Source organism: Marinobacter shunpengi, assembly GCF_045449715.1.
In the GTDB taxonomy this organism is placed as follows: Bacteria; Pseudomonadota; Gammaproteobacteria; order Pseudomonadales; family Oleiphilaceae; genus Marinobacter.
In genome coordinates this window covers 1-57,495 of record NZ_JBJJLA010000010.1, presented here as the reverse complement: position 1 = coordinate 57,495, position 57,495 = coordinate 1, and the positions used below count along the sequence as shown (strand labels likewise).

Sequence of the window (57,495 nt, the reverse complement as noted above, 5' to 3'; positions counted from 1 at the left end):
CTTCGCAAGGGCGGCGTTATCGTCTACCCCACTGACTCTGGTTATGCCATCGGCTGTTGCCTGGAGGACAAGCAGGCGGCGGACCGCATCAAGCGCATCCGCAGGCTGGACGACAAGCACAATTTCACCCTGGTCTGCCGGGACCTGTCGGATGTGGGTATCTACGCCAAGGTGGACAATACCCAGTACCGCCTGCTGAAGAATTTCACCCCGGGACCCTACACCTTCATCCTGGACGCCACCAGCGAGGTACCCCGCCGGCTGCTGCATCCAAAGCGGCGCACCATCGGCCTGCGGGTGCCGGACAACGCCATCGTGCAGGCACTGCTGGGGGAGTTGGGCGAGCCCATCATGAGCAGCACGTTGATCCTGCCGGGTGAGGAAGACCCCATGACCGACCCCTACGACATCCGCGATGTGCTGGAACACGAACTGGATCTGATCATTGATGGTGGCTTCTGCGGCATGGAACCCACCACCGTGGTGAACATGACCGGGGAAGTACCGGAGATTACCCGGATAGGCAAGGGCGACCCGGAGCCTTTCAGGGTCTAGCCGGTCATCAAGTTATCCAAATGGGACACTAGCGGGGCTAGGCCCGGGCGTTAAGTCGGAAGGCGTAGGCCCGGGCACTGGATGAGGTATCGCCGGAATCGCCAGAGAAGGTGCGGCGTATGCTGTCATAGCGGTGCACCAGGTCCTGCAGACCGTTGAACTGCTGATTGTCGCTGACCAGGGTGTCCAGCACGGTGTTACTGGTGCCATAGGCCTGGTTCAGCTTCAGGGCGGTATCGACGAAGGTCAGCGTCGGTTCGTTGACGCTCAGGCGCTGGAGCGCGTCCCGGAACTCCCGGCTGTTGTTCAGGTCCTGCTGGATACGTTGCCGCGGCTGTTCCGGCATCCGGCCCTGTATCTCCACCTCTCCGTTGGCCCCCCGGGAGGCGGCAATCTGGGTGGTGGGTTGCATGCTGTACTCGGCAAGCTTGTGCCGCAGGGTTTCCCGCACGAAGGCAATATCCTGCCCGACCTGTTGCCGGTACTCGGTGACGGACAGACGCCCGGTCTTGCTTCGGGGCTGACCGCCGGTGAGGGTAAAGGTGTCGTCATTGCCCTGGCGGGTATCCGCCGGCGTGGCCTGGCTGGCCTTGCCTGCCGCTCCGGCCTGTGGATCGGCGGCCTTGCGGGCGGTGGCCTGCTGGAACTGGCTACCGGCTTTGATCAGTGATGTCAGCAGAGACATGGTGGCTTTACCTCCGGAACAAACCGGCCAAACAATGACGTGTCAGGAGGAGATAAGCAGGAATCGCGCCAGGAGGCCTGATGCCGACCTTCTGCGATCTCCATCCCTGTAACTGGCAATTTTCTGATTAGCATGCTTTCCTTTAACGGATTTCAATAAAAACAACCCCATAGAAGGTAGTGGAACCATGTCCCTATTCGATCTTTCCGGAAAAGTCAGCCTGGTCACCGGTGCCGGGCGTGGCATCGGCCGCAGCATTGCCCTGGGCCTGGCCGATGCGGGCAGCGACCTGGTGTTATGCAGCCGCAGCCGTGACGAACTCGAGGCCGTGGCCGGGGAAGCTCGCAGCAAAGGCGTCCAGGCGTGGGTGGTCACCTGTGATGTGGGTGACCCGGGGCAGATCACGTCGGCCGTGGAAACCGCCATCCGCGAAGCCGGCCAGATCGACATCCTGATCAACAACGCCGGGCTGGCGATCAAGCGGCGCGCCGAAGATCTGCCGCTGGAAGACTGGCAGACCATTATCAACATCAACCTGACCGGTGTGTTCCTGATGGCGCAGGCCGTGGGTCGGCATATGCTTGAGCGTGGCAGCGGCAGCATCGTGAACATTTCGTCCATTGCCGGCAAGACTGGGCTGATCGGCTCGTCCGCCTACTGTGCAAGCAAGGGCGGCGTTGACATGCTCACCAAGACCCTGGCGGTGGAGTGGGCCGAGCGGGGGGTGCGGGTCAATTCCCTGGCGCCGGCGTATACCGAGACCCCCCTGGTCAAGTCCATCACCGATGTGCGGGCGGACTTCGCTGAAAAGGTGGTCGCCCGTACCCCCATGAAACGCATGGCCGACCCCGACGAAATGGTGGGCACCGCGATTTTCCTGGCGTCCCGGGCCTCGTCCTATGTCACCGGTGAGACGGTCATGGTCGACGGTGGCTGGACGGCCCTTGGAGCCTGAGCTGGACCTGTTTCGACTACCCAGTAATCAACAATAACGACAGAACACGAAGGAGTACCCATGAACCAAGCAGTCGTTGCCCCGGACGCCCCCTGGTTTTCCAGTTATCCCCCCGAGATTCCCCACCAGCCGGAACTGACGGGCCTGTCGGTGCACCAAATGCTGGCTCAGGCCGCCGGTCGTTGGCCGCAGCGGGCGGCCGTTAACTTCATGGGCCGTGACCTGAGCTATGGGGAGCTGGATCAGTTGGTGTCCCGGGCGGCTGCCGGCTTCCAGAAACTGGGCGTTGGTCCCGGTGTCCATGTGGGCCTGTACCTGCCCAATACGCCTCATGTCATCATCAGTTTCCTGGGCGTCCTCCGCGCCGGCGGTGTGGTGGTGAACTATTCGCCCCTGGATGCCGAGCGCATCCTGGAGCACAAGATCGGTGACAGCGAGACCGATATCATGGTCACCATGGACCTGAAGGCGCTGCTGCCCAACATGACCGGGTTCCTGGGCAGTTCCCGCCTGCGGAAACTGGTAGTGGGGTCGGTGGACGAGTTCTCCGGCCAGCCTGAGGCGGTGCGCGGCAAATTGGAGCAGGCCGGGGAACTGGCGGAGGTGCCCCCGGACGAACAGGTGATGAGCTTCACCAGCCTGCTGGATAACGATGGCCACTACCAGCGCCATGCCGAGGCCGACGACCTGGATCGGCTGGCGGTGTTGCAATATACCGGCGGTACCACTGGCGCCCCCAAGGGGGCCATGCTGACCCACGGCAACATTGCCGCTGCTGCGGATCAGTTGGGCACTGCCCTGAAAACCACGGTGGCACCCGGGGAGGAAAAGGTGCTGGCGGTGCTGCCGCCCTTCCATATCTATGCCATTGTGGTCAACATGCTGTTCGGACTGCGCAACGGTGCCACGCTGTACCTGCACATCAAGTTCGATCCGGAACAGGCCCTGGAAACCATTCAGAAGGAAAGGATCACCATGTTTCCGGCGGTGCCCACCATGCTCTCGGCCCTGTTGGCCTGCCCAAAACTGGGGGACTATCAACTGGACTCGCTGAAACTCTGCAATTCCGGCGGTGCGCCGCTGCCCGTGGAGCTGCAGCAGCGGTTCCAGGATGCGGCCAGCTGTTCGGTCAGGGAAGGCTGGGGGATGACGGAAACCACCGCCCTGGGCACCTTCACCCCGGAGGGTATGCCATCCCCCGCCGGTGCCTGCGGGGTACCGGTGCCGGGTATCGACCTGAAGATTATCGCCATGGACGGCAGTGACCGGGAAATGCCCCAGGGGGAGCGGGGTGAACTCTGCATTGCCGGCCCCAGCGTGATGACGGGCTACTGGAAGCGGGACGACGCCACCGCCGAGTCCATGACCGCCAGCGGCTATTTCCGTACCGGCGACGTGGCCTGGATGGACGACAAGGGGTTCGTCTACATCGTCGACCGCACCAAGGATATGATCATCTGCAGTGGCTACAACGTCTACCCGCGCAATATTGAGGAGGCCATCTACGAGCACCCGGCCGTGGCCGAGGTGTCGGTAATTGGCGTGCCGGATGACTACCGGGGCCAGAGCCCCCGGGCCTACATTACCCTGCGGGAGGGACAGCCAGAGCCCACCCTTGATGAGATGAAGGCTTTCCTCAAGCCGCGCCTGGGCAAGCATGAGATGATCCATGGCCTGGAAGTCAGGGATGAACTGCCAAAGACCCCGGTGGGCAAACTCTCCAAGAAGGAACTCTACGCCGAGGTAGGGCGTTGAACACAGATACCTCCACACCCGCCATGCTGAGGAGCTGGGACTGCCTGGTGGAGGACTTCCTGGCGTTCCGGTCGCAGGGGCAGGCGGTTGCCCTGGTGACACTGGTGAACTCGGAGGGCGGCTCACCCCGTCCCCCGGGGAGCCAGATGGTGGTGGCCGCCAATGGCGACTATGCCGGGCACCTGACCGGCGGCTGCGCAGAGAGCGTGATCGTCGATGAAGCCCGGGCCGCCCTGGGAGAGGGACGTAACCGGACCCTGCGCCTGGGGGCCGGTTCGGAGTACCTGGATATCCAGCTTCCCTGCGGTGCGTCGGTGGAACTCTATATCGACGTGACCGTGGACGATGAAGCCATGGCCGCCGTCCAGCGTGCCCTGGGGCGGCGCCAGGTAGTGGCCCTGGACACCCTCGCGCCGGGCTCCCACCAGGTGGTTGCCGATCCGGGGGAGAGCGGCCCTGCTAAGGGTTTCCGGCGCTGCTATTATCCACCCCGGCGGCTGTTGGTCTACGGCAAGGGGCCCAATGCCTACACCCTGGCGCGTCTGGCCCGGGAGAGTGGCCTCCAGGTATCGCTCCAATCCCCGGACCAGGCCACCCTGGCGGCCTGTGACGGTACCGGCGTGGACACCGGCCTGCTGACCTCACCAGCGTCGGTCCGGGTGCCACCACTGGATGCGCACACGGCGGTCGTGCTGATGTTCCATGAGCATGACTGGGAGCCGGCGTTACTGCGGCAATTGCTACCGACCGATGCGTTCTACCTGGGGGCGCTGGGTAGCCGCCGCACCCATCAACAACGGTGCGGACAACTGGTGGCAGAAGGTTTTCCACAGGCGCCGGAGCGCATCCGCGGACCGGTGGGGCTGGATATCGGGGCCGGCAACCCGGTGGAGATTGCCCTCTCTATACTGGCGGAAATGGTCCGGGACTATCGCCGGGGACAGGGCAGCAGGCCGCTGCTGATCAGGGCGATCTCAGGGACCATTGACCAGGTCACCTGAGAGCGGACAGATCCTCCGGCGTATCCACGTCCTCTAGTACCCCGCTGATGGGTAATCGCCAGGCCCCAGCCGCGGCCAGGAGTTTTCCAGCGCCCTGGTCCCCCTCCAGGGTCAGTACCGCCGGCCATAGCCACCGGGGCAGGTAGGCGGGAACGCCCGGACGTTCTCCATAGTCCGCCGCAAACGGCCTCTCCGGTGCCTGTCGCGCCGCGTCCCGTAGCCGCCCAAGACCGTCACGGTCAAGCAACGGCTGGTCCACCAGCACCACGAACACACCCCGGGCCGTGGACGGAAGGGTATCCATGCCTGCCTTCAGGGAGGCGGACATGCCCCGGGGCCAGTCGTCCGTATGCAGCCACGATGAAGGTCGCCGGCCAGCCCTGAGGGGAAGCAGCGGTCCCCTGCATCCCGTGATCACCCGGACATCGGCGCTGAGTTGGCGGGCCTGGCCCACGGCGTGGTCCAGCAATGGCCGGTCCCGCCAGTGGGCCAGGGCCTTGGCCCGACCGAACCGGCGGGATGCTCCCGCAGCCAGCACCAGGACCGGCAGGGTGTCCTTGGCGCGAAAGGCCGCCGCACACGCCTGCCGACGTCGCTGGCCGTTATCAGCGACCATTGGCGTCAGGCCTGCAGGGCCTTGCGCACAGCCTCGGCGGTGATGGGAATCTCCCGCAGCCGCACACCTATCGCCGCAAAGATCGCGTTGGCGATGGCGGGGCCGGTCACCGTGGTGGCCGGTTCTCCCAGGCCCACGGCGGTCTCGGTGCTGTCGATGAATTCGATCTCCAGCTCCGGTACATCCCCCATCCGCATCGGCGTATAGGTGTTGAGGTTGCGGGCCACCGGTTCGCCCTTATCGAAGTGCGTACCCTCATGGAGCGCCATGCTGGCGCCCCAAAGGGCTGCGCCTTCCACCTGGGCCCGGGCTCCGTCCGGATGGACGATGGTGCCAGCGTCGGTGACCAGGGTCAGCTTCTCCAGTTGCACCCGCCCGGTCTCCCGGTCCACGTTCACTTTAGCCACGCAAGCCGTCCAGGTAGGCATGTTGCGCTCCTGGCCGTAGGAGGTGGCGACACCCAACCCGGTGCCTTCGGGCATTTCCTGACCCCATTCCGAGAGTTCCCGCGCCCGCCGCAGCACATTGGCCTGGCGGGAGGCACCACCCACGGAATTGGGCGCTTCACCCGCATTCTTGCCCTCCGCCTTCAGCAGGGCCAGGCGGAAGTCGATGGGGTCCTGGCCCGCCTTGTGGGCGGCCTCGTCCATGAACGACTCCAGGGCGAAGTTGACCCAGCCGGAGCCCACGGAGCGCAGCCAGCCGGGGCGGAAGGTGGCATTGGCCAGGTCATTGGAGATGGCCCGTACCCGGTGCGGCCCCACGGAATACCAGTGGGCCGCCCCCTGGATGGAGAAGGGGTCGAAGGGCTCGTCGTTGGCCCCCTTGGGCATGAAGAAGGGGGCCATCACCTGGGTGGGCCAGCCCGCCGTGGCATGGTGCTCCATGGCCACGGGGTTGCCGTCGCCGTCAAAAGCCATCCGCAAACGCTGGTAGGAAGGCGAGCGCGGGGAATCGAAGCGGCTGTCGTCCTCCCGGGTCAGCACCAGCTTCACCGGTTTGCCCAGTTGCTGCGAGGCCAGGGCCGCCGGCACGGCATAGTCGCCATTCAGTCGCCGGCCAAAGCCACCACCGAGCATGTAGGTGCGCATGATCACCTGGCTCTCCTCGACGCCAAGGGCCTTGGCCAGCGTTGGAATAATCAGGGACTGCCACTGGTTGCCGGTGTGGATCTCCCAGGTGCCGTCCTTCTCGTAAGCCAGGGCGTTTACCGGCTCCATCTGGAAGTGGAGCACGCTGTGGGTTATGTAGTCCTGTTCGAAGACGTCGGCGGCGCCGCTGAAGGCATCGTCCACGCCGTCGTCCGGGAACATGATGGAGCCCTTGTCCGGGGTTTCGATCAGCTCCACGCCATGGTCCAGGATGTCCTGCTCGCCGACATCGGCGGTATCACCGGCGCTCCAGTCTACCTTCACCATCGCGGCGGCCTTGTTGGCAGCGTGGAAAGAATCGGCGATTACCACGGCCCAGCCGGGCACGGTATTGGTGGGATCCTCCAGCACAATGGTCTGCCGGTAGCCACTGACCGATTTGGCCTCGCTGTCGTCCACGTTGTTCACCGTCGCGCCATAGCGGGTCGGCGGAATCAGCGGGCGCCCGTACACCATGCCGTCCACCCTGGCATCCAGGCCGTAGCGGCTGGCGCCGTCGGTCTTGCCCGGGATATCCAGGGCCATGGACTCACGGCCGATCAGCCGCCGCTGGGAGGGCGGTTTGATGGGCATTTCCTCGAGTTCTTTCTCACTGTAGGTGCGGGTGAGGTCGCCCCGGCTGACGATATCTCCATAGCTGATGCTTTTGTCCCCGGCGACGACCTGGCTGTTGCGGGCCTGGCACTGGTCCGGGCTGACGCCGAGCAGGCGGGCGCCTTCCTCGATCAGGGCCTGCCGGCCCGCGGCCCCGGCCTGGCTCAGGGGAGTGAAGTTCTGCCACACGGACCAGCTACCACCGGTCACCATCAGGCCCCACTTGGGATCGCTGTCCACATGGTTCAGTTCCACCATGGACCAGTCCGCCTCCAGCTCGTCGGCCACGATGCGGGCCAGGGCGGTGCCCACGTGCTGGCCCATTTCCGCCTCGGCGATATTGACCACGATGCGGCCATCCGGGTGCAGGTGATACCAGATGGTGGGCTCGAAGGCTCCGGCCTGGACCACCTCCTCCGGTTGGGCAAAACTCAGCCCGGAACGGAAGAAGGCGAGGGTGAAGCCGGCGCCGGCGGCACCGATCAGGAAGCCGCGGCGGCTCATGGATAGCCCCTGGTCAGCATCGTCCTGGGAGCCCTCGGGGCGGTTGAGATAGCGGTAGAACTTACTCATTGGTGGCCCCTCCTGCCTCGGACGCCTCGACGGTGTTACCGCCGTTCAGTTCCCGGGCGGCCAGTTTGATGGCCTCGCGGATCCGTACATAGGCCATGCAGCGACAGAGGTTACCCCCCATCACCGAATTGATCTGCTCGTCGGTGGGCTCCGGGAAGTCCTGCAACATGGCGGCGGCCTGCATGATCTGGCCGCTCTGGCAGTAGCCGCACTGGGGTGTCTGGGTTTTTACCCAGGCTTTCTGCAGCGGGTGCTCGCCATCCGGGTCGAGCCCTTCTATGGTGGTGATGGTGGCATTGGCCACCGACTCCACCGGGGTAATGCAGGACCGGGTGGCCCGGCCGTTGACCAGCACCGTGCAGGCGCCGCACATGCCGATGCCGCAGCCGTACTTGGTGCCGGTCAGGTCCAGGTCATCCCGCAGGGCCCAAAGCAGGGGGGTGTCCCCCTCGATGTCCACGGTCACGGCCTGACCGTTCAGTTGGAATTCAGTTGCCATGTGTCGTCGCTCCGTTCTGGTCTCTCTCGGCCAGGGTTTATTGTTGTCTCTGGTTCCGGATGGTCTGTTCCAGGTTGTCCCAGGCCGGCTGATCGGTATGGGTGTCCCGCAGGAAGGCCAACAGGCTGGCGATTTCCTGATCACTCAGGGCATCGGCAAAACCGGGCATCATCACACCGGCGATACCCTCCTCCTGGGATACCCCGTGCAGGGTGGCCCGCACCAGGTTGACCGGGTCTGGTGCCGATACCGCACTGTTCAGACTCATCTCCGGTCGCATGGCCTTGGGATCAGCGGGGTCGTTGTAGTGGCAGGACGCGCAGGCATAGGCAAACAGCCGCTCACCCTGGCCCGTGGTCGCACTGGATTCCTGGTTTTCATGGGCGCTCTCTATGGCCGTGGAAGCCTGGTTTCCAGCCTGCTGGCTATCGCCGGCGCCGGACAGGTCACTGAGCCAGACTGACAACCCGCGGATATCGTCATCCGGTGCCAGGCCCAGCCCGGCATGGACCACTTCCGCCATGGAGCCGATGGCCACGCCATGATAGGGGGAGCCACCGCTGCGCAGGTAGGCATAGGCAGCGTCCTCGGTCCAATCCACCGGCGACCGGTTGCTGGCATTGAGGGCCGGGGCGTACCAGTCGTTGACCACGGTGCCTTCCCAGGCGCGGCTGTCGTCCTCGGCACCGAACGGATTGCGGGGTGAATGGCAGGCACTGCAGTGACCCAGCCCCTCGGCGATGTAGGCGCCGCGGTTCCAGTCCTCTCCCTTGCTGTCGTCGGCCACATAGCGACCCTCATCGAAGAACAGCAGTTTCCAGCCCGCCTGCAGCATGCGGATATTGAAGGGGAAGTCCAGGGTATTGTCCGGTGCCTCCGCCCGGATCGGCTCCCGGGTCATGATATAGGCGTAGAGATCCGCTACATCCTCATCGGTCATCCTGGTGAAATGGGTGTAGGGGAAGGCCGGGAACAGGTGCGCTCCGGACCGGTCCACCCCCTCGCGCATGGCCCGGGCGAAGGCCTCTTCGGACCACTGGCCGATGCCGGTGTCCGCATCGGGGGTGATGTTGGTGGAATAGAGTGTGCCGAATGGCGTCGGCATGGCCAGGCCGCCTGCAAAGGGTTGGTCCGGGTTGGTGGTGTGACAGGTCTGGCAGTTGCCCAGGCCGGCGAGAACTTCGCCCCGGTCGATCTGTTCCTGGCTGAACTGGTCACTGGCCGGCGGTTCCACGGGGTCTATGGAAGACTCCCACGCAATCACCAGGAAAACTGCCAGCACCACAACGGCCAGGCCAATGATTCCCATCAGGATTTTCTTGATCACCGTTCTTCTCCCTGTTTGACCCGACGATCGGGTTTTGGGTGGATACGGAGAAACCTTGTTTTATAGTTAGCGTGCTTCCGAGTGCATGACGAACATCGTCACCAGCTACTAGGAGTCTGCGCAGCAGAAAGTCGCACCGCTGCGACCGCCCCACTTTGGCCCCTTTTGAGCGCTCATTTTCGTTACATAGAACCACTATGCGCCTCAAATGACCGTCAAAATGGCCTCAAAGTGGGTCGCTCTCGCCTGGCGCGATTTCTACCGCGCAGACTCCTAGTCTAGGCAACGAATGGCCGGATTCGCCAATCCAGGTCCGGAATCCGCCCGGAGCACAGGATGGCAGGACGTCAGGGATAGTCCAGGGGGTTGAAACGGTAGAACCCGCAAAGGGTTTCATAGACCTGCGGCTGCTCGTCAAACAGGTGCGCCGGTTGCTGGAAGAAGGTCTCGGTGAGCACGGCAAAGAACTCGGCGGGCTCAGTGGCACCGTAGGGATCCAGCCAGCTTGTCTGGCGATGACGGAGGGACTGTTGCAGGTGCGCGTAGGCCTCGCTCATGGTGTGTTGCCAGTGCTGGGCCTGGGCACCGGCGAGGGGTGGCGCACCGTCGGCGGAACCATCCAGGTAGTCCAGTTGGTGGGCGAACTCATGGATGATCACGTTGTGGTGGCTGTCTGGCGACAACGCACCGCTCTCGCAGTCGTCCCAGGAAAGCACCACCTGTCCCATGGACGAGGCCTCACCGGCGCGAACCTCGTGGGCAGTGTCCACGATCATGCCATTGTGGCGGGGTTCCGTGACCTGGTAAGCAGAGGGGTAGACCAGGATACTGCGGACCTCATCGTAATTGCTGTAGGGGCGCGCGAGGATCGGCAGGCAGGCGTGGCCGGCAATGGTCAGGCGTACGGTGTCGTCCACCTCGAAGCCATCGCAGCCGTAGAACGTCTTCTCCGACAGGAACAGCTGCACCCGCTGCTCCAGGTCTGTCTTCAGGTGGGCGGGCAGGCGGTTGTACAGGGGAACCCGCTCGGTGAGCAGGGCACGCCATTGCGGGGGAAAGGGCCGTTGCAGCTCGCGGCGACGACGCCAGCGGCGGTAGAAAAAGAGATAGAACACAGCCAGTGCGATGGCGGCAATGGCAAAGACGGCGAAGATCAGGCCTGACGACATGGTCCGCTGGTACCCCTGGAAGTGTGCGGGTTGGGTTCATAGATATAGTACAGTAATCCTATCCCCTTTCAGGCCCGACGTGTTAAGGAGACACCATGAACATGACTGCCCTGGTACCCATCGCCGATGGCAGCGAAGACATTGAAGCCATTACCATTATTGACGTGCTGCGCCGTGCCAGCGTGGAAGTGACCGTGGCCAGTGTCCATGAGCACCAGACCGTGACCCTCTCCCGCCGGAGCCGGATCACCGCTGATGCCCTGCTGCAGGACTGCGTCGACCAGGACTACGACCTGATTGCCCTGCCGGGCGGCATGCCCGGGGCCCGTAACCTGTCGGAGTGCGCCTTGCTGATCGACCGCCTCCGCAAGCAGCGGGAAGCGGGGTTCTGGTACGGCGCCATCTGTGCGGCCCCGGCGGTGGCGCTGGCACCCCACGGCCTGCTGGATGGTGTTGCGGCTACCGGCCATCAGGCCTTCCGGGACGACCTGCCGGATCGGTCGCGGGAGCATGAGCGGGTTGTGGTCGACCAGAACTGTATCACCAGCCAGGGGCCCGGATCGGCCATCGAGTTTGCCCTGGAACTGGTGGCCAGGGTGTGCGGGCAGGACGTGCGCGACCAGGTGGCCGCACCGATGATGCTGCCTTAATGGGCGGGGCCTGAGGTCAGTCGTCCCGCCGGCAGGTATAGGTGATGCCATCCATTTCGAGCATGGCTTCCGGCGCCTTGTTCCAGAGCGTCACGGAGTCGTTGACGTAGCGGGCGCCGGAGGCGGTCACGCTGCGCTGGAGGGTTTCCGACCGGTCGCCCATGCTGATCGTCAGGGTTTCGTCCCCTGTAAAATGCAGGTCCATCGGTCCCATTCCCTCACAGTTGAAGTGAACCACGGACTTGACCGGTGACATGTCCTGGGCCTGCGGCTGGGCGCTGGCCGCGCCGCTGGCGGTGGGGTCCTCGTCGATCTGGATCATCTTCAGGCGGGTCCGTTCCTTGTCATCAATGATCAGCAGCCAGGTGTCTGATTCCATGCGATAGCTTGTGGCGCCCCTCAACCCATGCAGGAACCGTTGCTCCTGGGCCGAGATGGCGGGCACGCAGGCTTTCAGGGTGCTGGCCAGTTCCCGGACGGTGATGGAGGCGCCCGCCGTCTCGTAGCTGCCAAAATACCGGTTGCAGCCGGTGTAGCCGGTTACCCTGCCGTCGTTGAAGGCCACGGTGATCATCGAATTGTCGATGATGCCGCCCTTGTCCACATCTTCCACCTGCCAGACTGTGCCATCCAGCATGGGTGGTGTTGAGGGTGCCTCTTCGGTACCGCCAAACCAGCCAGCACAGCCGACCATGGCCAGGGCGGGGATCGAGATCAGTAATGAGCCAAGCAGGGAGCGTGTATTCGTCATCAGTGAGGGCACCTTGTCGTTTGCAAAAGGGAAAGTGCAAATAGCTTAGATGATGGCGGTGTGTGCGTCGACGGTCATCCGGCTGATGGAACGGTACGCGGAGAGTCAGTCCGGCAGCGGAATGAACTCTTCCTCGTCGCCGGTCACCTTTGCGAAGCGGCCCTGGCGCCAGTCGTCCTTGGCCTGCTCGATACGCTCCCTGCGGGATGACACAAAGTTCCACTCGATGAAGCGCTTGTTGAACCGTTCGCCGCCGATCAGGGCAATCCGGGTTTCCTCTCGCGCTTCAATAACCACCCCTTTTTCGTCGTTCAGCACCACCATGGAATATTGGGGCACGGTGACATCGCGGGCCTGGACACTGCCCCTTGCCACGTAGACCGCCCGTTCCTCGGCGTCCGGCAGGGTCAGGCGCTGGCCTGGTTGCAGCCAGGCTTCCAGGTACAGGGTTTCGGCAAATACTTTCACCGGCGAGGTGACGCCATAGGCCGAGCCCATCATCACCCGCACCGGAACGCCATCCACCTCGACCCCGGGAATGTCGGCATCCGGGTAATGGTGGAACGCCGGGTCAGTTTCCTCCTGGTCTTCCGGCAGCGCCATCCACAACTGCAGGCCGTCCAGCACATGGTCGGTGGCGGTGATCTCCGGGCGTTCCCGTTCGGAATGCACAATGCCACTGCCGGCCACCATCAGGTTGATATCGCCCGGGGTAATGGGCTGCAGGCTGCCCACGGAGTCCCGGTGCAGGATCTCTCCTTCAAACAGGTAGGTCACCGTCGCGATGCCGATATGAGGGTGAGGGCGCACGTTGATGCCGGTACCGGCGGCAAACCTGGCCGGCCCCATGTGATCAAAGAATATCCACGGGCCGACCATTTTACGCCTTGCGGTCGGTAGCACACGGCGAACGGAGAAGCCGCCCAGGTCACGGTCTTTAGGCTGCAGGAGCAGCTCAACGGCCCCGCATTCCTCGGTGGCCTGGCATTCGAGCTCAGCGGTCGCGGCAAGGTTACTCATGACAACGTCTCCTGTTATTGGCGGTGTGCGGTATGCCCGGTGGGGTAGGGCGATATCTCGTCAAAGTATCGGACATTGAGCCGGTTTCGGCCATGGGGAATTTGCCCTGTCTCGGAAATCCATCCGGGCCTGTTACGGCGACCTGGCTCAGCCATTGGTGAGTCCGGGGGGAGTTGGGAGGAACGCCTGGTTTTGATTTCCGGACTTGATCTTCACATCAATGATTGTGGCGTCACCCTGCTAAGCTGTGGCCGTGCTCAGACCAGCAGGGAGCCCCTCATGACCGATCAAAACTTTCGAGCAGCCGTCTATGGCACCCTGAAGCGCGGGGAGCCAAACCATCACTGGCTCGCCCGGTCAGACTTTCTGGGCACATGTTCACTATCGTCGATTGTGCTCTATGACCTCGGGCTATTCCCCGGCGCCAAGCTCGAAAGAAGTGGCGGCGTATTGGTAGAGGTGTATATGGTGGACGCGCAGATCTTCACCCGGCTGGATGAGCTGGAAGGCTACGACGCCCGTTCGCCGAATTCAGGGCTGTATGACCGTGTGCCGTTGGATACCCCTTATGGAAAGGCCTGGGTGTATATCTACAACCATGATGTGTCGGGTTACCCGGCGATTCGTTCTGGTGGCTGGTTGGCATGGGAGCCGCGTTGATGTTCCGGTTACCTCAGGGTTGTTTCGAAAATTTCGAATATTGACATCGGCCTTTTAATTTCGAATAATTCGAAAAGCTGCAGTGGTACTGAGAGGACTTACGCGATGAACTCTGTAAACGAAAAGCTTCCGACCCGGGAAGAAGCACTCCTTGCCCGAGCATGCAGCCAAGGGTTGTCAGCGGTCATTGATACCAGGTCTGAGGCACAGGACATTACTCTCACCGATCGGGAGGGTGTGGCCCATAAGGTATCTATCCCCGTCAGCGCGCTGCGTCTGTTTGTGGAGCTTCTGACTCAGCTGGGAGAAGGCAATATGGTTAAGCTGGTGCCTATCCATGCTGAACTGACGACTCAGGAGGCGGCGGACCTGCTCAATATTTCACGTCCAACCCTGATCAAACTGTTGGACGAAGGCGCACTGCCTTATCACCGCGTCGGTAACCGGCGCAAAATACTGTTTTCGGAGCTTCAGGCCTACAAGAGACAGATTGAAGAGGAGCGTCTGGCGGCTCTGGATGAACTGGGCAGCCTTGATCAGGATCTGGGGATGGGATACGAGTGAACTCACATTACACAGTAATCTACGATGCGTGTGTGATGTATCCAGCTCCGTTAAGAAGCTTTTTGATGTACTTGGCGCAAACGGGTATTTATCGTGCTCGCTGGACTGATCAAATACACGATGAATGGATTCGAAACCTGCTGGTACGACGCCCGGATATTCCCCGTGAAAAGCTGAACCGGGTTCGGGAGTTGATGGATCAGGGCGTTCCCGGCGCTCTGGTCACGGGTTACGAGGGCTTGGTCGATGCGATCGTGTTGCCAGATCCGGACGATCGCCACGTACTTGCCGCTGCCATACAGACCCGAGCGGAGGCTATTATCACGTTCAACCTGAAAGATTTTCCAGCTGAATGCATGGATCGGTACAATATTCAGGCCGTGCATCCTGATCAGTTTATCGCTGACCAGTTTGATATGGATGCTGCAAGCGTAATCAAGGCGGCGCGCAATCACCGACGCAGCCTGAAGAATCCGCCATTTACCCCAGAAGCTTATCTGGACTGCCTGATGCGCCAGGAACTACCGCAGACCGTTAATCGACTTCAGGCTCTGGCCTACCTCATTTGACGGTCGAGTAGGTTGCCTTGAAAGGGAAATGGTACCCCCGGCAGGACTCGAACCTGCTACCTTCCCCTTAGGAGGGGGACGCTCTATCCAGATGAGCTACGGGGGCCTTTCGCTGGAAAGGCCGGTATAATAACGGGGTGATGCCTATCTCTCAAGGTGGGTGTCCGAATCCGGTGGTGTCATTCACTTTTTCTGCCTCGGAGCACCTAGTGTCCCGGTCGCCTGTTGTCAGCGTTGTTATTCCCGTCCTGAACGAATCCGTCTCCATTGTATCTGCCCTAGAGCGGCTTTTGCCCCTGCGTGCGGCTGGTGCCGAGGTGATTGTGGTGGATGGTGGCAGTGTCGACGATACCGTGGCCCTGGCGACGCCCCGGTGTGACCGGGTGGTGACATCCAGTGCGGGGCGGGCGGTGCAGATGAACCGGGGGGCGGCGATAGCGCGGGGGCAGGTGTTGTTGTTTCTCCACGCGGATACGGAACTGCCGGATGGCGCGGACCGGCTGCTGGCGGATTTTGCGGCCAGTGATCGGCCATGGGGGCGTTTTGATGTGCGCCTGAGCGGGCGTCGCCCGTTGTTCCGGGTCATTGCCTTTATGATGAACGCCCGGTCCCGCATTACGGGTATTGCCACCGGTGACCAGGGCATTTTCGTCCACCGCACGGTGTTCGAGGATCTGGGGGGCTATCCGCCCATCCCCCTGATGGAGGATGTGGAGCTGTGCCGTCGACTCCGGCGAATGTCCCCGCCTTTCTGTATTCGTCCACCCGTGGTCACCGACAGTCGTCGCTGGGAGCGCCACGGCCCCTGGCGTACGATTTTCCTCATGTGGCGCCTGCGCTGGCGGTACTGGCGGGGTGCCGATCCGGCGGATCTGGCCCGTCAGTACCGGTCGGATGTCCGGCGCTCCACCAACCCGATAACCCATAAGGCGGATTCACCATGAGCCCGACGGTGCAGTTGTTCCAGTTTGCCAAATGGCCACACAAGGGCAGGGTGAAAACCCGCCTGGCCGTGACCCTGGGGGATGAGGGCGCCCTGCACGCCCACGTCACCCTGACCCTGACGGTGCTGGAGCAGTTGCGGCGGTGCGGCTACCCACTGGCGCTGGCCTGGGACAGCGACCTGGAAGAACCCCCGGCCGGGGCGGGGCCCATCCTGAATGCGGTGGCCGGCTACGGTGTCGGGCAGTTGATCCAGCAGGGGCGGGACCTGGGCGAGCGGATGACCCAGGCGCTGTCGCGAGGCCTGCAGGAGGCCGACAGGGCCATTGTGGTGGGCAGCGATTGCCCCTCCGTGGATGCGGATTACGTGGAACAGGCCATCGCGGCCCTGGAGGACGCGGATGTGGTCTTTGGCCCATCGGATGATGGCGGCTATGTGCTGATTGGCGCCTGTCGCACCACGGCGGATATGTTGCGGGAGGTGGCCTGGGGCAGCGAGACAGCCCTGGAGGAGAGTATTGCTGCCGTACGCAACGCGGGGCTCAGTGTCGCAATCCTGGCCCCGCGCTGGGATGTGGACGAGCCCGAGGACTGGGCCCGTTTCCTGTCCGAATTCGGTCAGTCGCCGACCGGTGGCTGATCCCGGAGGGTGCGGAGGACGTCGTCCGAGGCTTCCGCATCGGCGCTGGTGGTGACCAGCAGGCTGGCATCCCGTTCCTCCAGGACGGCATCGAAGGTTTCCAGCAGTTCGGCCCTGGTAACCTGCTCAACGGCGGTGGAGAGTCTTTCCCGGGTATCGAAGTCCGTGGCCTGCCGGTCGATTTCCCGCCAGTAGCGTTGGGACACATCCGTCAGGCGGCGGTCCTGTTCCATCAGGTTGCTGATGACGGCCTGCCGCTCCCGCTCCAGGGCGTCCTCCGGCATGTCTTCGATCTGTTTGCGGAAACTATCGGCAAATGCCTGCACGGCTTCATCAATGGTATCGGCACTGGCGTCCGGTGATTGCACCACCAGCCCGATGGCGGGCGTTTCCAGCATCTCGAACGGTGTTGCGTAGACCACATAGCCCAGTTGCCGGTTGGTGCGAATTTCCTCATAGAACGGGCTGCTGATCACCTGGGTCAGCAACCGGTAGCGGGCCCGCTCGTCAAACCCGGTGCTGCTGCCCTGGTTGTAGCGTACATAGCCGGTGTCCGGATGGGGCACCGGCAAGGTAACGGCCGTCTCTCCGGCGGGAAGGTCCCGTACCGCGCTGCGGTTGACGATGGCCGGTTGCGAATCGTGTAACAGCACGGCGTTGGCCTGCTGGGCGGTATTCAGTGTGAACGCCGGGGTGGCGTTACCATGGACCAGCATGACGGCGTCCAGATGGGCGGTGAATGCCTGGGCGAACTCCCGCAGGTCGTCCACGGTCAGCGATTCGACCGCCGACAGTTTCTCCTGGCTGGTCCAGGCTCCCTGGACCAGGGCATCCTGGACGAAGCCGGCGGCCTGAGCCACGGGCTTGTCCTGGAGGCTGTTGCGCAGGTCGTCCATCAACTGTTTCCGGGCGATGCGGAAACGCTGGTCGGTAATCTCCGGGTCGGACAGGGTGGCCATGATCCGGTTCATCAGTGTCGGCAGTCGGTCGTGGTAGCCCCCGGCCCGGACCGTCAGTCCGCGGAGGTGTGGATACACCCGGTAGTCCAGCCCGGCCACCTGGGCGGGATAGGCCCAGGGATTGAGCTGGACGGAGACGGTTTCCGCCAGCAGGCTGGTCAGCACCTGCCCCCTGGGAGAGGCCGTGGTCAGGGGCGATCGCAGGCTGAGGAAGATGTTGGCTTCCGGGCGGCCGAAGCGGGTATCCCGGGCGTACCAGACCTCCAGATCCTCCAGGGTAGCCAGTTTTTCCGGCTGTGCCATGGATTCGCCGTCCACCATGGACAGGTCCTCGGGAATAAAGGGGTTCTCGTTCGGCAGTGCCAGTTGGGCGGATAGCTGTGCCACCTGGTCGCCGCTGGTGGGCACCTGGATACCGGAATCAAGCTGGTAGGGGGTGTCGTACCACCGGGTGCGGCTGGCGTCCCCGGGCAGCGCCTGGTTGCTCTGGACCACGATCAGCAGGTTGTCCGGGGTCAGGTGGCCGAGCAGGTCGCGGTACTGATCCGGTACATAGTCGGCCATCATCCACGGGGCCTGCAGCACATCCTCTGGGGCCACTTCCTGCATCTGCATGGAAAGCCGCATGGCCAGGTGAACCGGGTCCGGCCGCTGCTGGTAGCGGAAGTCGATCTCGGAGAGCTGCCGGTCCTCCTCGAACCGGAAGCGGTCAATGCCCTGGGTGCGGACCAGTTCGATATAGTCGAAGGTGAGGGCAACGATCTCATCCTGGTGTTCCATGCCTTCGTCGGTCAGGGCCATGGTCAGCTCCAGGCTGGACTCCTCACCGGTATCCGTACCGCCGCCGGCGGACAGGCTCTCAACCCAGCCGCGACGCTTGAGCACGTCCAGCAGGCTACCGGGGCCTTCATGCCCCAACAGGCTGGCGACGTAGTGGAGCGGCTTGGTCCGGTAGTGTTCCTGCTGGGACGGGATGGGGAAGATCAACCGAAGCCGGCGGATATCCTTGATGGTCTGCAACTGGAGCTTCGCCGGCAGCGTATCCGGGGCGAACAGCGGCTGGGGGTATACCTTCTCCGCAAGGTTGCGGTTCTCGATGGCGCGGAAACGGGGGCGCACCATGGCCTCCAGTTCGTCCAGGGACTGGGGGCCGTAGACCGCCAGGGTCATCAGGTTGGCGGAGTACTGGTCCTTCCAGAACTCGATCAGGTCGTCCCGCAGTGGTCGCTCACCGGAATTGTCCAACGTCTCCAGGTTGCCCACGGAGAACTGGCTGAAGGGGTGTTCCGGGTTGCTAATGGCCTTGCGGACCGAGTAGTAGCGGCGGCCGTCGTCCTTGAGGGAGGCGCTGTATTCCGAGTGCACTGCGTTGCGCTCCCGGTCCACCAGTTCCGCCGTGAACAGCGGCGCGGAGAACTGCTGGGCAAATCTGTCCAGGGCCGGTTCCAGGTGGTCGGGCTGGATATCAAAGAAATAGTTGGTGTCCTGGAAGGCGGTGAAGGCGTTGTGGCTGCCGCCATGGCTGCTGATGAACTGCTGGTACTCCCCGGGGTTGGGGTACTTCTCGGTGCCCAGGAACAGCATGTGTTCCAGGAAGTGGGACAACCCGGCGCGGTCCTCCGGGTCATTGCCGCTGCCCACGGCCACATTGAGGGAGGCCGCCGCCTTGTCCGCGTCCGGGTCGGAGATCAGCAAGACCTCCAGGCCGTTGTCCAGGCTCAGGTAACGGTACTCGTTGGTATCCGCCGGGCTTTTCACCGGCTCGATGGCTGCCTGGGCCAGGGTGGCCATCCACAGCAGGGCGAACAGGGCGGTGGAGCGGGCAAGGCTCATCGTGGCGACGGGCATTATCCTCATTCAGTACATCCTTTACCGGGAATTAGGTGTTGGGGGTGGTCGACGGCTTAATGGACACGGCCCTGGCTGGCCGCATTCGGGTGCTGGTCCAGGGTGATGCGGGCCAGGGTGGCGGCGTCCTGGTTGTCCAGGTCACCGGAGGCGATACGTTCGAGCACCGATGCCATCACGGCAATGGCTTCCCGCTGCTCGGCGAACTCCGCCTGGAAGGCTTCGTCAATGGCCTGATAGACCGCCTGGATCTTCTCCTCACGGCTGCCGCTGTCGGTGGCGGTATCATTGATGGCCCGCAGGCAGGCACGTGCAATGGAAATGTAACGGTCAGCGTTGTCCTGGCTGGGCATTCAAGGGTCTCCTGGTTGGATCAGTCGCGTGTGGGCAGCAACGTCAATGCATTGGGACACGAATTATGACATCTGGTTCCCCGGCATGCATGGGGTGCCGGCGTCTATCTTCCCGGTGGTGGATCAAAGTCGATGCCATTTCCGTTTGAGGAATCAGCGGGATGGCATACAGTATGAGTAGGTATTCGAACGACAAAAACAACCCAAGGACGCAACCATCATGAACTATTTTCTGACCGGTGGTACCGGCTTTATCGGCCGTTTTCTGGTGGAGAAACTGCTGGCCAGGGGCGGCGACGTTCACCTGCTGGTGCGAAAGGAATCCCTCGACAAACTGGAAGCGCTGCGCGAGCGCTGGGGACCGGCCTCCGACCGGGTGCACGCGGTGGTCGGGGACCTGGGCAAGCCTGGCCTGGGGCTGGACGCCAAGACCCGCAAGGCTCTGGCGGGCAAGGTGGACCACTTCTTCCACCTGGCGGCGGTCTATGACATGGCCTCGGACGAGGCTAGCCAGCAGCAGGCCAATGTGGAGGGCACGCGGCATGCCCTGGAGGCCGCCAGCGCCCTGGAGGCAGGCTGTTTCCACCACGTGTCCTCCATTGCCGCGGCGGGGCTGTTCAAGGGCACCTTCCGGGAGGACATGTTCGACGAGGCCACGAACCTGGACCACCCCTACCTGAGCAGCAAGCACGAATCCGAGGGCGTGGTACGGCAGGAATGCCAGCTGCCGTTCCGCATCTACCGTCCGGGCATGGTGGTGGGGCATTCCCGCACCGGCGAGATGGACAAGGTGGACGGCCCCTATTACTTCTTCAAGATGATCCAGAAGGTGCGCCGTACCCTGCCGGAATGGGTGCCCACCATTGGCGTGGAGGGTGGCCGGCTCAATATCGTGCCGGTGGACTACGTGGTGGACGCCCTGGACCATATTGCCCATCAGCCGGGAGAGGACGGCCTGTGTTTCCACCTGGTGGACCCGGAACCCTACAAGGTGGGGGAGATCCTCAACCTGTTCTGCGAGGCCGGTCATGCACCGCGCATGGCCATGCGGGTGGACTCACGGATGTTCGGGTTCGTGCCGCCGTTCATCCGCCAGTCCCTGAAGAACCTGCCACCGGTAAAGCGCTTGACTTCGGCGGTGCTGGAGGACCTGGGCATTCCGGAATCCGTGCTGTCGTTCATCAACTACCCGACCCGCTTTGACGACCGGGAATCCGAACGGGTCCTCAGGGGCAGCGGGATCGAGGTGCCCCGCCTGACGGACTACGCCACGGTGCTGTGGGACTACTGGGAACGGAACATGGACCCGGACCTGTTCCGGGACCGCAGCCTGCGGGGCGCGGTGGAAGGCAAGGTGTGTGTGATCACGGGGGCAACCTCGGGTATCGGGCTGTCCACGGCGCAACGACTGGCGGATGCCGGAGCGATACTGGTGATTGGCGCCCGCAAGCCGGAGCGGCTGAAGGAAGTGGCGGCGTCCCTGCGCGACCGGGGTGCCGAGGTCCATGCCTACCAGTGTGACTTCTCGGATATGGAAGCCTGTGATGGCTTCGTGACGCAGGTGCTGGAGGACCATGGCGTGGTGGATGTGCTGATCAACAATGCCGGTCGCTCCATCCGCCGGTCACTGGCGCTGTCCTTTGACCGGTTCCACGATTTCGAGCGCACCATGCAACTGAACTACTTTGGCGCCGTCCGCCTGATCATGGGGTTTGCGCCGGGGATGCTGAAACGTAAGCGCGGCCATGTGGTGAACATCTCGTCCATTGGTACCCTGACCAATGCGCCCCGGTTCTCCGCCTATGTGGCCTCCAAGTCGGCGCTGGATGCCTTCAGTCGTTGCGCGGCGGCGGAGTGGTCGGACCGCAATGTCACCTTCACCACCATTAACATGCCATTGGTGAAGACACCGATGATCGCGCCCACCAGGATCTACGACTCGGTTCCCACGCTGACCCCGGAAGAGGCGGCGGACATGGTGACCGAAGCCATCATCCAACGGCCCAAACGCATTGCCACCCGGCTGGGCGTCTTTGCCCAGGTTACCCATGCGGTGGCGCCGAAACTGGGGGAAATCGTCATGAACACCGGCTACCGCATGTTCCCGGATTCACCGGCGGCGTCCGGCAAGCGTGGTGACCAGCCTAGGGTGACCTCCGAGCAGATTGCGTTTGCCGCGCTGATGCGGGGTATCCACTGGTAGACGCCGGTCGGGAGCGCCGATCTGGAGGGCAGCCGGCGATCAGTCGCTGGCTGACTTCTCGGTATCGGGCTGTTCCACCCTGGATGTTTCCGGGGCTTCGGTTTCCGGCAATGGAAAGCCGCCCAGGGCCTTCCAGCGGTTGACGATGCCACAGAACAGGTCGGCGGTTTTCTCCGCGTCATAGGCGGCGGAGTGGGCTTCCTTGTTGCTGAACTCCAGCCCGGCCCGTTTGCAGGCTTCCGCCAGCACCGTGTGGCCGTAGGCCAGGCCCGCCAGGGTGGCGGTGTCGAAGGTGGAGAAGGGGTGGAAGGGATTGCGCTTGATGTCCGCCCGTTCCGCCGCCGCAAACACGAAGTTGTGGTCGAAGGTGGCGTTGTGGCCCACCAGCACCGCTCGCTTGCAGTCATGCTCCTTCACCGCCTTGCGGATGGGATTGAACACGGCCCGCAGGGCTTCCTTTTCGTCCTCCGCGTCCCGGTCTTCGGCCCAGGGGTCGATGCCGGTGAAATCCAGTGCGGACTGTTCCAGGTTGGCACCCGCGAAGGGTTTGACGTGCCGAGCAATGGTCTCGCCCCGCTGCAGCCAGCCGTCCTCGTCCATGGTGATCAGCACCGCCGCCACCTCCAGCAGGGCATCGGTGCGGGCATTGAAGCCGCCGGTTTCCACATCCACCACAACGGGCAGGAAGCCCCGGAAGCGTTGGGACATGGGGTGGGCTTTCACAGTGGCTTCGTCAGTCACAACATCTCCAGATCGGGATTGGGTAAAGGCTGAAATCAGGCCAGGCGCCAGCGCAGGGTTTCGCCGGCCCGCAGGGGAACAATGGCACCATCGGCCAGGGGGAGTCGTTCCGGTACGGTCCAGGGCTCCCGCTTCAGGGTGATGGTGTCGGTGTTACGGGGCAGACGGTAGAAATCCGGGCCGTTGAAGCTCGCAAAGGCTTCCAGCTTGTCCAGTACGCCCAGGTCCTCGAATATCTCCGCATACAGTTCGATGGCGGCAAAGGCAGAGTAGCACCCGGCACAGCCGCAGGCGGTTTCCTTCTTGCCCAGATCATGGGGCGCGGAATCGGTGCCCAGGAAGAATCGACGGTCACCGCTGACCACGGCATCCCGCAGGGCCTGCTGATGCACGTTGCGCTTGAGCACGGGCAGGCAGTACAGGTGCGGGCGGATGCCGCCTACCAGCAGGTGGTTACGGTTATACATCAGGTGCTGGGGCGTGATGGTGGCCGCCAGCCGGTCGCCATCGTGCTGTTTCACAAATTCGGCGGCATCACCGGTGGTGATGTGTTCCAGGACCACCCGCAGTGACGGGTGGCGTTCCATCACCGGGGCCAGCACCTGGTCGATAAAGGCCTTCTCCCGGTCGAAGATGTCCACATGGTCGTGGGTGACCTCGCCGTGGACCAGCAACAGCATGCCGCACTCGGCCATGGTGGCCAGTACGTCGTCAATTTCCTTGATATCCCGGACGCCGGAAGCCGAGTTGGTGGTGGCGCCAGCCGGGTACAGCTTGGCCGCCGGAATGCCGGCCTTATAGGCTTCACGAATCTGGTCCGGGGTCGTAGTACCGGTCAGATACAGGGTCATCAAGGGCTCGAAACCGGTATGGTCACCCCGGGCGGCCAGGATGCGGTCCCGGTAGGCCAGTGCCTGCTCTGCCGTGGTCACCGGCGGTACCAGGTTGGGCATGATAATGGCCCGGGCGAACCGCTGGACGGTGGCAGGCACCACATCCGCCAGCACATCGCCATCCCGTACGTGCAGGTGCCAGTCGTCCGGTCGGGTGATGGTGATCTGATCGGTCATGGGGCCTGGGTCTCCGGTATCAGGGTTGCCTTCTGGAAAACGCCGCGAGTATACCAGAAGGTCAGGGCTAAAGAATCCGCGGTGGCCGCCGATAGACTTTGCAGGTGCACTTTTATCAGATCTCCGGAAACGGCCATGGTCAGACACGATTGTTCAACAGACACACCAGGAAACAACAGGTTGCGGGGCCGCAAGACCCTGCTGGCCCTGCTTGTGGCCGGGGGACTGGCGGCCAGCCTGCCCGTCGGCGCCCGCAGCTTTGGCGCCGGGCTGGAGAACAGCGAATGGTACCTGACCGAATCCGTGTTCGACTGTACCCTGACCCATGACGTGCCCGGTTACGGTCGCGCGGTGTTCAGTCACCGGGCCGGCGAGGATCTGGGCTTCTACCTGGAGGCGGATCTGCCGCTGATGCGGCCGGGGCGTGGCCTGCTGGTGGTGGAGGCGCCGTCCTGGCGTCCGGGCGAGCCCACGCAGCGGCTGGGCTATGTCGATGTCAGCGACGACCGCAAGGTGGTGGAAGTGGGCCAGCGGGAAGCCATGGCCATGATGGAGGGGCTCCTGTCCGGTATGGCGCCCACCGTCACCCGCCAGGCCCGCTACCAGGGTGACCCGGTGCGTGTCCGGCTGTCCAACATCAACTTCCGTTCGGAATTCGACGGCTACCGGCGCTGCGTGACGGGGCTGCTGCCGGTCAACTACGACCAGATCCAGCGCTCCCGCATTCCCTTCGGTTCTGGCAGTACCTCGCTGTCGGACCGGGACCGGCAATTGCTGCGGAATATCGCCACCTATGTGGCGGCGGACCCCGCCATCACGCGGATGTTTGTGGATGGCCATTCCGACAGTATGGGTAGCCGTATCCAGAACCGTGCGTTGTCCGAGGAGCGGGCCCAGGTGGTGGCGGATTACCTGATTGAAGTCGGGGTGCCCGAAGACCTGATCGTGATCCGCTCCCACGCGGACCAGTACCCGGTTTCGGGCAATCCGGCGGATAACCGGCGAACCAATATCCGCCTGGAGCGGGAAGGGGACAGCCAGGGCGTGCAGCGGGCGGACAGCGATGCCTTTGGTGGGGCCAGCGGCTAGCGCCCTGCGCGCACCAGTTCGCCGACGTGGGCACCAACACTCTCGGCCAGCGCCCTGAGGTGGTAGCCTCCCTCCAGGGTGGAGATCAGCCGGTCGTTGGCGTACTCACTGGCCAGTCCGGTCAGCATCTCCGTCAGCCAGAGGTAGTCCCCGGTTTCCAGGTTCATTTCCGCCATTGGGTCCATGCGGTGGCCGTCGAAGCCGGCGGACACCAGGATCAGTTGCGGCTCGAACGCCTCCAGCCGCTTTAGCCAGCCGTCCTTCACCAGATCCCGGTACTCCTGACCTCCGCATCCGGCGGGAACCGGTACGTTGACGATATTCTCCGGCAGCCGGTAGACATGGGAGTGGGGGTAGAAGGGGTGCTGGAAGCTGGAGCACATCAGGATGCGATTGTCCCCCTGCACGATATCCACGGTGCCATTGCCCTGGTGGACGTCGAAATCCACGATCGCCACCCGTTCCAGGTGGTGGAACGTCAGCGCCCGCATGGCCGCCAGGGCGATGTTGTTGTAGAAGCAGAAACCCATGGACTTGGCGCGCTCGGCGTGGTGTCCTGGCGGTCGGGCGCAGACAAAGGCGTTGGTCACCTGACTGCTGAGCACCATATCCACCGCCTCGATATTTGCCCCTGCCGCCAGCCGTGCAGCCCGCAGGGTATCGGGCATCAGCGCGGTATCCGGGTCGGTGAAGACCCGCCCCTTGGTGGGCTGCATCAGGTCCAGCTGGTGCAGGTATTTCTCGGGGTGCACCATCATCAACTGGTCACGTGTGGCCTCATCGGGCCGGACCCAGTCCAGCTCCTGGTCCAGGCCCGTATCCTCCAGGTAACTGATGATGCGGCTGAGGCGCTCCGGGCATTCCGGATGCTCTGCGCCCATGTTGTGTTTGGCGCAGTCGTCATGTGAGAAAAACGCGGTAGTCATGTATCGATAGGGTCCTGACGGCGCTGGACTTGGTGTTGTTAAAACTTGGAGTTGTTAAAGCAATGGTAACAGGGATCGTTGACCTTCGCTGTGTTTCTTTGGTCGTACGAATCCGGATGAGGAATTCGTTTTACATCAAGGATGCAGGGCCTAAGATAGGCAATACCCATGACATGAATGGTCGAAGGAGATTGCATTTTGGGCACCCGTTACCTGGAAAGCCTGTTCAACCCGTCGTCAATCGTGGTGGTCGGCGCCTCGGAGCGTGCCGATAACCTGGGGGGCATGGTGCTTCGCAACCTGCTGGGCGGTGGCTATCCGGGCCGTATGCTGGTGATCAACCAGAACGGCTATGAGTCGGTGCACGGGGTGCCCTGCGTGTCGGGGGTGTCGAAGATGGACTTCAGCCCGGAACTGGCCATCGTCTGTACGCCGCCGGACACGGTGCCCAAGGTGGTGCGACGATTGGGCAAGGCCGGAGTCCGCACCGCCATGGTGATGACCGGTGGTATGTCCCGGGCCCACTCCCAGACCGGTCAGCCGCTGATGTATTCCGTGGGGGATGCGGCCCGGGAGACGGGTATCCGTGTACTGGGGCCCAACACCATTGGCCTCATGGTGCCGGCCCGTAGCCTGAATGCCACCTACGCCCACATGGGCGCCCTGCCGGGCAAGGTGGCGTTCGTGGGACAGTCGGGCAGCGTGGCCAGCTCGGTGATCGACTGGGCCTTTGCCCGGGGCGTGGGCTTCTCCTACTTCCTGACCCTGGGCGATTCCATGGACATCGATCACGACGACCTGATCGATTACCTGGCCCAGGACTCCCAGACCCGCGCTATCCTGCTGCATATCGAGAACATCCCCAACCCCCGGCGGTTCATGTCGGCGGTACGGGTGGCCGCCCGTACCAAGCCGGTGATTGCCGTGAAGAGCGGCCGGGTGCCGGAATCCGAGTGGATTCGCCATGAGTTGCCCGCTGGCCTGCACCGGGCCGATCCTATCTACGACGCCATGCTGCAACGGGCCGGTGTACTGCGGGTGGATGGCCTGGGGCAGATGTTCGACGCCCTGGAAACCCTCTCCCGCATGCGCCCCCTGAAGCGGGAGTCCCTGGCCATCATGGCCAACGGGGTGGGGCCCGGCGTACTGGCGGTGGACCGGCTGGCGGCCCTGGGGGGAGAGCTTGGCACCTTGTCTGACCAGTCCATCGACGCCCTGGCGAAAATCCTGCCGCCATACTGGACCCGCAAGAACCCCATCGACCTGAACTACGATGCCTCACCGGACCTGTACGCCAAGGCGATCCGGATCCTGGCCAAGGATCCTGAGGTCCATAACGTACTGATCATGTATTCCCCCAGTCTGACCGAGGACAGCCTGCAGATTGCCGATGCCGTGGTGCAGGCGGTCAAGGGCACGCGGCTGAATGTATTCACCTGCTGGCTGGGCCAGAGCACTGTGATGGATGCCCGGGACGAGTTCTACCGGGCCGGCGTGCCGTCGTTCTTCTCGCCGGAAAAGGCGGTCATGGCCTTCATGCAGCACGTGAACCACCAGCGGGTGCAACGGCTGTTGCAGGAAACCCCGGAGTCCTTCACCGACCACTTCGCCGACCATGCCAACACCCGTCGGATCATCGTCAACGCCCGGCGACAGGGCCGCAACCACCTGGCCAACCGGGAAGCCAGGGACATCCTCAATGACTACGGCATCAACACGGTGCCCACGGTGTATTGCGACGATGTGGAGGAAGTCGTCGAGGCCTTCGCCGTCGAACGTCGCCCCATCGACGTCACCCTGATGCACCAGCGTGCCTGCCACCCGTTCATGGAATACCAATCAGGCCAGGGCCGCTACCGGTCAACGGTGCACAGCCTGACCAACGAGGACGACATCATCGACGCCTGCCGGCAGTTGATGGAGGACTACCAGAAGTACTTCCCGGACAGCGGATTCCTGGGTTTTGCGGTGCAGCGGTCCTATACCCACATCGACGGCATTGCCTTCAGCGTCGGCATAACCCGGGACCCGCTGTTCGGCCCGCTGGTGGTGTGTGGTGCCGCTGGCGCCCAGATCAACGTGATGACTGACCGCCAGATTGCCCTGCCGCCCCTGAACATGGTGCTGGCGCGGGAGGTACTGCGGCGAACCTACATGTTCCGGCTGCTGGAGGAATTCAGCACCCAGCCGGAACGGGATATCCGCGCCATCTGCGAGGTACTGATCACCCTGTCGCAGATCGTTATCGACCTGCCGGAAATCCGGGGCCTGGAGATCTCGCCTCTGCTGTTCGACAGCAATCGCATCATGGCGGTGGACGTGGCCATCGACCTGGCGGACAAACCGGGTAAGCCGATCATCCAGCCCTATCCCCGGGAACTGGAGGAATGGGTGGTTCTGCCCAAATCCGGCCGCCGGGTCATCATCCGCCCGGTCCTGGCCGAGGACGAGCCGGCCCACCGGGCCTTCCACGAACTCCAGTCGCCGGAGTCCATCCGCTATCGGTTCTTCCAGTTCCGCAAGCACTTCTCCCGGGAAGACGTGGCCCAGATGGTGCAGATCGACTATGACCGGGAGATGGTGTTCATTGCCAACGCCCCGAGGGAAGACGGGGAAGGGGAGGAAACCCTGGGCACGGTCCGGGTCTGGACGGATGCGGACAACCTGCGCTGCGAGTTTGCGGTGATGGTGCACGACAAGATGAAGGGCGAGGGGTTGGGTGTGGCCCTGATGCAGAAGATGATCGACTACTGCCGGTCCCGGGGCACCATGGAGATGGTGGGCAATGTGCTACCGGAGAACCGCCCGATGCTGCAACTTGCCGAGCATCTGGGCTTCCAGATCCAGTACAACCGGGAAGAGGAAGTGATGGATTTGCGGTTGGTGCTGAATGAGCCTGAGAAGGACTGGCAGCGGGAGCGGTTGGCTAAGGCTCACCACTGATTCTTACTTTGCTTTGATGCCACTTTGGGTGCTGGTGCGCGGGCGGACAGGCCTTTCCGGGACACGCCGTGAATCCATCCCTGGAGGCTCTTCAAAAACGTCCCTGTTTTTGAAGGTCCCGGAACAAGCTACCTGCCTACGCCCAGTCCCCGAAGCTAAAAGCTATTCCTGTTCAACAATGGCAGAACGGTCTTCGCCCCCAAGGGCCTCCAGCAACCCGGGAATCAACCGGGCCAGCTCCAGAGTCATCAGCGAAAAAGCCGCATCAAACTTGGCCGCGGAGTCATCGGAATCTACCTCGTCCAGCTTTTCCTGCAGAGTCTCACCAAACTTCAGCCGGCGAATACCAAACTCCTCATCCAGCACGAACGACACATTCTCATCCCAGGTCAGGGACAGCTTCGTCACCTGCATGCCCGTCTCCAGATGGTTCTGGATCTCATCAGCCCGCAGGTCCAGCCCCTTGCAGCGAACCACGCCGCCATCTTCCGACGGATCCTTCAGCTCACACTCCGTACCCAACTCAATGGAGCCGGGCAGATCGATGGACTCATTCAGCCAGCCGGTAAACGTAAACGCTGGCGCCTGCTCCAGGGCCGGCGGGCGAACCGGCAGAGAGCCCAGGCTCTGGCGCAGGGCCGATGCCAGATCCTCCGCCTGCTTGGCTGAGCCTGCATCCACCACCAGCACACCATCGGCCGGGGCCAGGTAGGCGTAGCTGCGGCGATTGCGGGAGAAAGCGCGGGGCAGCATCTCCAGCATTACCTCTTCCTTCAGCTCATCCTTCTCCTTCTTGCGGAGCTTGCGACCCTGCTCTTGCTCGATGGCTTCCGCCTTCTCCTCCACCAGTTCCTTCACCACAGGACCGGGCAACAGCTTTTCCTCCTTGCGCAGGGCCACCAGGTGATAGCCACCAGCGCTGTGTACCAGCATCTCGCTGTTCTTGCCCAGGGGTGAAACCCAGCCGTGGCGGGTTGTTTCCTGGGGACCACAGGGTTTGAAGGCGTCTGCGGCCAGTTTTTCTTCCAGTTCTTCCGGGGTGATATCAAACGGCTTGGTAAATCGGAATACGCGGGCATTGCGAAACCACATGGAGTCGGATCCTTGCGTTGTTTTTCAGGGTTGTCGGGGATGTCGGGCGGGGTAGCGGCCAGGGGTCAGATCTGCATCACCTCGACCAGAACGGTCTTGATGATAAAGCCCAGCACGCCGGCGCCCAGCACGGTAAAGAGCGCAATGGTACCAAAACGGCCCGCCTTCGACTTCTTTGCCAGGTCCCACACGATAAAGCCCATCCAGACAATCAGTGCGGTCAGGCAGACGTAGAGGGCGAGTTCAGAGAAGAGTGCTTCGTTCATGCAACGCTCCGTTGGAGTTCAGTTCAACAAGTCATGCCCGTAGCCCTGGCGAATGGCCAGGGACGGGTAGGGTGCGGAACGGCGGCGTTGTTGTTGGAGGAGTTCCGGAGCAGGCCCGGGGGGCTGGCTCGGTGGGCTCCCGGGGTTATTGCTCGTCGCGCAGGAATGTCCAGTTATCGCGGGAGGATTGCTCCTCGCTGAAACGATAGCCGGCCAGGTCGAAGCCTTTCAGGTCATCGGCCTGGGTGATGCCATTGGTGATGGCGTAACGGGCCATCAGGCCTCGGGCCTTCTTGGCGTAGAAACTGATCATCTTATACTGCCCGTTTTTCCAGTCCTTGAATTGCGGCGTGATGAGTCGGGCCTTGAGTTGCTTCTTTCGCACGCTCTTGAAGTATTCGTTGGACGCCAGGTTCACCAGTACACCATCGTCCGCCTCCAGCTCCCGGTTCAGGGCATCGGTAATGGTGTCGCCCCAGAACTCGTAGAGATCCTTGCCCCGTTTGTTCTCAAACCTGGTGCCCATCTCCAGCCGGTAGGGCTGCATCAGGTCCAGAGGGCGCAGGATGCCGTAGAGCCCGGATAGGATACGCAGGCGCTTCTGGGCCACCTCGAACTCACTGTCACTGAAGTCCTGGGCTGCCAGTCCGGTGTAGACATCGCCATTGAAGGCCAATACGGCCGGGCGGGCATTCTCCGGGGTGAACGGCGTATACCACTGCCGGTAGCGCTCGGCGTTAAGCTGGCCCAGCTTGTCGCTGATGCCCATCAGGTTGCTGACCTGATGGGGTTCCAGCTCCTTGAGCTGGTCAATCAGTTCACAGGCATCGTCCAGGAACATCGGCTGGGTGTACTTATCTGTAGGCAGCGGGCTTTCGTAGTCCAGGTTCTTGGCAGGGGATACAACCATTAGCATGACAGCAAAATCCTCAATGCAGTTGGCCTGATGACGTCGTCTTCGATGACGGGCCCAGGAAATCCAGCAGGTCGTCTCGGGTAAAGGGCCAGCCCAGCTCGGCCCCGGTGTCCTCCCGGCGCAGCACCGGTATGCGGGTACCGTAGCGCTCCACCAGCTCCTCGGAAGAGGCAATATCCACCGCTTCCACTGGAATCGGTTCCGGCATCGGTGTGTGTACCAGCAGGTTTTCCGCCAGCTCGCATAAATGGCACTGGCTGGTGGTGAAGAACGTCAGTTGCATTACTTCTTCACCTGGGCATCCAGTTGCTGACCATTAACGCCCTTGCTGTCCGGTCCCATCAGGTAGAGGTAGCTGGGCATCAGGTCTTCTGGTGTCGGATTGCCCATGGGGTCTTCCGCCGGGTAGGCATGGGCACGCATGTTGGTGCGGGTGGCCCCGGGGTTCAGGCTGTTGACGCGGACATTGTGGCGGTCGTCGTCCAGCTCATCGGCCAGCATCTGGCTGAGCCCTTCCAGGGCGAACTTGGAGACCGCGTAGGCTCCCCAGTAGGCCTTGGCCTTACGGCCCACCCCGGAGGAGGTGAAGATGACCGAGGCGTCGTCAGACAGCCGCAACAGCGGGATAAGGGCCCGGGTCAACAGGAACGGTGCGGTGGTATTGACGTGCAGCACCTTGTTCCAGGTTTCCGGATCGTAGAGTTCGATGGGGCTGCGGCTGCCGAGGATGCCGGCATTATGGAGCAGACCGTCAAGGCGACCGAAGTTGTCCTCGATGGTCATGGCCATTTCCTCGTAGTCCTTGACTGCCGCGCCTTCCAGGTTGAGCGGTACGATCGCGGGCTGGGGATGGCCGGCGGCCTCGATCTCGTCGTAGACGGACTCCAGCTTGGAAATCGTGCGCCCCAGCAGGATCACGGTGGCACCGTGGGCGGCGTAGGTCCTGGCGGCCACCCGGCCGATGCCGTCACCCGCTCCGGTGACCATGATGATGCGATCCTTCAGCAGGCCTTCCGGGGCCTGGTAGCTGTGCATGGGGTTGTCCGACATAGGCGGCATGCTCCTGCTCGGTGTCCTGGATGATTCGAAAGCCAGCGTGCGCCGGCAGGCGTTATTGTAACAGCTTTACCAGCTCATCGACGGTATCCACGGTATGGTCCGCTTGCCAGAGATCAACCTCGTCGGGATTGACAATATAGCCATAGCGCACGGCAACCGTGACCATACCGGCGTTGCGTCCGGCTTCGATATCCCGGGCATGATCGCCTACGTAGATACCGCGATCTGGATCGGCTCCCATCTGCCGGCAGGCCATATGCAGGCCTTCGGGGTCGGGTTTTCGGTTACTGACGTGGTCCGGGCAGATCAGGGCACCACAGCGATTGTCCAGGGCCAGCGCTGACAGTAGTGGCGCCGCGAATCGCACCGGCTTGTTGGTGACGATGCCCCAGGGCACGCCGGCATCCTCAAGGGCGGTCAGCAGCCGGTCCATGCCGGCAAACAGCTCGGTTTCCTCGCAGATACCCGCCTCGTAGAGGTCCAGGAACCGGGCGTGACGGTCCCGGTATTCCGGGTCTTCGGGTTCCAGCCCGAAGCCCAGCCGGATCATGGCGCGGGCACCATCGGACACATGGGGGCGGATGCCATCCGCAGGCAGGGGGGCCAGTTCATTTTCCTGCCTCAGGTTGTTGAGGACACGGATGAAATCCGGGGCGGTATCGATCAGCGTGCCGTCCAGGTCGAACAGCACCGTGGACGGTGGTTTCGGCAGGGGCCTGGGCATGGTCAGGCCTCCGCGGGCTTGCGGGCGTGCATCAGGTAATTGACGTCCACATCCCGGCCCAGCTTGTACACCTTGGTCACCGGGTTGTAGGTCATGCCGGTCAGGTCGCGGATTTCAAGACCGGCCTGGCGCAGATGCCCGGACATTTCCGACGGCCGGATGAATCTGTTCCACTCGTGGGTGCCCTTGGGCAGCATCCGCAACAGGTATTCCGCGCCCACAATGGCAAAAAGGAACGACTTGGGGTTGCGGTTGATGGTGGACACGTAGAGGTCACCGCCGGGCTTGAGCAGGCGGGCGCAGGCGTGGATCACCGAGGCCGGCTCCGGGACGTGCTCCAGCATCTCCAGGCAGGTGACAATATCGTACTGCCCTTCATGCTCCGGGTCGGCGGCCAGTTCCTCCACCGTGATCTGCCGGTAGTCCACCTGGACCCCGGATTCCAGGCCATGGAGGCGTGCCACGGCCAGCGGTGCCTCGCCCATGTCGATGCCGGTGACGTTGGCACCCCGGCGGGCCATGCCTTCGGACAGCAGGCCGCCGCCGCAGCCCACATCCACGACCCGGCGCTCCGCCAGTGGTGTGCGCTCGTCGATGTAGTTGAGCCGCAATGGATTGATGTCGTGCAAGGGACGGAACTCGCTGGTCGGGTCCCACCAGCGGCTGGCAAGGGCCTCGAACTTGGCGATTTCGTCCTGGTCTACGTTGGGTCTGTTCATGGTCATGGGCCTGGAAAGTGAAGCCGGCACCGGGCAGGGCGCCGACAGGATCAGTGCTTGTCTGCGGATGCGATGCGATTATGCCATTCCTGCACCCGCAGCATCAGGTCCGGCACGTCGATACGGGTCAGACGGCCGTCCTGTAACTGGGGTACGCCGGCAATCCAGCTATGGCTTACCTGGCGGCCGTGGTTGCTGTAGGCAAGATGGGATGCCGGATCATAGACCGGCTGCAGGAACGGATCGCTCAGGTCCACCGCGATCAGGTCCGCCTGTTTGCCCGCCTTCAGAGAACCGATTTCATGGTCCCGCCCCAGGGCGCGGGCGCCGTTGATGGTGGCCATGGCCAGGGCCTGGTGTGCGCCCAGGGCGGCGGCATTGCCGGAAACCGCCTTGGCCAGCATGGCGGCGGTGGACAGTTCACCGAACAGGTCCAGGTCGTTATTGCTGGCGGCGCCGTCAGTGCCGACGGTGACGTTGCTGCCCCCCTGCTGGAGGGTATGCACCGGGCAGAAACCGCTGGCCAGTTTGAGGTTGGACTCCGGGCAATGGACGATATGCACGCCGGTTTCCGCCACCGTGGCCAGGTCCTGTTCATTCAGGGTGGTCATGTGAACGCACTGGGTATTGCCGTTCAGGATGCCCAGATCCCGCAGGCGAGCCACCGGTCGCTGGCCGTTCTGGCGGAACGCCTCTTCCACTTCGAAAGCGGTTTCGTGCAGGTGGATCTGGATGGCGGCACCGGTGTCCTGTTGCAACGCCAGCGCACTGGTGAGGGTGCTGTCCGCGACGGTGTAGGGTGCATGGGGGCCGATGCCGATGCGCACCCAGGGGTCATCCTTCCATTCGTCCAGCAGGGCCGAGCCTTTCTCCAGGTACTCCGCCGGACCACTGCCCCAGGGCGTGGGCATCTCCATCAGCGGGAAGCAGATCTGTGCCCGCATGCCCGCATCCCGGGCCATCTGGGCGGCCACCTCCGGGAAGAAGTACATATCCGAGAAACAGGTGGTGCCGGTGCGCAGCATTTCCGCCATCGCCAATTGCGTGCCGTCGGCGATGAACCGGTCGCTGACAAACTTCCCTTCGGCGGGCCAGATATGTTCGTTGAGCCAGGTCATGAGCGGCAGGTCGTCTGCCAGTCCCCGGAACAGGGACATGGCCGCGTGCCCATGCATGTTGATCAGCCCCGGCATGACCACGTGGTGGGGCAGGTCGATGACCTCCCGGGCCCGGTAGGCGTGGTCGGCGTCCGCCTGGGGGACGATGGCTTCGATCCGGTCGCCCAGTACCATGACTGCCTGGTGCTCCAGCACTTCGCCCATGGGTTCAACCGGTATAAGCCAGCGGGCATTGATGCGGATATCGGCGGCAATGATGGTGTCGGCGGTCATGGATCGGGCCTGTCACTCCAGTGATGCGGGGGTATCTGAATACCGTCCCGGGTTCGGAAACGTTTCCGGAAACTCCCCGGGTCTTGGTTTGTCTTGAAGGGCAGAGTATAACGGTCGAGTCAAAACGCAGCCAGCCAAGGAGCCAACGATGACCAGACAGTCCCCCGGTGTGGATCACCAGAAAGCAGACCCCGACACCGTGGCGATCCGCTGGCTGGGCCACGCGCTTCAGCTCCTGGACCAGCGTCGGCTGCCGGTCGAGGAGCACTGGCTGACCATTGAGGGGGCCGCGGGTGTGGCCCAGGCTATCCGCGACATGGCAGTGCGCGGGGCTCCGGCGATCGGTATCAGTGCGGCCTATGGCGTGGCATTGGCCGCACGTGGAGCGAACAACAAAACCTGGAAGCGGGAAGTGCGTACCGCCATCGATCAGTTGGCGGCCTCCAGGCCCACGGCGGTGAATCTGTTCTGGGCCCTGGAGCGGATGGGTGGTGTGCTGGAGCAGTGCCAGTCCCGCACGGACGCGGTATCACGGCTGGCGGATGCGGCCGTGACGATTCACCGGGAAGACCTGGCCGCCAATGTGGCCATGGCCGATCTGGCATTGGATGCCATGAAACTGGAAAAGCCCTGCTCGGTGCTGACCCATTGCAATACCGGGGCCCTGGCCACCGGCGGTTACGGCACCGCCCTAGGGGTGGTAAGGAAACTGCACAGCGAGCACCTGCTGAAACGGGTCTATGCCGATGAAACCAGACCCTGGCTGCAGGGGGCGCGGTTGACGGCGTGGGAGCTGGCCCGGGACGGTATTCCGGTCACTCTCAATGCGGATGGCGCCGCGGCGGCCATCATGGCCAGGGGCGATGTGAAATGGGTGATTGTTGGTGCCGATCGTATCGCCGCCAATGGTGACGTGGCCAACAAGATCGGCACCTATGGTCTGGCCGTACTGGCGCGGCATCACAAGGTCCGGTTTATGGTGGTTGCCCCCTCGAGCACGGTGGACATGTCACTGGAAAGTGGCCGGGATATTCCCATTGAGGAGCGCGACGGAGACGAGATCTGCCAGCTCGGCGGTGTTCGGGTCGCTCCGGAGAACACGACCGCATTCAATCCGGTGTTCGATGTGACACCAGCGGATCTGATTGATCTTATTGTGACCGAGCGGGGCGTTGTCCACACGCCGGAAATGACCGGCATGCACGGGTTGTTTGGCTAGTAGTGAACCTCTGAATCCCAGTTGGACCGCTGCTGTGGCATAAAAAAGCCGGCAACTTCGAAGGAAGTGCCGGCTTTTTGCTGTTCCGGTCGTGAGTCGATTATTCCGCCTTGGCGGTCACCGTCCCGGCAGGCAGGATGGTGGCCATGCGACGGTCCAGCTCCAGCATGTCGGCCATGATGTGGCCACCCTCCCGGACAATGAAGTCCAGCTCGTCTTCCTCACCGGGAGCGGCGGCTGCCTGCTGTTTCTGATGCTCTTCCATGGCCTTGAAGTCCTCGAAGGGCTCGTCGCCTTTCAGCTCGCGGCGGGCATTGGCAATGGCCAGCTGACGGCTTTCCAGTTGTTCCTGATAGCTTCGCCGCTCGTTCTCGTTGAGGCTGACCATGGTGGTTTTACGCTGCTCGGCCAGGAAGTCGATCTCTTTCTGCAGCAGGCTGAACTCCGGGCTGTCGTCGAAACGGTCAGCGTGGCGGTCACGCAGTTCATCAATCATCGAACTGAAATCGAAATAGCGGGCATGGGGGACAGATTCTATCTGATCCCAGGGCAGGGCCCGTTCGAGGGCGTCCTCACCAATACGGGTGGTATCGATACGGGACGGAATCTCGATGTCCGGAATGACCCCCCGGTGCTGCGTGGAGCCACCGGACACCCGGTAGAACTTGGACTGGGTAATCTTGAGTTGGCCATGATTCAGGGACCGCACCGCCTGTACGGTACCCTTGCCGAAGGTCTGTGAGCCCACGACCAGGCCGCGGCCATAATCCTGTATGGCGCCGGCAAAGATTTCCGAGGCCGAGGCGCTCATTCGGTTCACCAATACCACCATCGGGCCGTCCCAGGCGACGCTCGGGTCCTGGTCGGAGAGCACCTGGACCTGATTGTCGGCACTGCGGATCTGTACCGTCGGCCCCTGGTCGATAAACAGACCCACCAGGTCGTTGGCCTCGTGCAGGGCACCGCCACCGTTGTTGCGCAGGTCTACCACCAGACCGTCAACGTTGTTCTCTTCCTTCAGTTTTTCCAGCAGGTTGCGAACGTCACGGGTGGTGCTCTTGTAGTTCGGGTCGCCCCGCTGCATGGCCTGGAAATCGGCATAGAAGGTGGGGATGTCGATCACCCCGATGCGATAGGTCTCACCGCCCCGGTCCAGTTCAATCACTTCGCTGCTGGCGCTCTGTTCTTCCAGTTTCACCTCATCCCGCTTGATGGCGATGGTGCGGGTAACGGTTTCATCGGTGGCATTGGCGGGAATCACCTCCAGGGTAACGGTGGAGCCCCGGGGGCCCCGGATCAGGTCCACCACCTCGTCCAGACGCCAGCCAATCACGTTGGTGGGCTGCTCCTCGTCGTCCTGCCTGACCGAAACAATACGGTCCGCCGGACCCAGTTGCCCCTGGCGGGAAGCCGGGCCACCCGGTACCAGGCGCACCACCTTGGTATATTCGTTGTCGGACTGAAGCACTGCGCCGATGCCCTCCAGGGACAGGCTCATGTTGATGTTGAAGTTCTCGGAATTGCGCGGCGAGAAATAGTTGGTATGCGGATCCCAGGTGCCGGTAAAAGCATTCATGTAGGCCTGGAACGCATCTTCGCTGCGCATCTGGGCGATACGCTTGCGCTGGCTTTCGTAACGGCGGGTCAGTACCTCGACGATTTCCTCATCGGTGCTGCCGTTCAGGCGCTGTGCCAGCACGGCGTTGCGGATACGCTTGTTCCAGAGCTGGTCAAGGGCGGCCTGATCGGCTTCCCAGCCGGCCTCGGAGCGGTCCAGCAGGATTTCGTCGTCGGTCTCGAAATCGAACCGGTCAACGCCGTTTTCCAGCAGGCCAAGCGCATAGTCCATGCGTTCGATGATGCGGGTCTGGACCCGGTTATAGATCTGGAAGCCCGGCTGGAGCTGGCCCGTACGCAGGGCGGCGGCCATCTGCGACTTCAGGGGCTGGAATGACTCGATGTCTTCCCGGGTCAGATAGACGCGCTGACCGTCAAGGTAGTCCAGGTAGTCATTGAATACCTCTTCCGCCAGGGCTTCGTCGATGGCCTGGTCCCGGAAGTGGGTGAACTGCAGTTGCCGGGAGATCAGGATGTTTGCCCGGGCCTGTTCAATGGTGGGAGAGACCGCCTCATAGGCATTGCGCTCGACGCTGGCCTGGAGGGATGTGCCAATGCCTACCACGGGCAGGGCTACCAGGACACCGATGGCAAGGTTCCTGGCCCGGGAAACTACGGGCTTGTGTACTGTCTTCATAGATCTGGTTACCTGCTAGTACGGGCTCCCTGGATACCGGTCGGATGCTGAAGATTCCGTAAGCAGGTCAGGCCTGCAAGCACCACGGCTATGGCCGGTTCCAGTAGAGCTTTCGCATCAGCGCTGAAGCCGTCAACGGCACTCAGGGCGGACTCTCACTCCATGATTTTCATTGTAGGCAACCGGTGCGGCCGTTACCACAGCGAGCGTCGGCGATGTAATGACAATCTGTCCATAACCTGACGCAGGTCCCGTTGGGGGGTATACGCCCCAGAAAGACTGACCGGTCATGTGGAACTCCCAGTGTCCAGTGCCTGTCGGAGCCGGCTGGCCAGTCCCGGCGTCAGCGAATCGTCGGGCAGTCCCAGGCACCAGCAGGCCACCAGGGTCTCCAGGGTGTCGGCCTGCGCATCGGACGCCGCCTGGCTGCCCCCGAAACCTTCCCTGAGCCGCCTGACCTGCAGTTCCATTCTCAGCGACTGGTCGTCATCCGGAGAGGGGCTGCCGCTGAGGATTTCGCTCAGCACCACCAGTTCCCTGGCATCGGACAACTCCGCCGTCGATTGCAGTTGTTGCCAGTGGCCGGGGACTTCGTCCGGGGACAACTGGCCCTGCTGGCGCTGGTCTATCCACTGCTGCCATTGCCGCACACTGGCCCGTTGCCTTTGTTGCCGGAGTCGGCCTGACAGCTCCTGCGCGGTGCTGCGGATCTCGTTGCCCTTGCTGGAGGATACCGGTGTCCTGGCGGCGGATTCCAGTTGCTGAATCACGTCGACTGCGGGAGGTTCATCCAGTTCCTCCTGCGAGAGAAGATCCCGGGCCCGGGCGAGGGCCTGGTCCGCAGCCTCATCCGACTCACTGGTTTCCTGCTGGCGGCGCTGGCGTTGCTCGTCCCGGCGGGCAAAGATCTCGTCACAGGCGGCCCGGAAGGCCTTCCACAGCTTGCGGTCTTCCCGATGGCGGGTGATGCCGATGTCCTGCCATTGCTTCTGCAGCGCCTTGGCCTCGTTCATGGCCTCAGACAGGGGCGAATGCTCGATCAGCGACCGGGCACGCTCCACGATCTCCTGTTTGAGCGCTTCATTGCGGTGGCGTTCCTCGTCCAGGTGGTTGCCCAGGTCGTTCATCAGGCGATCGAATTCCTTCTGGACCTGGCGGTTGTCCCGGAATTCCACCGGCCACGCCTGTCGCCACTCCTTGCGGGCGGTTTTCTCGATCTGCTCGGCGGCTTTCCAGTCCACCTGACTCCAGTCCGTGGCCTCCAGGTAACGGGCCAGTTCCTCACAGATACTGTGGCGCTTCTGCAGGTGAACCTTCTTCAGGTCGGACCGGGCCTCGAAATAGGCCTTGCACGGTTTGAAGGCGAGATCCGAAGCCTTGCGAAAACGCTGCCACAGGTCACGGTTGGAGGAGCCGCCCAGCTCCCGCCACTCCTGTTGCAACTCCTGGATATGGGTGGCCTTTGCTTCCGGATCCATGGGCTGTTCCGCCAGGTACTCCATCTGTTCGCAGAGGGAAACCTGCTTGGGTTCGGTGGCAAAGCCCCGCCAGTCCCCCAGTTCGCGAACCTGGCCGGTCAGCCGCTGCAGTCGTCCACGGTGGTGATTTGCCGCTATGCCGGAGAGCTGGCGCTGGAGTCCCTGGGCCTGCTTGAGGTGCTGCCGCGACTCCTTGAGCTGGTTGGCGGACAGGGCGGCTTCGAGTTTGTCCAGGGCCGCGGAAAGCCGGTCGAGGATCTTTTCCCGGACGTCGGCGTCGCCGCTGTCGGGAACGGGTTCCGAGGGTCTGATATGGGCCTTCTCGGCGAGGAGTCTCACCGCTGCCGGTTGTGCTACGTGTCCAGGCCACTCAAGCTGGTCCAGCACGGGGCGGACCTGTTCGACGGACGGTTTGTCCTGACCGGTGAGAGTGTCGATTTCCTCCTGATGCTGGCCCAGTCGACGGACAGCGCTGATAGCGCCCCGCAGGGACTGCATCAGGTTTTCATACTGCTTCTGCTCCTGACGGCTGACCTCGGTGTCCCGGGTGGCTTCCAGCCACCGGTTCTCCTGGGTTCGTTGCAGTGCATCCAGGGAGGGCAGGGCGCTGGTGGCAGGGGCTTCCTCCGCCAGGGAGTCGAGGGTTTCCCGCAGCAGGGCCAGGGTTTCATCTCGCTGTTGTTTCTGGTTGTGGTGTCGCTGTTCTTCCTGGCGCTCCTGTTCCAGGTCCCGTACCCGCTGGCGGCAGTCATGGAGCGCGGCCAGTATCCGGGATTTCTGTTCATTGCTGGCGGTCGTCTCCAGCGCCTGCCACTGTTTCTCCAGCTTCTGGGTACGGGCCTCGTAGAGATTGGTGTCGCCGGTCCTGGCCAGCTCTTCTGCCTCCCTGGCCAACCGGGCCAGGGCATCCTGGGTCGCCTTCTGCTCGTCCTCGTTGCGACGAAGCTCCTGGAGCACCCCGCGAACGTGCTGGTAAACGCCCTTGTCCCTGCCCCGGGCGGCTTTCTGAACCTGCTGTAGCAGCGACTCGTCGGTCAGTCGTTGTGCCGCTTCAAGTCGTATATCCACCGCCAGGCCCTTGATGGCCAGTTCCGCCAGGGCTTCCTGGGTGGTATTGCTGTCCGCCAGGATCGCCCTCTGGCTATCGATGGCCGACTGTTCAGGGCCTTTGCTGCCTGCCGCTTCCTCACGATCTGGGCCTTCTTCCTTGCGGCCCCTGGATGGTTTGGGCTTGCTGCTGTCCGGTCCGGTCGCTGACGTGGAGCGCTTCTTGAGGAGGTTCTGGAAAAATGCGGCCATGTCGGTATCCTTCAGGCAGTCAGTTCGCGGGGGCGTCCCCGTTCATGTTCCCGGGTGCGTGTCACCGGTCGGGAATCGGAAAAGCCGGGAAGTCAGTGCCCAGGAACGGGCGGCTGGCAGCTTCCTCTGGCTTTTAGGCAGGTGGCATAGTCTATCCTCTCGAAACAGGTTGCGGAAAGGGTCTGTATGGCAAAGTCAGGTAAAAAGAAGGACCCCAACGAGCAGGCGCCGGAAACCGCGTTGCGTCTGCTGGCCCGTCGTGAGCACAGCCGGCTGGAACTGACCATGAAATTACGCCAGCGGCGGGTGGACGACAGCGTTATCGAATCGGTCCTGGACGATTTTGAGGACAGGGGGTGGCTTGACGACGATCGTTTCGCCGAGGTGTTCGTGCGCCAGCGTATGGACGCGGGCTATGGCCCCCTGAAGATCCAGGCTGATCTTCAGCAGCGGGGTGTGGGCGGTACACCACCGGAACTGGCCGGGGTGCCGGAGGAGCGCTGGGCGGACATGGCCATCCGGCTTCGGGAGCGTCGCTTCGGGCTTACGGATATCTCCGATGATTGGTTGGAGCGCCAGCGGCAAGGTGGCTTCCTGGCTCGCCGGGGGTTCTCCGGTGAGCAGGTCGAGCGGGCCCTGGAGGTGGTCAGGGCTTCTCTGGAATAGCTTCGTCCCGGGAAAAGGCTCTAGAGTGTCGGTGGGGGGAAGCCCATTTCGCGGGGGAGTACCAGTGAGGTTTCCTGCTCGTCCGCCGGTCGATCCCGGATCGTTCGGTAGTCAAGGAGCTCTTTGGGCGGGGTCAGTTCGCCGGTGCTGGCATCCGCCACCGCGGTGGGTTCGGTGTCGGTCTCCAGGTCGAAGCGACGGGACAGGACATCGTAGTACCGGCGTATGTTCTGCACATAGAGTACCGGTTCATGGCCCCGGGCGTAGCCATGCCGGGTCTTCGAATACCATTCCTTCTGTGACAGTAGCGGCAGGAATTCCTTCACATCCAGCCACCGGTCCGGGTTGCGTCCCGCGGACTCCGCCAGGCGGCGGGCGTCCTCCAGGTGTCCGAAGCCGACGTTGTAGGATGCCAGCGCAAACCAGGTCCGGTCCGGTTCGTTGACGTGGTCGGGGATCATCCGGAGCACCTGGCGGAAGTAACGGGCACCGCCTTCGATACTCTGCTCGGGGTTCAGGCGATTGTCGATACCGATGTGGTTGGCGGTGTTTCGGGTCAGCATCATCAGGCCACGTACGCCGGTGGGTGACACCGCGTTTCGCCGCCAGTTGGATTCCTGATAGCCAATGGCGGCCAGCAGTCGCCAGTCAATACCGGTTTCCTGGCCAAAGTCCCGGAAGGTGTCCATGTACTTCGGCAGGCGATCCTGGACATGCTTCTCGAAGGTGAGGGCGCCAACATAGCCGAGCTGGTCCAGATGACCGTAGAAGCGCTCCCTCAGGTGGGCCAGGGTACCGTCTTCCTCAATCTGCCGGAAGAACGCCTGGGCTTCACGGTAAAGGGTACCGTCGTTGCGGATGGGGAACAGCCAGGCAACCGGCTCCTGGTCACTCATGGTGAATGCCCGTTTCACGTTGGGGTAGAACACGTGGTTCAGGGCCAGTTCGTTGGCGTCGACAACGGCGGTGGGCAATTCGCCTGACTCCACCCTTTCCAGGATGCCGGCGGCATCCAGGCCGTCGTGTACCCGGTAGCTGAGCTGGGGGAACTGCTCCCGGAGTTGCTCGAGGTGTGGTAGGTGGTTGGTTTCCGTGGCGGCATGGAGGGTGATGTCCTGGTCGGCCAGCGCCTCCATGGAGTCAAATCGCTTCTCCAGACCCCGGTGATAGATCACGACGGAGCCGGAGCTGAGGCCATTGGCCAGGGTGCGGAAACGTCCGTCCCAGTCGTGGGCCATGGACAGCCCGGTCAACCCGATGTGGGCATAGCCCTGGTCGAGCACGTCAAGGATTTCGCTGTTGCCTTCCACCAGGCGGACCCGCAGTTCAACCCCCAGGTGGTCGGCAAACCGTTGTGCCAGTTCGTAGTCGAAGCCCGTGGAGCCCTCACGATCCTTGTAATAGATGGAGGGCGCATTGCGGGTGATAACATGCAGGACACCCTCCGCCTTTACCGTGGCCAGCGTATCCGGGCGTGAACAACCGCCCAGCAGTGTGGTAGCCAGTAACAGCAAAAGGGGGATGGTGCCCGATGGGAACAGGGGCTGGTATCCTGAGATTCGGGGTTGGCCCAAATTCATGACCTCCGGGAAGTATGGGATTATCATCCCCCAGAGCAGCGAAAAAGGTCAAATTTGAGGGCAGGCTTTGTGGTTAACAACTGTAAACTCTGTGTTTGGTGTGCACTGCTGTATCCCGTGCCCAGTTTCCAGTATGATTGCGCCCGTTCATACACGGTGCCCTGCCTGGCTGTCAGAGGGCCGACTGGGCCTGCTGGCTGGCGCACCGGTTTCCCCAAGTTCGCGTGATACAGGTTTATACCCATGCTGGAACTCCGCGGCGCTCCCGCACTTTCCCCCTTCCGCTCCGATAAACTGTTTGGGCAACTGACTGAAGCCGTTCCGGGCGTCAGTGGCATTTATGCGGAATTCATGCATTTCGTGGACGCCGAGGCGGAGCTTGGCGATGGTGAACAGACGGTGTTGGATCGGCTGCTAACCTACGGGCCCAGCGCTGAACAGCGGGAGCCGGATGGCGTCCTGTTCCTGGTGGTGCCGCGGCCGGGCACGGTATCGCCCTGGTCCAGCAAGGCCACGGATATTGCCCGCAACTGTGGGCTGCGCCAGGTCAACCGCATTGAGCGGGGCATCGCCTACTACGTGAAGGCGAACAAGAAACTGGGCCGGGAGGATCGTCAGGCCATCGCGGCGCTGCTGCATGACCGCATGACGGAAACCGTTTTCCACGAGATGGCGGGTGCGGAACTGCTGTTCCACCGGGAGGAACCCCGGCCGCTGGAGCGGATCCCGGTCCTGACCGGTGGCCGTCCCGCACTGGTGGATGCCAACCAGCGCCTTGGCCTGGCCCTGGCGGAGGACGAGATCGACTACCTGGTGGATGCCTTCAACGACCTGGATCGTGATCCCACCGACGTCGAACTGATGATGTTCGCCCAGGCCAACTCGGAGCACTGTCGACACAAGATCTTCAACGCCTCCTGGGATATTGATGGCGAGGGGCAGCAGAAGTCCCTGTTCGCCATGATCCGCAACACCCATGAGATGAGTAGTGAGGGTGTGCTCTCGGCCTACCGGGACAACGCCTCGGTGATTCGCGGTTCCACCGGTGGCCGTTTCTACCCGGATCCGGAAACCGCCCGCTACCAGTATGTGCGCGAGCCCATCCACATCCTGATGAAGGTGGAGACCCACAATCATCCGACGGCCATCTCGCCGTTTGCCGGTTCCGCCACCGGTGCCGGTGGTGAGATTCGTGACGAGGGAGCCACCGGTCGCGGCTCCAAGCCCAAGGCGGGCCTGACCGGGTTCACCGTGTCCAACCTCGAAATTCCGGGTGACCTCCAACCCTGGGAGGATGGCTATGGCCGTCCGGATCGCATCGCATCCCCGCTGGATATCATGATTGATGCGCCCATCGGTGGCGCCTCCTTCAACAATGAATTTGGCCGTCCCAACCTGGCCGGTTACTTCCGCACCTTTGAACAGAAGGTGCCGGGGCCTGATGGTGACGAGGTCCGCGGTTACCACAAGCCCATCATGATTGCCGGCGGCCTGGGCAACATCCGAGAGAACCATGTGGAGAAGGGGGAGATCCCCGTGGGCGCGCGGCTAATCGTGCTGGGTGGTCCCTCCATGCTGATCGGCCTCGGCGGTGGTGCGGCGTCATCCATGGATTCCGGCACCAGTAACGAGAATCTGGATTTTGCCTCCGTACAGCGGGGCAATCCGGAAATGGAACGGCGCTGTCAGGAAGTGATTGACCGTTGCTGGCAACTGGACGGGGACAACCCCATCGCCTTTATCCACGACGTGGGGGCGGGTGGCCTGTCCAACGCCATGCCGGAGCTGGTTAAGGACGGTGGCCGGGGCGGCAAGTTTGAACTCAGGGACATTCCCAGTGACGAACCGGGCATGTCACCGCTGGAAATCTGGTGCAACGAGTCCCAGGAACGCTACGTGCTGGCCGTGGCCGAGGACAACATGGAGCGCTTCGACGCCATCTGTCGCCGCGAGCGCTGCCCCTATGCCGTTATCGGCGAGGCCACGGAAAGCCATCATCTGAGCCTGGATGACGCCTATTATGACGACTCCCCGGTAGACCTGCCCATGGACGTGCTGTTCGGCAAGCCGCCGCGCATGCATCGCAGTGTGATCCGGACGTCGTTCACCAAGCCGATCTTCGACTCCACCCGGGTGGATCTGGACGAGGCCATCCGCCGCGTCCTGAGGCTGCCCAGTGTTGGCAGCAAGAATTTCCTGATCACCATTGGTGATCGCACCATTACCGGGCTGGTGGCCCGGGATCAGATGGTGGGACCGTGGCAGGTTCCGGTGGCTGATGTCGCCGTAACGGCCACCAGTTACGACGTGCTCACCGGTGAGGCCATGGCCATGGGTGAGCGCACGCCGGTGGCCAGTATTGATGCGCCGGCCTCCGGCCGTATGGCCGTGGGTGAGGCGATCACCAACCTGGCGGCGGCCCCTATCGGCAAGCTTTCCGATATCCGGCTGTCGGCCAACTGGATGGCTGCGGCGGGCCACCCCGGCGAGGATGAAAACCTGTATGAAACCGTGCGCGCGGTGGGTATGGAACTGTGCCCGGCCCTGGGTATTGCCATTCCCGTGGGCAAGGACTCCATGTCCATGAAGACCGTGTGGGAAGAGGGTGAGGAGCAGAAGAGTGTGACCGCGCCCCTATCCCTGATTATCAGCGGTTTTGCACCGGTGACCGACGTGACCCGCACCCTGACGCCCCAGCTGAGGAGGGATCAGGGTGATACCGACCTGATCCTGATTGACCTGGCCGCCGGCCAGAACCGTCTGGGGGGCTCCGCCCTGGCGCAGGTCTATGGCCAGATGGGCGCGGTGGCGCCGGACGTGGACGACCCGGAAGATATCAAGGCTTTCTTCGCCGTGGTCCAGGGGCTGAATGGCGATGGCAAGATCCTGGCCTATCACGATCGTTCCGATGGTGGCATGTTCGTCACCCTGACGGAGATGGCATTTGCCGGTCATACCGGTGTCGATATCCGTCTGGACGGTCTGGCGGAGGAGTCCGGCCAGTTTGCCCGCGAGCTGTTCAACGAGGAACTGGGCGCGATCATCCAGGTCCGCCGGGAAGACACCCCCTTCGTGCTCCAGCAGTTCTCCGGTGCCGGCCTGGGTGAGCACACCTCGGTTATCGGCACCCTGAATGAGGACGATCACATTCGCTTTACCTTCGAGGGGCATGCGGTGATCGAACATCCCCGGGGGGAGCTGCAGCGTCTCTGGTCGGAGACCAGCTACCGGATCCAGAGCCTCCGGGACAACGCCAACTGTGCCCGGGAAGAGTTCGACAACCTGCTTGACGATGACGACCCCGGGCTGCATGCGGCACTGACCTTCGACCCTGCCGAGGATGTGGCCGCGCCCTACATCAATAAAGGGGTGGCACCCAAGGTTGCTGTACTGCGCGAGCAGGGCGTTAATGGCCAGGTGGAAATGGCAGCGGCCTTCGACCGCGCCGGCTTCGAGGCCGTGGACGTGCACATGAGTGACCTGCTCTCCGGACGGGTTACCCTGGATGGCTTCCGCTCCCTGGTGGCCTGTGGTGGCTTCTCCTACGGCGACGTGCTGGGTGCCGGCGAGGGTTGGGCCAAGTCGATCCTGTTCAACTCCCGGGTGCGGGACCAGTTTGCCGGCTTCTTTGGCCGTGACAACACCCTTGCACTGGGGGTTTGTAACGGCTGTCAGATGCTGTCCAACCTTCATGAGTTGATTCCGGGCACCGAAGGGTGGCCGCACTTCGTTCGCAACCAGTCCGAGCAGTTCGAGGCGCGGCTGGTCATGGCCGAGGTGCAGGAATCCCCGTCGGTGTTCCTGTCCGGCATGGCCGGCTCGCGCATGCCGATTGCGGTGGCCCATGGGGAAGGGCGTGCGGAGTTCCCGTCGCCGGCGGGCTTTGAGGCCCTCAACGGCTCAGGCCAGGTGGCCCTGCGGTACGTGGACAACCGTGGCCAGCAGACTACCCGTTACCCATACAACCCGAATGGGTCGGAAGGCGGTATTACCGGGGTGACCAGCCGGGATGGCCGCGTCACCATCATGATGCCCCACCCGGAAAGGGTCTTCCGTACCGCCCAGTACTCCTGGCACCCGGACGACTGGGGTGAGGAAGGGCCGTGGTTGAGGATGTTCCGCAATGCCCGCAAGTGGCTGGGATGACTTCCTGAGCCAGTAGCGCAAGGCGCGAAACCGGTGTCTGATTCCTTTCTGGAGGAGTTGGTCACCGGTTTTTTTATGTTTATCAGGGCGTGCCACTAACCTTCGGGATTGCAAGCTGTTTGTGCGCTGTTATAACTAAAATATTTCTTGACGAATTGGTTTTATGCACATGGGAATTAGGCAAGAGGTGACCCGGTGTGCAAAATGCCATCAAACCGTATGGTATTTGTTCTATAAATGTAACCTATTGTTTTTAAGGTATTATTTTGTGTAGGTGGATTTGTCGCCAATTTGACACAAGGGCTGTAACGACGGGGGTTTGCGGGCTCTGCCCAAAAACTATCCCCAAAGTTATCCACAGATTTTGTGGGTAACCTCAGGTGCCTTTTGAAAGGCGCCGTTGACCCTGATGTCAAGCCGTATCAAGCTTGAAAACCATCTTTTTGCAGGAGGATAGGGCACCATGTACAAGTTCTGCTTTTTCGTCCCCGAGACCGACCTGGAAACCACGAAGGCAGCTGTGTTCGCCGCCGGAGGCGGTCGCATCGGCGACTACGATTGCTGTGCCTGGCAGACCCTGGGCAAGGGGCAGTTCCGTCCGCTGGAGGGCAGTAACCCCCACCTGGGGCAGCACGGTGAGCTGGAAAGGGTGGATGAATACAAGGTGGAACTGGTCTGCGAGGATCATCGCATCCGTGAGGCGGTGGCGGCGATGAAGCGGGCCCACCCTTTCGAGGAGCCCGCCTATGAGGTCTACCGGCTGGAGGACTTCTGAGGCTCCGAGGATTCCCGGGACTCGGAGGACTTCTTCATACGGTGGCGGATGTCGCTGATACGAAGGGGGAACTCGTTGCGCTGGACATCTTCCACGAAGTGTTCAAGGGTACGCCGCACCGTCGGGAAGGAGATTTCGTCCCAGGGAATGCGGTCCAGCTCGAACAGGTCCGTTTCCAGGGATTCCTCACCGGCACCGAACCGGGGCTCGGTCAGGTAGGCCAGATAGAACATGTGGACCTGGTCGATGTGGGGCACATGGATCATGGTGTAAAGCCCTGCCAGTTCCACGTCCGCCATCGCCTCCTCAAGGGTCTCCCGGGCGGCGGCTTCCTCCGTGGTTTCCGAGTTCTCCATGAAGCCGGCCGGCAGGGTCCAGTAGCCGTAACGGGGTTCAATGGCCCGGCGGCATAACAGTATCTTTCCTTCCCACACCGGTACCGTCCCGGCCACGATTCGTGGATTCTGGTAGTGGATGGTCTGACAGTGTGTGCACACGTAACGCGGCCGGTTGTCCCCGGCGGGAATGCGGCTCTCAACGGGATGGCCGCAATGACTGCAGAATTTCATGGATTACCCCGTATACTGTGTCGAGTTCTGGCACCAGTGTATCGTTCGCCCGGTGCCTTGTCCCATATCAAGACGCGGGAGAGAGATTTTGCGCGAATTACTGACGGAAAGGCTAGCCCGGTATGCGCCGAACCAGTTGGCGATGGACTATCCTGAAGCCAGTGTGCTGGTGCCGGTGACGGATAATCCCGGTTCCCCCGAGATCCTGTTGACCCTTCGGTCGTCAAACCTGTCCACCCACCGGGGACAGGTGGCCTTCCCCGGGGGGAAGCGGGACGCGTCTGATCCGTCCCTCGCCCACACCGCGCTTCGCGAGACCCACGAGGAAATCGGTCTGCCGCCGGACCAGGTTCAACTGATCGCACCGTTGAGCCAGGTGCTCTCCCGCTATGGCATCCTGGTAACGCCATACGTGGGCGTGGTGCCCGCCGACCACCCGCTGACACCCAATCCCCATGAGATTGAAAGCATCTTCCATGTGCCGGTGGAGTTCCTGCTGGAGGACCGTCGTGAACGCACCGATGTGCTGCCGTTCCTGGATGATACCTACTACGTCCCCTGTTATCGCTGGCAGGGTTATGAGATCTGGGGGCTGACCGCGGTGGTTCTGGTGGACTTTCTGAATGCCGTGTACGATGCCCGCATTGATGTGCTTGAGCCCCGCCAGGGCTGATCCGTCGGAATCAAACGAGGAGAGGTCAACATGCTTTACCAACTCGCGGACCGCAAGCCCGAGTTAATCGGAGAAGGGCAGTTCATCGCAGACAACGCTACCGTGATCGGCAGTGTGGCGCTGCATGACAAGAGCAGTGTGTGGTTCAACGTGGTTATCCGTGGTGACAACGACCTGATCACCATCGGGCCGGAGTCAAATGTGCAGGATGGTTCCGTGCTGCATACGGATTCCGGCATCCAGTTAACCCTTGGGCGTGGTGTCACCGTGGGCCATAAGGCCATGCTGCACGGCTGCGAGATTGGTGACTACTCCCTGATTGGCATAAACGCCGTGGTGCTGAACGGGGCCCGGATCGGCAAGCATTGCCTGATTGGAGCCAACACCCTGATCCCCGAGGGTATGGAAGTGCCGGACGGCTCCCTGGTGATTGGTGCGCCGGGGCGCGTCAAACGGGAGCTGGGTGATAACCAGAAGAAGATGCTGGAGCTCAGCGCCGCGCACTATGTCGAGAACGCGGCCCGTTACATGAGTTCACTCACACCCGTCGAGCCCTGGAAAGGCGGGGAGTGATGGCGGAGCAGGACAGGGTGCGGTCACCGTGCGTGGCCGTCTGTGCACTGGACGAGAATGACGTGTGTATCGGCTGCCACCGCACGGGCGATGAGATCCTGCGGTGGACATCCATGACCAATGAAGAGCGGCGGCAGGTGCTGGAGTTGGTCGCGCGGCGAGAACAGAACAGTTTGATCTAGAGATCATTTCCGGGCATTGAGGCGGGGGCTGGCAGGTTAATTATGAGCGTTTCCATCGGAACACCACTGAAGGCAAATGGCTACCGGGTTCTCCTGTGTGGCTCGGGTGAGCTGGGCAAGGAGGTTGTGATCGAACTGCAACGCCTGGGGGTGGAGGTCATTGCCTGCGATCGGTACGCCAATGCACCCGCCATGCAGGTGGCTCACCGCAGCCATGTGGTTGATATGCTGGATCCGGCCAGCCTCAGGGCGGTCATCGAGCAGGAAAAGCCGCACCTTATCGTTCCGGAGATCGAGGCCATCGCCACCGGCGAACTGGTCAAACTGGAAGAGGAAGGGTATCGCGTTGTGCCAACCGCGCGGGCGGTCAACCTCACCATGAACCGGGAGGGGATCCGACGCCTGGCGGCGGAGGAGCTTGAGCTGCCCGTATCCCCCTACCGCTTTGCCGAAACTCGCGAGGCATTTGAGCAGGCCGTGGCCGAGATTGGCTTCCCCTGTGTTGTGAAACCGGTAATGAGTTCGTCCGGTAAGGGCCAGAGCCTGGTGCGGAACCAGGATGACATCGGAGTCGCCTGGGAATACGCCCAGACGGGTGGGCGTGCCGGCAAGGGCAGGGTGATCATCGAAGGTTTTATCGACTTCGACTATGAAATCACCCTGCTGACGGTCCGTCACCGGGATGGCGTCAGCTTCTGCGATCCTATTGGTCACCGTCAGGAGGATGGAGACTACCGGGAATCCTGGCAGCCACAGCCCATGAGTCCCCGGGCGCTTGAAAGAAGTTGCGCCATCGCCGAGGTCATCACCTCTGATCTGGGCGGTTATGGCGTATTCGGGGTGGAGCTGTTCGTGAAAGGGGATGAGGTCTGGTTCTCCGAGGTGTCGCCGCGGCCCCACGATACCGGACTGGTCACGCTGATTTCCCAGGACCTGTCCGAGTTTGCCCTGCATGCCCGGGCCATCCTTGGTTTGCCGGTGCCGGCGATACGCCAGAATGGCCCTTCCGCGTCCGCAGTGATCCTTCCGGAAGGAGAGTCGGATCAACCTGGCTTTGGCAATCTTGAGGAGGTTCTTGCCGAGCCGGATGTACAGCTCCGCCTTTTCGGTAAGCCAGAGCTCAAGGGCCGCCGGCGCATGGGGGTGGTTGTGGCCAGGAGTCAGACTATTGATGAGGCCCGGGAGTTGGCGAGTAAAGCGGCTGCGAAGGTGAAGGTGAGTCTGTAGTTTTTCTGAAACCCGGTTGAAAAATGACCGTATCGGATAAATAGTGTTCGATAGCGTAGCGGCAAACCGAAACCGCCCTAAAAAAGTTGGTATTGGCCGTTGACAGGAATCGGTGAGGCTGTAGAATGCGCCCCACTTCGACGGACACGGCCCATGAGGCTTGAACGGGAAGGCGAAGTAAGCGGTTGTTTGATTTGGGTTTTTGCGGTTCAGGTCTTCTTCGGGAGCGGCGTTAAAAACCTTGAAATAATCGTTGACAAGGTGGCGATCTGATGTAGAATACGCGGCCTTGATTGAGCAGATGCTCAACGCTCTTTAACAAGTTGACCAAGTAATTCGTGTGGGCGCTGGCCGAGACTATCTGGCGACAGATAATCGAGGCAAGCGACTCGTCGAGAATGAGTTTTGTCTTGAGCAAGATTAGAGATCTTCGGATCTTGTATGATTTAAACTGAAGAGTTTGATCATGGCTCAGATTGAACGCTGGCGGCAGGCCTAACACATGCAAGTCGAGCGGAAACAGGGGGAGCTTGCTCCCCGCTGTCGAGCGGCGGACGGGTGAGTAATGCATAGGAAACTGCCCAGTAGTGGGGGATAGCCCGGGGAAACCCGGATTAATACCGCATACGCCCTTCGGGGGAAAGCAGGGGATCTTCGGACCTTGCGCTATTGGATGTGCCTATGTCGGATTAGCTAGTTGGTGGGGTAATGGCCTACCAAGGCGACGATCCGTAGCTGGTCTGAGAGGATGATCAGCCACATCGGGACTGAGACACGGCCCGAACTCCTACGGGAGGCAGCAGTGGGGAATATTGGACAATGGGGGCAACCCTGATCCAGCCATGCCGCGTGTGTGAAGAAGGCTTTCGGGTTGTAAAGCACTTTCAGCAAGGAGGAAAACGTGTTGGCTAATACCCAGCATGCTTGACGTTACTTGCAGAAGAAGCACCGGCTAACTCCGTGCCAGCAGCCGCGGTAATACGGAGGGTGCAAGCGTTAATCGGAATTACTGGGCGTAAAGCGCGCGTAGGCGGTTTGATAAGCGGGATGTGAAAGCCCTGGGCTTAACCTGGGAACGGCATTCCGAACTGTCAGGCTAGAGTATGGTAGAGGGTAGTGGAATTTCCTGTGTAGCGGTGAAATGCGTAGATATAGGAAGGAACACCAGTGGCGAAGGCGGCTACCTGGACCAATACTGACGCTGAGGTGCGAAAGCGTGGGGAGCAAACAGGATTAGATACCCTGGTAGTCCACGCCGTAAACGATGTCTACTAGCCGTTGGGACTCTTGAAGTCTTAGTGGCGCAGTTAACGCACTAAGTAGACCGCCTGGGGAGTACGGCCGCAAGGTTAAAACTCAAATGAATTGACGGGGGCCCGCACAAGCGGTGGAGCATGTGGTTTAATTCGACGCAACGCGAAGAACCTTACCTGGCCTTGACATGTTGGGAACTTTCCAGAGATGGATTGGTGCCTTCGGGAACCCAAACACAGGTGCTGCATGGCCGTCGTCAGCTCGTGTCGTGAGATGTTGGGTTAAGTCCCGTAACGAGCGCAACCCTTATCCCTAGTTGCCAGCACATCATGGTGGGAACTCTAGGGAGACTGCCGGTGACAAACCGGAGGAAGGTGGGGATGACGTCAGGTCATCATGGCCCTTACGGCCAGGGCTACACACGTGCTACAATGGCGCGCACAGAGGGCTGCAACCCCGCGAGGGTGAGCTAATCTCATAAAACGCGTCGTAGTCCGGATCGCAGTCTGCAACTCGACTGCGTGAAGTCGGAATCGCTAGTAATCGCGAATCAGAATGTCGCGGTGAATACGTTCCCGGGCCTTGTACACACCGCCCGTCACACCATGGGAGTGGATTGCACCAGAAGTGGTTAGTCTAACCTTCGGGAGGACGATCACCACGGTGTGGTTCATGACTGGGGTGAAGTCGTAACAAGGTAGCCGTAGGGGAACCTGCGGCTGGATCACCTCCTTAACGATAGCTGGAGGTTTCGGTCAGAGTCCACACGAATTACTTGGTCAATGAGAAGAGAGCAAAGGGTCTTTCGGGCCCGACTTGGCTTGTTTGTGACAAGCAAAACCGGGTCTGTAGCTCAGGTGGTTAGAGCGCACCCCTGATAAGGGTGAGGTCGGTGGTTCAAGTCCACCCAGACCCACCAAAATTGACCAGCTCGTCGTTGCGCCAGGACTCGCGTACTGATGTACGCTTCACCTTGGCGCGCCTAGATCTGATCAATTTTCCGAGTACGGCGAGTGAACACGGTTTGCCGGCTTGGTGAGTGGCTGATATTAGGGGCCATAGCTCAGCTGGGAGAGCGCCTGCCTTGCACGCAGGAGGTCGGCGGTTCGATCCCGCCTGGCTCCACCAAAACCTGGTCGACGATCCCTGAATACCTGACGCAAGTCAGTGTGCAGAAACAAGTGTTTCGAATTGATGACCATCGAAGCCCTTCTTTCTGATCACTGGGTCAGAATTGCTCTTTAACAATTCGGATGAGATTGAAACACGAGATTGATTCTTCTAGTTCAGAGTCAATCTCAGCGATAACGATCAAGCGTTATCCGGTGTGTCGTTGAAGTGGTTGTTTATAGCTTCAGTCGGCTGTCTCTGAATCTCGTCGAGAAGCGAGAAATGGTGAATCACTTCGGTGGTTGGCGATTTCCTGTTGAACGATGAGGCGCAGGTCAGTTGTCTTGGGGTTATATAGTCAAGCAACTAAGCGCATACGGTGGATGCCTTGGCAGTCAGAGGCGATGAAAGACGTGGAAGCCTGCGATAAGGCTCGGGGAGCTGGCAAACAAGCTGTGATCCGGGCATCTCTGAATGGGGAAACCCACCGACTTTCGGGTCGGTATCTTACACTGAATCCATAGGTGTAAGAGGCGAACCGGGGGAACTGAAACATCTAAGTACCCCGAGGAAAAGAAATCAACCGAGATTCCCTTAGTAGCGGCGAGCGAACGGGGACCAGCCCTTAAGCTGGACGACTGGTAGGAGAAGGTTCTGGAAAGGACCGCCATAGTGGGTGATAGCCCCGTATCCGAAACCTGAGTTCAGTGAAATCGAGTAGGACGGGTCACGTGTAATCCTGTCTGAACATGGGGGGACCATCCTCCAAGGCTAAATACTCCTGACTGACCGATAGTGAACCAGTACCGTGAGGGAAAGGCGAAAAGAACCCCTGTGAGGGGAGTGAAATAGACCCTGAAACCGTATGCGTACAAGCAGTCGGAGCCCCTTCGTGGGGTGACGGCGTACCTTTTGTATAATGGGTCAGCGACTTATGTTCAGTGGCGAGGTTAACCGTGTAGGGGAGCCGTAGGGAAACCGAGTCTGAATAGGGCGACTTAGTCGCTGGGCATAGACCCGAAACCGGGCGATCTATCCATGAGCAGGGTGAAGGTGCCGTAACAGGCACTGGAGGCCCGAACCCACTGTCGTTGAAAAGCCAGGGGATGACTTGTGGATCGGAGTGAAAGGCTAATCAAGCCCGGAGATAGCTGGTTCTCCCCGAAAGCTATTTAGGTAGCGCCTCGGACGAATACCACTGGGGGTAGAGCACTGTTTCGGCTAGGGGGTCATCCCGACTTACCAACCCGATGCAAACTCCGAATACCAGTGAGTACTATCCGGGAGACACACAGCGGGTGCTAACGTCCGTTGTGGAGAGGGAAACAACCCAGACCGCCAGCTAAGGTCCCCAAGTACCAGTTAAGTGGGAAACGATGTGGGAAGGCTCAGACAGCTAGGAGGTTGGCTTAGAAGCAGCCATCCTTTAAAGAAAGCGTAATAGCTCACTAGTCGAGTCGGCCTGCGCGGAAGATGTAACGGGGCTCAAACTGGTCACCGAAGCTGCGGCTGCATACGCAAGTATGCGGGGTAGGGGAGCGTTCTGTAAGCCTGCGAAGGTGTGTCGAGAGGCATGCTGGAGGTATCAGAAGTGCGAATGCTGACATGAGTAACGATAATGGGGGTGAAAAACCCCCACGCCGGAAGACCAAGGGTTCCTGCGCAACGCTAATCGGCGCAGGGTGAGTCGGCCCCTAAGGCGAGACCGAAAGGTGTAGTCGATGGGAAACGGGTTAATATTCCCGTACCTTGGGTAGCTGCGATGGAGAGACGGAGAAGGCTAGGTGAGCCGGGCGACGGTTGTCCCGGTTTAAGCGTGTAGGAAGGGGACTTAGGCAAATCCGGGTCCTCAATTCCGAGACGTGACGACGACTGCCCTTTCAGGGCGGGAAGTCATTGATGCCAGGCTTCCAGGAAAATCTTCTAAGCTTCAGGCTACTCGGGCCCGTACCCCAAACCGACACAGGTGGTCAGGGTGAGAATCCCAAGGCGCTTGAGAGAACTCGGGTAAAGGAACTAGGCAAAATGGTGCCGTAACTTCGGGAGAAGGCACGCCGGCGTTAGGTGAAACCCCTGCGGGTGGAGCCGAGGCCGGTCGAAGATACCAGGCCCCTGCGACTGTTTATTAAAAACACAGCACTGTGCTAACACGAAAGTGGACGTATACGGTGTGACGCCTGCCCGGTGCCGGAAGGTTAATTGATGGGGTTAGTCCTCGGACGAAGCTCTTGATCGAAGCCCCGGTAAACGGCGGCCGTAACTATAACGGTCCTAAGGTAGCGAAATTCCTTGTCGGGTAAGTTCCGACCTGCACGAATGGCGTAACGATGGGGGCGCTGTCTCTACCCGAGACTCAGTGAAATTGAAATCGCCGTGAAGATGCGGTGTATCCGCGGCTAGACGGAAAGACCCCGTGAACCTTTACTATAGCTTCACAGTGAACTTTGAGCATGTTTGTGTAGGATAGCTGGGAGGCTTTGAAACCGGGACGCCAGTTCCGGTGGAGCCAACCTTGAAATACCAGCCTGACATGTTTGAGGTTCTAACTTGGTCCCCTGATCGGGGATGAGGACACTGTGTGGTGGGTAGTTTGACTGGGGCGGTCTCCTCCCAAAGCGTAACGGAGGAGCACAAAGGTGGGCTAAGCATGGTCGGACATCATGCGGTTAGTGTAATGGCACAAGCCCGCTTAACTGCGAGACAGACACGTCGAGCAGGTACGAAAGTAGGTCATAGTGATCCGGTGGTTCTGTATGGAAGGGCCATCGCTCAACGGATAAAAGGTACTCCGGGGATAACAGGCTGATACCGCCCAAGAGTTCACATCGACGGCGGTGTTTGGCACCTCGATGTCGGCTCATCACATCCTGGGGCTGAAGCCGGTCCCAAGGGTATGGCTGTTCGCCATTTAAAGTGGTACGCGAGCTGGGTTTAGAACGTCGTGAGACAGTTCGGTCCCTATCTGCCGTGGACGTTGGAGATTTGAGGAAAGCTGCTCCTAGTACGAGAGGACCGGAGTGGACGAACCTCTGGTGTTCGGGTTGTCACGCCAGTGGCACTGCCCGGTAGCTATGTTCGGACGGGATAACCGCTGAAGGCATCTAAGCGGGAAGCCCCTTCCAAGATGAGATCTCCCCGGGCCCTCGAGGCCCCTGAAGAGCCGTTCAAGACCAGGACGTTGATAGGCCGGGTGTGTAAGCGCTGCGAGGCGTTGAGCTAACCGGTACTAATTGCTCGTGCGGCTTGACTATATAACACCCAAGACAACTGCGATAACCTTGATCGTAAAGCACTTCAATCTCATCCATCCCAGTGATCAACCGTTTTGCCTGACGACCATAGCGGTCTGGAACCACCTGATCCCATCCCGAACTCAGCAGTGAAACAGACCAGCGCCGATGGTAGTGTGGCGTTGCCCATGCGAGAGTAGGTCATCGTCAGGCTCTTAATCCCAAAACCCCGACAGCTAACGCTGCCGGGGTTTTTTATTGGCCGTTAGAAAGAGATGACCTACG

General features: G+C 61.7%; 46 protein-coding genes, 3 tRNA genes and 3 rRNA genes (1 of these 52 only partly in view). 26 read left to right on the top strand and 26 right to left on the bottom strand.

Going from position 1 to position 57,495, the window contains the following annotated elements; translation table 11 throughout:
* Positions 1-555 carry the 3' portion of an L-threonylcarbamoyladenylate synthase gene (locus ACJO3T_RS04865; RefSeq protein WP_406962242.1) on the top strand. The gene continues 69 nt to the left of window position 1, outside the view, so 555 of the gene's 624 nt are visible here — the last part of the coding sequence; its start codon lies off the left edge, out of view; the stop codon is at positions 553-555.
* 37 nt (positions 556-592) lie between these two features.
* Here ACJO3T_RS04865 and ACJO3T_RS04860 read toward each other — a convergent pair whose 3' ends face one another.
* Positions 593-1,240 carry a hypothetical protein gene (locus tag ACJO3T_RS04860; RefSeq protein WP_406962243.1) on the bottom strand — a complete coding sequence of 216 codons (648 nt, stop codon included), beginning with the start codon at positions 1,238-1,240 and terminating at the stop codon, positions 593-595.
* A gap of 187 nt (positions 1,241-1,427) precedes the next feature.
* Here ACJO3T_RS04860 and ACJO3T_RS04855 point away from each other — a divergent pair, with 187 nt between their 5' ends.
* Genes ACJO3T_RS04855 through ACJO3T_RS04845 form a run of 3 tightly spaced genes read left to right on the top strand, consistent with a single transcriptional unit; the run spans position 1,428 to position 4,951 of the window.
* Positions 1,428-2,195: an SDR family NAD(P)-dependent oxidoreductase gene (locus ACJO3T_RS04855; RefSeq protein WP_406962245.1), complete on the top strand. Its 768-nt coding sequence runs from the start codon at positions 1,428-1,430 to the stop codon at positions 2,193-2,195.
* A gap of 60 nt (positions 2,196-2,255) precedes the next feature.
* On the top strand, positions 2,256-3,950 hold the full coding sequence (locus tag ACJO3T_RS04850) for a long-chain-fatty-acid--CoA ligase (RefSeq protein ID WP_406977956.1): 1,695 nt from the start codon (positions 2,256-2,258) through the stop codon (positions 3,948-3,950).
* Entirely contained in the window at positions 3,947-4,951 is a 1,005-nt protein-coding gene (locus ACJO3T_RS04845) for an XdhC family protein (protein ID WP_406977955.1), read from the top strand. The genes ACJO3T_RS04850 and ACJO3T_RS04845 overlap by 4 nt, the downstream gene beginning before the upstream one ends.
* Here ACJO3T_RS04845 and ACJO3T_RS04840 read toward each other — a convergent pair.
* The 5 genes from ACJO3T_RS04840 to ACJO3T_RS04820 all read right to left on the bottom strand — a co-directional run bounded on the left by ACJO3T_RS04840 (position 4,944) and on the right by ACJO3T_RS04820 (position 10,880).
* Positions 4,944-5,567, bottom strand: a complete 624-nt coding sequence (locus ACJO3T_RS04840) for a nucleotidyltransferase family protein (protein ID WP_406977954.1) — start codon at positions 5,565-5,567, stop codon at positions 4,944-4,946. The two genes, ACJO3T_RS04845 and ACJO3T_RS04840, sit on opposite strands and share 8 nt — an antisense overlap.
* 5 nt (positions 5,568-5,572) lie before the next feature.
* On the bottom strand, positions 5,573-7,885 hold the full coding sequence (locus ACJO3T_RS04835; protein ID WP_406977953.1) for a xanthine dehydrogenase family protein molybdopterin-binding subunit: 2,313 nt from the start codon (positions 7,883-7,885) through the stop codon (positions 5,573-5,575).
* Positions 7,878-8,384 (bottom strand): (2Fe-2S)-binding protein, encoded by a 507-nt coding sequence (locus tag ACJO3T_RS04830; protein ID WP_406962255.1) that lies wholly within the window; start codon positions 8,382-8,384, stop codon positions 7,878-7,880. Before ACJO3T_RS04830 ends, ACJO3T_RS04835 begins: the two co-directional genes overlap by 8 nt.
* A gap of 37 nt (positions 8,385-8,421) precedes the next feature.
* Complete coding sequence (locus tag ACJO3T_RS04825) at positions 8,422-9,711, bottom strand: cytochrome c (RefSeq protein WP_406977952.1); 1,290 nt, start codon at positions 9,709-9,711, stop codon at positions 8,422-8,424.
* A gap of 347 nt (positions 9,712-10,058) precedes the next feature.
* Positions 10,059-10,880 carry a M90 family metallopeptidase gene (locus tag ACJO3T_RS04820; RefSeq protein WP_406977951.1) on the bottom strand — a complete coding sequence of 274 codons (822 nt, stop codon included), beginning with the start codon at positions 10,878-10,880 and terminating at the stop codon, positions 10,059-10,061.
* 95 nt (positions 10,881-10,975) lie between these two features.
* Between ACJO3T_RS04820 and ACJO3T_RS04815 the strand changes: the two genes are divergently transcribed.
* Positions 10,976-11,530, top strand: a complete 555-nt coding sequence (locus ACJO3T_RS04815) for a DJ-1 family glyoxalase III (RefSeq protein WP_406977950.1) — start codon at positions 10,976-10,978, stop codon at positions 11,528-11,530.
* A 16-nt stretch (positions 11,531-11,546) separates the two neighbouring features.
* Here ACJO3T_RS04815 and ACJO3T_RS04810 read toward each other — a convergent pair whose 3' ends face one another.
* Both ACJO3T_RS04810 and ACJO3T_RS04805 read right to left on the bottom strand, forming a co-directional pair.
* Positions 11,547-12,281 carry an META domain-containing protein gene (locus ACJO3T_RS04810; protein ID WP_406977949.1) on the bottom strand — a complete coding sequence of 245 codons (735 nt, stop codon included), beginning with the start codon at positions 12,279-12,281 and terminating at the stop codon, positions 11,547-11,549.
* Between the two features lie 105 nt (positions 12,282-12,386).
* A complete protein-coding gene (locus ACJO3T_RS04805) occupies positions 12,387-13,301 on the bottom strand; it encodes a pirin family protein (protein WP_406977948.1) in 915 nt (304 codons plus the stop codon).
* 279 nt (positions 13,302-13,580) lie between these two features.
* On the opposite strand from ACJO3T_RS04805, the gene ACJO3T_RS04800 reads away from it, so the two are divergent.
* From ACJO3T_RS04800 to ACJO3T_RS04790, 3 genes are all read left to right on the top strand, one after another.
* A complete protein-coding gene (locus ACJO3T_RS04800; RefSeq protein ID WP_406977947.1) occupies positions 13,581-13,961 on the top strand; it encodes a gamma-glutamylcyclotransferase family protein in 381 nt (126 codons plus the stop codon).
* A gap of 105 nt (positions 13,962-14,066) precedes the next feature.
* Entirely contained in the window at positions 14,067-14,525 is a 459-nt protein-coding gene (locus ACJO3T_RS04795) for a helix-turn-helix domain-containing protein (RefSeq protein WP_406977946.1), read from the top strand.
* Positions 14,522-15,094 carry a VapC50 family PIN domain-containing toxin gene (locus ACJO3T_RS04790; protein WP_406977945.1) on the top strand — a complete coding sequence of 191 codons (573 nt, stop codon included), beginning with the start codon at positions 14,522-14,524 and terminating at the stop codon, positions 15,092-15,094. The genes ACJO3T_RS04795 and ACJO3T_RS04790 overlap by 4 nt, the downstream gene beginning before the upstream one ends.
* A gap of 29 nt (positions 15,095-15,123) precedes the next feature.
* Here ACJO3T_RS04790 and ACJO3T_RS04785 read toward each other — a convergent pair.
* Positions 15,124-15,200 (bottom strand) — tRNA-Arg (locus ACJO3T_RS04785).
* 67 nt (positions 15,201-15,267) lie between these two features.
* On the opposite strand from ACJO3T_RS04785, the gene ACJO3T_RS04780 reads away from it, so the two are divergent.
* A complete protein-coding gene (locus ACJO3T_RS04780) occupies positions 15,268-16,038 on the top strand; it encodes a TIGR04283 family arsenosugar biosynthesis glycosyltransferase (RefSeq protein ID WP_406977944.1) in 771 nt (256 codons plus the stop codon).
* A complete protein-coding gene (locus tag ACJO3T_RS04775) occupies positions 16,035-16,676 on the top strand; it encodes a TIGR04282 family arsenosugar biosynthesis glycosyltransferase (RefSeq protein WP_406962309.1) in 642 nt (213 codons plus the stop codon). The genes ACJO3T_RS04780 and ACJO3T_RS04775 overlap by 4 nt, the downstream gene beginning before the upstream one ends.
* Here ACJO3T_RS04775 and ACJO3T_RS04770 read toward each other — a convergent pair.
* Both ACJO3T_RS04770 and ACJO3T_RS04765 read right to left on the bottom strand, forming a co-directional pair.
* Positions 16,655-19,492 (bottom strand): insulinase family protein, encoded by a 2,838-nt coding sequence (locus tag ACJO3T_RS04770; RefSeq protein ID WP_406977943.1) that lies wholly within the window; start codon positions 19,490-19,492, stop codon positions 16,655-16,657. The two genes, ACJO3T_RS04775 and ACJO3T_RS04770, sit on opposite strands and share 22 nt — an antisense overlap.
* 47 nt (positions 19,493-19,539) lie before the next feature.
* A complete protein-coding gene (locus ACJO3T_RS04765; RefSeq protein ID WP_406962313.1) occupies positions 19,540-19,836 on the bottom strand; it encodes a hypothetical protein in 297 nt (98 codons plus the stop codon).
* A gap of 220 nt (positions 19,837-20,056) precedes the next feature.
* Here ACJO3T_RS04765 and ACJO3T_RS04760 point away from each other — a divergent pair, with 220 nt between their 5' ends.
* A complete protein-coding gene (locus tag ACJO3T_RS04760; RefSeq protein ID WP_406977942.1) occupies positions 20,057-22,039 on the top strand; it encodes an SDR family oxidoreductase in 1,983 nt (660 codons plus the stop codon).
* Positions 22,040-22,078: 39 nt separating this feature from the next.
* Here the strand turns inward: ACJO3T_RS04760 and rnt are convergent, their stop codons facing one another.
* Together rnt and pyrC are read right to left on the bottom strand one after the other, a co-directional pair.
* Entirely contained in the window at positions 22,079-22,747 is a 669-nt protein-coding gene (gene rnt, locus ACJO3T_RS04755) for a ribonuclease T (RefSeq protein WP_406962382.1), read from the bottom strand.
* Positions 22,748-22,815: 68 nt separating this feature from the next.
* Positions 22,816-23,850 carry a dihydroorotase gene (gene pyrC / locus ACJO3T_RS04750; protein ID WP_406977941.1) on the bottom strand — a complete coding sequence of 345 codons (1,035 nt, stop codon included), beginning with the start codon at positions 23,848-23,850 and terminating at the stop codon, positions 22,816-22,818.
* Positions 23,851-23,985: 135 nt separating this feature from the next.
* Here pyrC and ACJO3T_RS04745 point away from each other — a divergent pair, with 135 nt between their 5' ends.
* Complete coding sequence (locus tag ACJO3T_RS04745) at positions 23,986-24,939, top strand: flagellar protein MotY (protein WP_406962319.1); 954 nt, start codon at positions 23,986-23,988, stop codon at positions 24,937-24,939.
* On the opposite strand, the gene ACJO3T_RS04740 is transcribed toward ACJO3T_RS04745, so the two are convergent.
* Entirely contained in the window at positions 24,936-25,865 is a 930-nt protein-coding gene (locus ACJO3T_RS04740) for a histone deacetylase family protein (protein WP_406962320.1), read from the bottom strand. The genes ACJO3T_RS04745 and ACJO3T_RS04740 overlap by 4 nt on opposite strands.
* A 198-nt stretch (positions 25,866-26,063) precedes the next feature.
* Between ACJO3T_RS04740 and ACJO3T_RS04735 the strand changes: the two genes are divergently transcribed.
* Positions 26,064-28,808, top strand: coding sequence for a bifunctional acetate--CoA ligase family protein/GNAT family N-acetyltransferase (locus ACJO3T_RS04735; protein ID WP_406962322.1), 2,745 nt, complete (start codon positions 26,064-26,066; stop codon positions 28,806-28,808).
* Positions 28,809-28,970: 162 nt separating this feature from the next.
* Here ACJO3T_RS04735 and rdgC read toward each other — a convergent pair whose 3' ends face one another.
* The 8 genes from rdgC to ACJO3T_RS04695 form a co-directional block, all read right to left on the bottom strand.
* Positions 28,971-29,900, bottom strand: a complete 930-nt coding sequence (gene rdgC / locus ACJO3T_RS04730) for a recombination-associated protein RdgC (protein WP_406977940.1) — start codon at positions 29,898-29,900, stop codon at positions 28,971-28,973.
* A gap of 65 nt (positions 29,901-29,965) precedes the next feature.
* Entirely contained in the window at positions 29,966-30,166 is a 201-nt protein-coding gene (locus tag ACJO3T_RS04725) for a DUF2788 domain-containing protein (RefSeq protein ID WP_328184413.1), read from the bottom strand.
* A gap of 145 nt (positions 30,167-30,311) precedes the next feature.
* Positions 30,312-31,082 (bottom strand): peroxide stress protein YaaA, encoded by a 771-nt coding sequence (gene yaaA, locus ACJO3T_RS04720; protein ID WP_406962326.1) that lies wholly within the window; start codon positions 31,080-31,082, stop codon positions 30,312-30,314.
* A gap of 13 nt (positions 31,083-31,095) precedes the next feature.
* Positions 31,096-31,365: a glutaredoxin family protein gene (locus ACJO3T_RS04715; protein WP_406962328.1), complete on the bottom strand. Its 270-nt coding sequence runs from the start codon at positions 31,363-31,365 to the stop codon at positions 31,096-31,098.
* Positions 31,365-32,117 carry a YciK family oxidoreductase gene (locus ACJO3T_RS04710; RefSeq protein WP_406962384.1) on the bottom strand — a complete coding sequence of 251 codons (753 nt, stop codon included), beginning with the start codon at positions 32,115-32,117 and terminating at the stop codon, positions 31,365-31,367. Before ACJO3T_RS04710 ends, ACJO3T_RS04715 begins: the two co-directional genes overlap by 1 nt.
* Before the next feature lie 76 nt (positions 32,118-32,193).
* Positions 32,194-32,865, bottom strand: coding sequence for an HAD-IA family hydrolase (locus ACJO3T_RS04705; RefSeq protein ID WP_406962330.1), 672 nt, complete (start codon positions 32,863-32,865; stop codon positions 32,194-32,196).
* Between the two features lie 2 nt (positions 32,866-32,867).
* Positions 32,868-33,584: a bifunctional 2-polyprenyl-6-hydroxyphenol methylase/3-demethylubiquinol 3-O-methyltransferase UbiG gene (gene ubiG / locus ACJO3T_RS04700; RefSeq protein ID WP_406962331.1), complete on the bottom strand. Its 717-nt coding sequence runs from the start codon at positions 33,582-33,584 to the stop codon at positions 32,868-32,870.
* A gap of 50 nt (positions 33,585-33,634) precedes the next feature.
* A complete protein-coding gene (locus ACJO3T_RS04695) occupies positions 33,635-34,975 on the bottom strand; it encodes a TRZ/ATZ family hydrolase (RefSeq protein ID WP_406962333.1) in 1,341 nt (446 codons plus the stop codon).
* A gap of 148 nt (positions 34,976-35,123) precedes the next feature.
* Here ACJO3T_RS04695 and mtnA point away from each other — a divergent pair, with 148 nt between their 5' ends.
* Complete coding sequence (mtnA, locus tag ACJO3T_RS04690) at positions 35,124-36,194, top strand: S-methyl-5-thioribose-1-phosphate isomerase (RefSeq protein WP_406977939.1); 1,071 nt, start codon at positions 35,124-35,126, stop codon at positions 36,192-36,194.
* Positions 36,195-36,294: 100 nt separating this feature from the next.
* Here mtnA and ACJO3T_RS04685 read toward each other — a convergent pair whose 3' ends face one another.
* Both ACJO3T_RS04685 and ACJO3T_RS04680 read right to left on the bottom strand, forming a co-directional pair.
* The gene (locus tag ACJO3T_RS04685) at positions 36,295-38,448 is read right to left on the bottom strand and encodes a carboxy terminal-processing peptidase (protein WP_406977938.1); all 2,154 of its coding nucleotides are present in this window, start codon (positions 38,446-38,448) and stop codon (positions 36,295-36,297) included.
* 287 nt (positions 38,449-38,735) lie between these two features.
* Positions 38,736-41,225 (bottom strand): DUF349 domain-containing protein, encoded by a 2,490-nt coding sequence (locus ACJO3T_RS04680; protein ID WP_406977937.1) that lies wholly within the window; start codon positions 41,223-41,225, stop codon positions 38,736-38,738.
* Positions 41,226-41,411: 186 nt separating this feature from the next.
* Here ACJO3T_RS04680 and ACJO3T_RS04675 point away from each other — a divergent pair, with 186 nt between their 5' ends.
* A complete protein-coding gene (locus ACJO3T_RS04675) occupies positions 41,412-41,891 on the top strand; it encodes a regulatory protein RecX (RefSeq protein WP_406977936.1) in 480 nt (159 codons plus the stop codon).
* Between the two features lie 20 nt (positions 41,892-41,911).
* On the opposite strand, the gene mltF is transcribed toward ACJO3T_RS04675, so the two are convergent.
* Positions 41,912-43,465, bottom strand: a complete 1,554-nt coding sequence (gene mltF, locus ACJO3T_RS04670; RefSeq protein ID WP_406977935.1) for a membrane-bound lytic murein transglycosylase MltF — start codon at positions 43,463-43,465, stop codon at positions 41,912-41,914.
* A 249-nt stretch (positions 43,466-43,714) separates the two neighbouring features.
* Between mltF and purL the strand changes: the two genes are divergently transcribed.
* Entirely contained in the window at positions 43,715-47,617 is a 3,903-nt protein-coding gene (gene purL, locus ACJO3T_RS04665) for a phosphoribosylformylglycinamidine synthase (protein ID WP_406977934.1), read from the top strand.
* 463 nt (positions 47,618-48,080) lie between these two features.
* Positions 48,081-48,392, top strand: a complete 312-nt coding sequence (locus ACJO3T_RS04660; RefSeq protein WP_406962346.1) for a YqfO family protein — start codon at positions 48,081-48,083, stop codon at positions 48,390-48,392.
* Here the strand turns inward: ACJO3T_RS04660 and ACJO3T_RS04655 are convergent.
* A complete protein-coding gene (locus ACJO3T_RS04655) occupies positions 48,371-48,961 on the bottom strand; it encodes an NUDIX hydrolase (protein WP_406962348.1) in 591 nt (196 codons plus the stop codon). The genes ACJO3T_RS04660 and ACJO3T_RS04655 overlap by 22 nt on opposite strands.
* 88 nt (positions 48,962-49,049) lie before the next feature.
* On the opposite strand from ACJO3T_RS04655, the gene ACJO3T_RS04650 reads away from it, so the two are divergent.
* The 9 genes from ACJO3T_RS04650 to rrf all read left to right on the top strand — a co-directional run bounded on the left by ACJO3T_RS04650 (position 49,050) and on the right by rrf (position 57,423).
* Positions 49,050-49,634 carry an NUDIX hydrolase gene (locus ACJO3T_RS04650; RefSeq protein WP_406962350.1) on the top strand — a complete coding sequence of 195 codons (585 nt, stop codon included), beginning with the start codon at positions 49,050-49,052 and terminating at the stop codon, positions 49,632-49,634.
* Between the two features lie 30 nt (positions 49,635-49,664).
* Positions 49,665-50,207 (top strand): gamma carbonic anhydrase family protein, encoded by a 543-nt coding sequence (locus ACJO3T_RS04645; protein ID WP_406962352.1) that lies wholly within the window; start codon positions 49,665-49,667, stop codon positions 50,205-50,207.
* Positions 50,207-50,389 (top strand): DUF1289 domain-containing protein, encoded by a 183-nt coding sequence (locus ACJO3T_RS04640; RefSeq protein ID WP_406977933.1) that lies wholly within the window; start codon positions 50,207-50,209, stop codon positions 50,387-50,389. The genes ACJO3T_RS04645 and ACJO3T_RS04640 overlap by 1 nt, the downstream gene beginning before the upstream one ends.
* A 42-nt stretch (positions 50,390-50,431) precedes the next feature.
* Positions 50,432-51,616, top strand: coding sequence for a formate-dependent phosphoribosylglycinamide formyltransferase (gene purT, locus ACJO3T_RS04635; protein ID WP_406977932.1), 1,185 nt, complete (start codon positions 50,432-50,434; stop codon positions 51,614-51,616).
* Between the two features lie 448 nt (positions 51,617-52,064).
* A 16S ribosomal RNA gene (locus ACJO3T_RS04630) occupies positions 52,065-53,605 on the top strand.
* A 107-nt stretch (positions 53,606-53,712) separates the two neighbouring features.
* A tRNA-Ile gene (locus ACJO3T_RS04625) sits at positions 53,713-53,789 on the top strand.
* Positions 53,790-53,922: 133 nt separating this feature from the next.
* Positions 53,923-53,998: transfer RNA gene (locus tag ACJO3T_RS04620), tRNA-Ala, on the top strand.
* A gap of 338 nt (positions 53,999-54,336) precedes the next feature.
* Positions 54,337-57,231 (top strand): 23S ribosomal RNA (locus ACJO3T_RS04615).
* Between the two features lie 77 nt (positions 57,232-57,308).
* Positions 57,309-57,423, top strand: a 5S ribosomal RNA gene (rrf, locus tag ACJO3T_RS04610).
* Together the 16S, 23S and 5S rRNA genes with 2 tRNA genes alongside form the textbook arrangement of a ribosomal RNA operon.
* Positions 57,424-57,495 lie beyond the last annotated feature (72 nt).

Bases quoted from the DNA above. Each gene is read 5' to 3' on its own strand.
- purT (WP_406977932.1), top strand. From the start codon at position 50,432: ATGAGCGTTTCCATCGGAACACCACTGAAGGCAAATGGCTACCGGGTT.
- ACJO3T_RS04775 (WP_406962309.1), top strand. From the start codon at position 16,035: ATGAGCCCGACGGTGCAGTTGTTCCAGTTTGCCAAATGGCCACACAAG.
- ACJO3T_RS04645 (WP_406962352.1), top strand. From the start codon at position 49,665: ATGCTTTACCAACTCGCGGACCGCAAGCCCGAGTTAATCGGAGAAGGG.
- ACJO3T_RS04840 (WP_406977954.1), bottom strand. From the start codon at position 5,567: ATGGTCGCTGATAACGGCCAGCGACGTCGGCAGGCGTGTGCGGCGGCC.
- ACJO3T_RS04655 (WP_406962348.1), bottom strand. From the start codon at position 48,961: ATGAAATTCTGCAGTCATTGCGGCCATCCCGTTGAGAGCCGCATTCCC.
- ACJO3T_RS04725 (WP_328184413.1), bottom strand. From the start codon at position 30,166: ATGAACGAAGCACTCTTCTCTGAACTCGCCCTCTACGTCTGCCTGACC.
- ACJO3T_RS04855 (WP_406962245.1), top strand. From the start codon at position 1,428: ATGTCCCTATTCGATCTTTCCGGAAAAGTCAGCCTGGTCACCGGTGCC.
- ubiG (WP_406962331.1), bottom strand. From the start codon at position 33,584: ATGAACAGACCCAACGTAGACCAGGACGAAATCGCCAAGTTCGAGGCC.
- ACJO3T_RS04860 (WP_406962243.1), bottom strand. From the start codon at position 1,240: ATGTCTCTGCTGACATCACTGATCAAAGCCGGTAGCCAGTTCCAGCAG.
- yaaA (WP_406962326.1), bottom strand. From the start codon at position 31,082: ATGCTAATGGTTGTATCCCCTGCCAAGAACCTGGACTACGAAAGCCCG.
- ACJO3T_RS04850 (WP_406977956.1), top strand. From the start codon at position 2,256: ATGAACCAAGCAGTCGTTGCCCCGGACGCCCCCTGGTTTTCCAGTTAT.
- rdgC (WP_406977940.1), bottom strand. From the start codon at position 29,900: ATGTGGTTTCGCAATGCCCGCGTATTCCGATTTACCAAGCCGTTTGAT.
- ACJO3T_RS04740 (WP_406962320.1), bottom strand. From the start codon at position 25,865: ATGACTACCGCGTTTTTCTCACATGACGACTGCGCCAAACACAACATG.
- ACJO3T_RS04760 (WP_406977942.1), top strand. From the start codon at position 20,057: ATGAACTATTTTCTGACCGGTGGTACCGGCTTTATCGGCCGTTTTCTG.
- ACJO3T_RS04770 (WP_406977943.1), bottom strand. From the start codon at position 19,492: ATGAGGATAATGCCCGTCGCCACGATGAGCCTTGCCCGCTCCACCGCC.
- ACJO3T_RS04820 (WP_406977951.1), bottom strand. From the start codon at position 10,880: ATGTCGTCAGGCCTGATCTTCGCCGTCTTTGCCATTGCCGCCATCGCA.
- ACJO3T_RS04815 (WP_406977950.1), top strand. From the start codon at position 10,976: ATGAACATGACTGCCCTGGTACCCATCGCCGATGGCAGCGAAGACATT.
- purL (WP_406977934.1), top strand. From the start codon at position 43,715: ATGCTGGAACTCCGCGGCGCTCCCGCACTTTCCCCCTTCCGCTCCGAT.
- ACJO3T_RS04805 (WP_406977948.1), bottom strand. From the start codon at position 13,301: ATGAGTAACCTTGCCGCGACCGCTGAGCTCGAATGCCAGGCCACCGAG.
- pyrC (WP_406977941.1), bottom strand. From the start codon at position 23,850: ATGACCGATCAGATCACCATCACCCGACCGGACGACTGGCACCTGCAC.
- ACJO3T_RS04830 (WP_406962255.1), bottom strand. From the start codon at position 8,384: ATGGCAACTGAATTCCAACTGAACGGTCAGGCCGTGACCGTGGACATC.
- mtnA (WP_406977939.1), top strand. From the start codon at position 35,124: ATGACCAGACAGTCCCCCGGTGTGGATCACCAGAAAGCAGACCCCGAC.
- ACJO3T_RS04715 (WP_406962328.1), bottom strand. From the start codon at position 31,365: ATGCAACTGACGTTCTTCACCACCAGCCAGTGCCATTTATGCGAGCTG.
- ACJO3T_RS04705 (WP_406962330.1), bottom strand. From the start codon at position 32,865: ATGCCCAGGCCCCTGCCGAAACCACCGTCCACGGTGCTGTTCGACCTG.
- rnt (WP_406962382.1), bottom strand. From the start codon at position 22,747: ATGTCCCAACGCTTCCGGGGCTTCCTGCCCGTTGTGGTGGATGTGGAA.
- ACJO3T_RS04795 (WP_406977946.1), top strand. From the start codon at position 14,067: ATGAACTCTGTAAACGAAAAGCTTCCGACCCGGGAAGAAGCACTCCTT.
- ACJO3T_RS04810 (WP_406977949.1), bottom strand. From the start codon at position 12,281: ATGACGAATACACGCTCCCTGCTTGGCTCATTACTGATCTCGATCCCC.
- ACJO3T_RS04835 (WP_406977953.1), bottom strand. From the start codon at position 7,885: ATGAGTAAGTTCTACCGCTATCTCAACCGCCCCGAGGGCTCCCAGGAC.
- ACJO3T_RS04745 (WP_406962319.1), top strand. From the start codon at position 23,986: ATGGTCAGACACGATTGTTCAACAGACACACCAGGAAACAACAGGTTG.
- ACJO3T_RS04685 (WP_406977938.1), bottom strand. From the start codon at position 38,448: ATGAAGACAGTACACAAGCCCGTAGTTTCCCGGGCCAGGAACCTTGCC.
- ACJO3T_RS04710 (WP_406962384.1), bottom strand. From the start codon at position 32,117: ATGCACAGCTACCAGGCCCCGGAAGGCCTGCTGAAGGATCGCATCATC.
- ACJO3T_RS04675 (WP_406977936.1), top strand. From the start codon at position 41,412: ATGGCAAAGTCAGGTAAAAAGAAGGACCCCAACGAGCAGGCGCCGGAA.
- ACJO3T_RS04680 (WP_406977937.1), bottom strand. From the start codon at position 41,225: ATGGCCGCATTTTTCCAGAACCTCCTCAAGAAGCGCTCCACGTCAGCG.
- ACJO3T_RS04800 (WP_406977947.1), top strand. From the start codon at position 13,581: ATGACCGATCAAAACTTTCGAGCAGCCGTCTATGGCACCCTGAAGCGC.
- ACJO3T_RS04640 (WP_406977933.1), top strand. From the start codon at position 50,207: ATGGCGGAGCAGGACAGGGTGCGGTCACCGTGCGTGGCCGTCTGTGCA.
- ACJO3T_RS04660 (WP_406962346.1), top strand. From the start codon at position 48,081: ATGTACAAGTTCTGCTTTTTCGTCCCCGAGACCGACCTGGAAACCACG.
- ACJO3T_RS04765 (WP_406962313.1), bottom strand. From the start codon at position 19,836: ATGCCCAGCCAGGACAACGCTGACCGTTACATTTCCATTGCACGTGCC.
- ACJO3T_RS04695 (WP_406962333.1), bottom strand. From the start codon at position 34,975: ATGACCGCCGACACCATCATTGCCGCCGATATCCGCATCAATGCCCGC.